At 68.0% G+C, this 55,360-nt stretch carries 51 protein-coding genes and 1 pseudogene (2 of these 52 cut by a window edge); 30 read left to right on the top strand and 22 right to left on the bottom strand.

The features are described from left to right. Positions 1–370, top strand: partial view of a glycerate kinase type-2 family protein gene (locus tag ACRSCF_RS22915; protein ID WP_244386663.1) — the 3' portion only. Its footprint begins 953 nt before the window's first position; the window shows 370 of its 1,323 coding nt (coding positions 954–1,323); the start codon falls outside the window, past its left edge; its stop codon occupies positions 368–370. An 83-nt stretch (positions 371–453) separates the two neighbouring features. On the opposite strand, the gene ACRSCF_RS22910 is transcribed toward ACRSCF_RS22915, so the two are convergent. Further along, positions 454–1,371: a LysR family transcriptional regulator gene (locus ACRSCF_RS22910; RefSeq protein ID WP_016449783.1), complete on the bottom strand. Its 918-nt coding sequence runs from the start codon at positions 1,369–1,371 to the stop codon at positions 454–456. A gap of 120 nt (positions 1,372–1,491) precedes the next feature. Here ACRSCF_RS22910 and gcl point away from each other — a divergent pair, with 120 nt between their 5' ends. From gcl to glxR, 3 genes are all read left to right on the top strand, one after another. Next, complete coding sequence (gene gcl, locus ACRSCF_RS22905) at positions 1,492–3,282, top strand: glyoxylate carboligase (RefSeq protein ID WP_016449782.1); 1,791 nt, start codon at positions 1,492–1,494, stop codon at positions 3,280–3,282. A gap of 241 nt (positions 3,283–3,523) precedes the next feature. After that, the gene (gene hyi, locus ACRSCF_RS22900; protein WP_034366635.1) at positions 3,524–4,324 is read left to right on the top strand and encodes a hydroxypyruvate isomerase; all 801 of its coding nucleotides are present in this window, start codon (positions 3,524–3,526) and stop codon (positions 4,322–4,324) included. Between the two features lie 50 nt (positions 4,325–4,374). Beyond that, the gene (glxR, locus tag ACRSCF_RS22895; protein ID WP_016449780.1) at positions 4,375–5,289 is read left to right on the top strand and encodes a 2-hydroxy-3-oxopropionate reductase; all 915 of its coding nucleotides are present in this window, start codon (positions 4,375–4,377) and stop codon (positions 5,287–5,289) included. A 96-nt stretch (positions 5,290–5,385) separates the two neighbouring features. On the opposite strand, the gene ggt is transcribed toward glxR, so the two are convergent. Then, positions 5,386–7,206, bottom strand: coding sequence for a gamma-glutamyltransferase (gene ggt, locus ACRSCF_RS22890; protein WP_244386661.1), 1,821 nt, complete (start codon positions 7,204–7,206; stop codon positions 5,386–5,388). A gap of 337 nt (positions 7,207–7,543) precedes the next feature. On the opposite strand from ggt, the gene uraH reads away from it, so the two are divergent. Continuing rightward, positions 7,544–7,894: a hydroxyisourate hydrolase gene (gene uraH / locus ACRSCF_RS22885; protein WP_012204044.1), complete on the top strand. Its 351-nt coding sequence runs from the start codon at positions 7,544–7,546 to the stop codon at positions 7,892–7,894. A 110-nt stretch (positions 7,895–8,004) separates the two neighbouring features. Here the strand turns inward: uraH and ACRSCF_RS22880 are convergent, their stop codons facing one another. Next, positions 8,005–8,394, bottom strand: a complete 390-nt coding sequence (locus ACRSCF_RS22880) for a DoxX family protein (protein ID WP_016449777.1) — start codon at positions 8,392–8,394, stop codon at positions 8,005–8,007. Positions 8,395–8,712: 318 nt separating this feature from the next. Here ACRSCF_RS22880 and ACRSCF_RS22875 point away from each other — a divergent pair, with 318 nt between their 5' ends. Further along, positions 8,713–9,297, top strand: coding sequence for a BPSL1445 family SYLF domain-containing lipoprotein (locus tag ACRSCF_RS22875; RefSeq protein ID WP_016449776.1), 585 nt, complete (start codon positions 8,713–8,715; stop codon positions 9,295–9,297). 65 nt (positions 9,298–9,362) lie between these two features. Here ACRSCF_RS22875 and ACRSCF_RS22870 read toward each other — a convergent pair whose 3' ends face one another. Continuing rightward, a complete protein-coding gene (locus ACRSCF_RS22870) occupies positions 9,363–9,692 on the bottom strand; it encodes an Arc family DNA-binding protein (protein WP_016449775.1) in 330 nt (109 codons plus the stop codon). Positions 9,693–9,785: 93 nt separating this feature from the next. On the opposite strand from ACRSCF_RS22870, the gene ACRSCF_RS22865 reads away from it, so the two are divergent. Next, positions 9,786–10,175: a hypothetical protein gene (locus ACRSCF_RS22865; RefSeq protein ID WP_017404032.1), complete on the top strand. Its 390-nt coding sequence runs from the start codon at positions 9,786–9,788 to the stop codon at positions 10,173–10,175. A gap of 3 nt (positions 10,176–10,178) precedes the next feature. Here the strand turns inward: ACRSCF_RS22865 and ACRSCF_RS22860 are convergent, their stop codons facing one another. After that, positions 10,179–10,667 (bottom strand): hypothetical protein, encoded by a 489-nt coding sequence (locus ACRSCF_RS22860; RefSeq protein ID WP_016449773.1) that lies wholly within the window; start codon positions 10,665–10,667, stop codon positions 10,179–10,181. A 130-nt stretch (positions 10,668–10,797) separates the two neighbouring features. Between ACRSCF_RS22860 and xdhC the strand changes: the two genes are divergently transcribed. Both xdhC and ACRSCF_RS22850 read left to right on the top strand, forming a co-directional pair. Then, positions 10,798–11,673, top strand: coding sequence for a xanthine dehydrogenase accessory protein XdhC (gene xdhC / locus ACRSCF_RS22855; RefSeq protein WP_034366631.1), 876 nt, complete (start codon positions 10,798–10,800; stop codon positions 11,671–11,673). 186 nt (positions 11,674–11,859) lie between these two features. Beyond that, on the top strand, positions 11,860–13,188 hold the full coding sequence (locus tag ACRSCF_RS22850) for a urate hydroxylase PuuD (RefSeq protein WP_016449771.1): 1,329 nt from the start codon (positions 11,860–11,862) through the stop codon (positions 13,186–13,188). A gap of 70 nt (positions 13,189–13,258) precedes the next feature. Here ACRSCF_RS22850 and ACRSCF_RS22845 read toward each other — a convergent pair. Beyond that, positions 13,259–14,898, bottom strand: a pseudogene (locus tag ACRSCF_RS22845) (GGDEF domain-containing protein). A 140-nt stretch (positions 14,899–15,038) separates the two neighbouring features. Here ACRSCF_RS22845 and ACRSCF_RS22840 point away from each other — a divergent pair. The 10 genes from ACRSCF_RS22840 (at position 15,039) to ACRSCF_RS22795 (ending at position 27,795) form a co-directional block, all read left to right on the top strand. Next, entirely contained in the window at positions 15,039–15,674 is a 636-nt protein-coding gene (locus ACRSCF_RS22840) for a Crp/Fnr family transcriptional regulator (RefSeq protein WP_016449769.1), read from the top strand. Positions 15,675–15,794: 120 nt separating this feature from the next. Next, entirely contained in the window at positions 15,795–18,056 is a 2,262-nt protein-coding gene (locus ACRSCF_RS22835; protein ID WP_016452621.1) for a sensor domain-containing diguanylate cyclase, read from the top strand. 223 nt (positions 18,057–18,279) lie between these two features. Then, positions 18,280–19,212, top strand: coding sequence for a LysR family transcriptional regulator (locus ACRSCF_RS22830; protein WP_016449767.1), 933 nt, complete (start codon positions 18,280–18,282; stop codon positions 19,210–19,212). Between the two features lie 120 nt (positions 19,213–19,332). After that, positions 19,333–20,910, top strand: a complete 1,578-nt coding sequence (locus tag ACRSCF_RS22825; protein ID WP_034366630.1) for an ABC transporter ATP-binding protein — start codon at positions 19,333–19,335, stop codon at positions 20,908–20,910. Then, positions 20,897–22,003, top strand: coding sequence for an ABC transporter permease (locus ACRSCF_RS22820; RefSeq protein ID WP_034366628.1), 1,107 nt, complete (start codon positions 20,897–20,899; stop codon positions 22,001–22,003). Before ACRSCF_RS22825 ends, ACRSCF_RS22820 begins: the two co-directional genes overlap by 14 nt. Further along, the gene (locus ACRSCF_RS22815; protein WP_244386659.1) at positions 22,003–22,923 is read left to right on the top strand and encodes an ABC transporter permease; all 921 of its coding nucleotides are present in this window, start codon (positions 22,003–22,005) and stop codon (positions 22,921–22,923) included. The genes ACRSCF_RS22820 and ACRSCF_RS22815 overlap by 1 nt, the downstream gene beginning before the upstream one ends. Positions 22,924–22,971: 48 nt before the next feature. Further along, entirely contained in the window at positions 22,972–24,144 is a 1,173-nt protein-coding gene (locus ACRSCF_RS22810; protein ID WP_016449763.1) for a BMP family ABC transporter substrate-binding protein, read from the top strand. Between the two features lie 250 nt (positions 24,145–24,394). Beyond that, the gene (locus ACRSCF_RS22805; protein WP_016449762.1) at positions 24,395–25,552 is read left to right on the top strand and encodes a BMP family ABC transporter substrate-binding protein; all 1,158 of its coding nucleotides are present in this window, start codon (positions 24,395–24,397) and stop codon (positions 25,550–25,552) included. Positions 25,553–25,747: 195 nt separating this feature from the next. Continuing rightward, a complete protein-coding gene (locus ACRSCF_RS22800) occupies positions 25,748–26,746 on the top strand; it encodes an aromatic ring-hydroxylating oxygenase subunit alpha (RefSeq protein WP_034366625.1) in 999 nt (332 codons plus the stop codon). Further along, positions 26,746–27,795 (top strand): adenosine deaminase, encoded by a 1,050-nt coding sequence (locus ACRSCF_RS22795; RefSeq protein WP_034366623.1) that lies wholly within the window; start codon positions 26,746–26,748, stop codon positions 27,793–27,795. Before ACRSCF_RS22800 ends, ACRSCF_RS22795 begins: the two co-directional genes overlap by 1 nt. Before the next feature lie 6 nt (positions 27,796–27,801). On the opposite strand, the gene ACRSCF_RS22790 is transcribed toward ACRSCF_RS22795, so the two are convergent. After that, positions 27,802–28,242: an HIT family protein gene (locus ACRSCF_RS22790; RefSeq protein ID WP_034366620.1), complete on the bottom strand. Its 441-nt coding sequence runs from the start codon at positions 28,240–28,242 to the stop codon at positions 27,802–27,804. 194 nt (positions 28,243–28,436) lie between these two features. Between ACRSCF_RS22790 and ACRSCF_RS22785 the strand changes: the two genes are divergently transcribed. From ACRSCF_RS22785 to dcd, 3 genes are all read left to right on the top strand, one after another. Further along, complete coding sequence (locus ACRSCF_RS22785) at positions 28,437–29,543, top strand: BMP family ABC transporter substrate-binding protein (protein ID WP_432675090.1); 1,107 nt, start codon at positions 28,437–28,439, stop codon at positions 29,541–29,543. 112 nt (positions 29,544–29,655) lie between these two features. Continuing rightward, a complete protein-coding gene (guaD, locus tag ACRSCF_RS22780; protein ID WP_013803687.1) occupies positions 29,656–30,948 on the top strand; it encodes a guanine deaminase in 1,293 nt (430 codons plus the stop codon). 68 nt (positions 30,949–31,016) lie between these two features. Beyond that, positions 31,017–31,589: a dCTP deaminase gene (gene dcd / locus ACRSCF_RS22775; RefSeq protein ID WP_013803686.1), complete on the top strand. Its 573-nt coding sequence runs from the start codon at positions 31,017–31,019 to the stop codon at positions 31,587–31,589. 221 nt (positions 31,590–31,810) lie between these two features. On the opposite strand, the gene nadB is transcribed toward dcd, so the two are convergent. The 4 genes from nadB to ACRSCF_RS22755 all read right to left on the bottom strand — a co-directional run bounded on the left by nadB (position 31,811) and on the right by ACRSCF_RS22755 (position 37,316). After that, the gene (nadB, locus tag ACRSCF_RS22770; RefSeq protein WP_244386655.1) at positions 31,811–33,313 is read right to left on the bottom strand and encodes an L-aspartate oxidase; all 1,503 of its coding nucleotides are present in this window, start codon (positions 33,311–33,313) and stop codon (positions 31,811–31,813) included. A 10-nt stretch (positions 33,314–33,323) separates the two neighbouring features. After that, positions 33,324–34,457, bottom strand: coding sequence for a quinolinate synthase NadA (gene nadA, locus ACRSCF_RS22765; protein WP_017405637.1), 1,134 nt, complete (start codon positions 34,455–34,457; stop codon positions 33,324–33,326). A gap of 144 nt (positions 34,458–34,601) precedes the next feature. Then, positions 34,602–36,353, bottom strand: coding sequence for a sensor domain-containing diguanylate cyclase (locus ACRSCF_RS22760; RefSeq protein WP_034365321.1), 1,752 nt, complete (start codon positions 36,351–36,353; stop codon positions 34,602–34,604). A 15-nt stretch (positions 36,354–36,368) separates the two neighbouring features. Beyond that, a complete protein-coding gene (locus tag ACRSCF_RS22755) occupies positions 36,369–37,316 on the bottom strand; it encodes a delta(1)-pyrroline-2-carboxylate reductase family protein (protein WP_016449010.1) in 948 nt (315 codons plus the stop codon). A 101-nt stretch (positions 37,317–37,417) separates the two neighbouring features. Here ACRSCF_RS22755 and ACRSCF_RS22750 point away from each other — a divergent pair, with 101 nt between their 5' ends. From ACRSCF_RS22750 to ACRSCF_RS22740, 3 genes are all read left to right on the top strand, one after another. Further along, a complete protein-coding gene (locus ACRSCF_RS22750; protein WP_227472599.1) occupies positions 37,418–37,774 on the top strand; it encodes a hypothetical protein in 357 nt (118 codons plus the stop codon). Between the two features lie 108 nt (positions 37,775–37,882). After that, entirely contained in the window at positions 37,883–38,764 is an 882-nt protein-coding gene (gene ypfJ / locus ACRSCF_RS22745) for a KPN_02809 family neutral zinc metallopeptidase (protein ID WP_016449008.1), read from the top strand. Positions 38,765–38,949: 185 nt separating this feature from the next. Beyond that, complete coding sequence (locus tag ACRSCF_RS22740; RefSeq protein WP_016449007.1) at positions 38,950–40,446, top strand: DEAD/DEAH box helicase; 1,497 nt, start codon at positions 38,950–38,952, stop codon at positions 40,444–40,446. A gap of 78 nt (positions 40,447–40,524) precedes the next feature. Here ACRSCF_RS22740 and ACRSCF_RS22735 read toward each other — a convergent pair whose 3' ends face one another. Further along, a complete protein-coding gene (locus ACRSCF_RS22735) occupies positions 40,525–41,370 on the bottom strand; it encodes a symmetrical bis(5'-nucleosyl)-tetraphosphatase (RefSeq protein WP_016449006.1) in 846 nt (281 codons plus the stop codon). A 24-nt stretch (positions 41,371–41,394) separates the two neighbouring features. Between ACRSCF_RS22735 and ACRSCF_RS22730 the strand changes: the two genes are divergently transcribed. From ACRSCF_RS22730 to ACRSCF_RS22720, 3 genes are all read left to right on the top strand, one after another. After that, positions 41,395–42,708 (top strand): hemolysin family protein, encoded by a 1,314-nt coding sequence (locus tag ACRSCF_RS22730; protein ID WP_074921610.1) that lies wholly within the window; start codon positions 41,395–41,397, stop codon positions 42,706–42,708. Between the two features lie 100 nt (positions 42,709–42,808). Further along, on the top strand, positions 42,809–43,102 hold the full coding sequence (locus ACRSCF_RS22725; protein WP_016449004.1) for an H-NS histone family protein: 294 nt from the start codon (positions 42,809–42,811) through the stop codon (positions 43,100–43,102). 375 nt (positions 43,103–43,477) lie between these two features. Next, positions 43,478–44,686 (top strand): FAD-dependent monooxygenase, encoded by a 1,209-nt coding sequence (locus ACRSCF_RS22720; protein ID WP_244386653.1) that lies wholly within the window; start codon positions 43,478–43,480, stop codon positions 44,684–44,686. 18 nt (positions 44,687–44,704) lie between these two features. Here the strand turns inward: ACRSCF_RS22720 and ACRSCF_RS22715 are convergent, their stop codons facing one another. Together ACRSCF_RS22715 and kynA (ACRSCF_RS22710) are read right to left on the bottom strand one after the other, a co-directional pair. Beyond that, on the bottom strand, positions 44,705–46,006 hold the full coding sequence (locus tag ACRSCF_RS22715) for an MFS transporter (protein ID WP_160853130.1): 1,302 nt from the start codon (positions 46,004–46,006) through the stop codon (positions 44,705–44,707). 91 nt (positions 46,007–46,097) lie between these two features. Continuing rightward, positions 46,098–46,973 carry a tryptophan 2,3-dioxygenase gene (gene kynA, locus ACRSCF_RS22710; protein ID WP_034365327.1) on the bottom strand — a complete coding sequence of 292 codons (876 nt, stop codon included), beginning with the start codon at positions 46,971–46,973 and terminating at the stop codon, positions 46,098–46,100. Between the two features lie 163 nt (positions 46,974–47,136). Between kynA (ACRSCF_RS22710) and ada the strand changes: the two genes are divergently transcribed. Together ada and ACRSCF_RS22700 are read left to right on the top strand one after the other, a co-directional pair. Next, positions 47,137–48,045, top strand: a complete 909-nt coding sequence (gene ada / locus ACRSCF_RS22705; RefSeq protein WP_052151670.1) for a bifunctional DNA-binding transcriptional regulator/O6-methylguanine-DNA methyltransferase Ada — start codon at positions 47,137–47,139, stop codon at positions 48,043–48,045. Beyond that, the gene (locus ACRSCF_RS22700) at positions 48,042–49,046 is read left to right on the top strand and encodes a DNA-3-methyladenine glycosylase family protein (RefSeq protein WP_244386651.1); all 1,005 of its coding nucleotides are present in this window, start codon (positions 48,042–48,044) and stop codon (positions 49,044–49,046) included. The genes ada and ACRSCF_RS22700 overlap by 4 nt, the downstream gene beginning before the upstream one ends. A 17-nt stretch (positions 49,047–49,063) precedes the next feature. Here ACRSCF_RS22700 and kynU read toward each other — a convergent pair whose 3' ends face one another. From kynU to ACRSCF_RS22660, 8 genes are all read right to left on the bottom strand, one after another. After that, the gene (gene kynU, locus ACRSCF_RS22695; RefSeq protein ID WP_034365330.1) at positions 49,064–50,368 is read right to left on the bottom strand and encodes a kynureninase; all 1,305 of its coding nucleotides are present in this window, start codon (positions 50,366–50,368) and stop codon (positions 49,064–49,066) included. Between the two features lie 52 nt (positions 50,369–50,420). After that, positions 50,421–51,050, bottom strand: a complete 630-nt coding sequence (gene kynB / locus ACRSCF_RS22690) for an arylformamidase (RefSeq protein WP_034365333.1) — start codon at positions 51,048–51,050, stop codon at positions 50,421–50,423. A 4-nt stretch (positions 51,051–51,054) separates the two neighbouring features. After that, the gene (locus ACRSCF_RS22685) at positions 51,055–52,452 is read right to left on the bottom strand and encodes an amino acid permease (protein WP_016448996.1); all 1,398 of its coding nucleotides are present in this window, start codon (positions 52,450–52,452) and stop codon (positions 51,055–51,057) included. 99 nt (positions 52,453–52,551) lie between these two features. Then, on the bottom strand, positions 52,552–53,337 hold the full coding sequence (locus ACRSCF_RS22680) for a helix-turn-helix domain-containing protein (protein ID WP_154835099.1): 786 nt from the start codon (positions 53,335–53,337) through the stop codon (positions 52,552–52,554). A gap of 12 nt (positions 53,338–53,349) precedes the next feature. Continuing rightward, complete coding sequence (locus ACRSCF_RS22675) at positions 53,350–53,970, bottom strand: LysE family translocator (RefSeq protein ID WP_034365336.1); 621 nt, start codon at positions 53,968–53,970, stop codon at positions 53,350–53,352. A gap of 105 nt (positions 53,971–54,075) precedes the next feature. Next, positions 54,076–54,453 carry a RidA family protein gene (locus tag ACRSCF_RS22670; RefSeq protein WP_013803668.1) on the bottom strand — a complete coding sequence of 126 codons (378 nt, stop codon included), beginning with the start codon at positions 54,451–54,453 and terminating at the stop codon, positions 54,076–54,078. 40 nt (positions 54,454–54,493) lie between these two features. Next, positions 54,494–55,354 (bottom strand): tryptophan 2,3-dioxygenase, encoded by an 861-nt coding sequence (gene kynA / locus ACRSCF_RS22665; RefSeq protein WP_016448994.1) that lies wholly within the window; start codon positions 55,352–55,354, stop codon positions 54,494–54,496. Continuing rightward, a protein-coding gene (locus ACRSCF_RS22660) for an aromatic amino acid transaminase (protein WP_198818677.1) crosses the window boundary here: on the bottom strand, positions 55,351–55,360 show its end. 1,196 nt of this gene lie beyond the right edge of the window; 10 of the gene's 1,206 nt are visible here — the last part of the coding sequence; its start codon lies off the right edge, out of view; it ends in the stop codon at positions 55,351–55,353. The genes kynA (ACRSCF_RS22665) and ACRSCF_RS22660 overlap by 4 nt, the downstream gene beginning before the upstream one ends.

Here is a 55,360-nt window from a genome sequence, read left to right as displayed (position 1 = left end):
TGCAAAGCCCTGCGTGATCCTGTCCGGCGGCGAAACCACGGTCACCATCCGGCAGCGCCCGGCCGGCACGCCCAAGGGGCGCGGCGGCCGCGCGGGCGAGTTCTGCATGGGCCTGGCCCAGGCCCTGCAGGGGCAGGAGAAGGTCTGGGCGCTGGCGGCCGATACCGATGGCATCGATGGCGTGGAAGACAACGCGGGAGCGCGCGTGTCGCCGGATACGCTGGCGCGGGCCCAGGCCCAGGGCATGCGGATTGCCGAGTACCTGGACCGCAATGATGCGTATGGGTTCTTTGATGCGCTGGGGGATCTGGTGGTGACCGGGCCCACGCATACCAACGTGAATGACTTCCGGGCGATTCTGGTTCTCTAGGTTTTTGCTCCTGCCGGGTGGTTGTTTTTCGAGGCCGGGACGTGCGCCCGGCCACTTGTTTCAGGCCCGCTTGCTTCAGGCGCTCACGCCCCGCGCGGCAGCGTCTCCCACCATTCGGCATCGAACCGCCCCTGCAGGAAGGCGATGAAGGACTGCACCTTCTGCGGCACCAGGCGCGGCGAGGGGTAGACGGCGTGGATTTCCTGCTCGGGCAGGCGGCAGGTCTTGAGGACTTCGACCACGCGGCCGGCCTGCAGCGAGTCGTGGGCCACGTAGCGGGGCAGGGCGGCGATGCCCATGTGCGAGCGTGAGGCCGCCAGCAGGGCCGAGAGGTTGTTGGAGCGCAGGCGGCCGGTGACGGGCACGGACACGGGCTCGCCGCTGGCGTTGCGCAGGCGCCAGAGGTCGTTGCCCTGCACGCTGCTGTAGATCAGCGTGGCGTGCTCCTTGAGGTCCGAGGGGCGGCGCGGCGTGCCGCGCTTGCGCAGGTAGGCGGGCGAGGCCACCAGCACCCAGGGGTTCACGCCCAGGGTGCGTGCGCCCAGGCTGGAGTCGGCCAGCTTGCCCAGGCGCAGGGCCACGTCGATGCCGTTGGCCACCAGGTCGGTGTAGCGGTCCTCGAAGCTCAGGTCGATCTGCACCTGGGGGTTGTGCGTCATGAACTCCAGCGCCAGCGGGATCAGCACGCGCCGGCCGAAGGCCACCGAGCTGCCGATGCGCAGCTGGCCCTGCACCTGGGTCTGTCGCACCTGCACCACCTTGTCCGCCTCGGCCACGTCGTTGACGATGGTCTTGCATTTCTCGTAGTACAGCGCGCCCGCTTCGGTGAGGCTCACGCCGCGCGTGTTGCGGTTGAGCAGGCGCACCTTCAGGCGCGTCTCCATGGCCGCGACCTGCTTGGTCACCGTGGGCTGGGTGGTGGCGAACTCGTGCGCGACCTTGGTGAAGCTGCCGGTCTCCACCACGCGCACGAACATGTGCATGGCATCGAGTCTGTCCATGGTGCTGTCTCCTTTTTCATTGATAGTTATTCCTGCACGGAATAAATTTTATGGTCTGTGCAGGCGTTCCACCAACAGGCCCGTCTGCCTAGAGTTGTCTCCAGTTTGAAGGAGACCTCCATGGCGAAAATGAAAGCAATCGAAGCCGCAGTCCGCGTGCTGGAAAAAGAAGGCGTCACCGTCGCATTCGGCGTTCCCGGTGCCGCCATCAACCCGCTGTACGCAGCGCTCAAGGACCATGGCGGCATAGGCCATATCCTGGCGCGCCACGTCGAAGGCGCAAGCCACATGGCCGAGGGCTACACCCGCGCCGTGGCCGGCAACATCGGCGTGTGCATCGGCACCAGCGGCCCGGCCGGCACGGACATGATCACGGGCCTGTACTCGGCCAGCGCGGATTCGATTCCGATCCTGTGCATCACGGGCCAGGCGCCGCGCTCGCGTCTGCACAAGGAAGATTTCCAGGCCGTGGACATTGCCTCCATCGCCAAGACCGTGACCAAGTGGGCCACCACGGTGCTGGAGCCGGCCCAGGTGCCGCGCGCCTTCCAGCAGGCCTTCCACCTGATGCGCTCGGGCCGCCCCGGCCCCGTGCTGATCGACCTGCCCATCGACGTGCAGCTGGCCGAGATCGAGTTCGACATCGATACCTACGAGCCCCTGCCTGTCTACAAGCCTGCCGCCACGCGCAAGCAGGTGGAAAAGGCCATCGCCATGCTCAACGAGTCCGAGCGTCCGCTGCTGGTGTCGGGCGGCGGCGTGATCAACGCCGATGCGTCCGAGCTGCTGGTGGAGTTCGCCGAGCTGCTGGACGTGCCCGTGATCCCCACGCTGATGGGCTGGGGCACCATCCCTGACGACCACCGCCTGATGGCCGGCATGTGTGGCCTGCAGACCAGCCATCGCTACGGCAATGCCACCATGCTGGCCTCCGACTTCGTGCTGGGCATCGGCAACCGCTGGGCCAACCGCCACACGGGCTCGGTCGAGGTCTACACCAAGGGCCGCAAGTTCGTGCACGTGGACATCGAGCCCACGCAGATCGGCCGCGTGTTCGCGCCCGACTACGGCATCGTCTCGGATGCCGGGGCGGCGCTGCAGCTTTTCGTGGAGGTGGCGCGCGAGTGGAAGGCGGCTGGCCGCCTGAAGGACCGCAGCGGCTGGGTGGCCGAATGCCAGGCCCGCAAGAACAATGTGGAGTACCTGCGCAAGACCAATTTCGACAACGTGCCCATGAAGCCGCAGCGTGTCTACCAGTGCATGAACCGCAGCCTGGACAAGGACACCTGCTACGTCTCCACCATCGGCCTGTCGCAGATTGCCGGCGCGCAGTTCCTGCATGTCTACAAGCCGCGCAACTGGATCAACTGCGGCCAGGCCGGCCCGCTGGGCTGGACCGTGCCGGCCGCCCTGGGTGTGCGCGTGGCCGACCCGGCCCGCAAGATCGTGGCGCTGTCGGGCGACTATGACTTCCAGTTCATGATCGAGGAACTGGCCGTGGGGGCGCAGTTCAAGCTGCCCTACATCCATGTGCTGGTCAACAACAGCTATCTGGGCCTGATCCGCCAGGCGCAGCGCGCCTTCTCCATCGACTACTGCGTGCAACTGGCCTTCGACAACATCAATGTCGACGACAAGGAAGAGTCCAAGGGCTACGGCGTGGACCACGTCAAGGTGGTCGAGGGCCTGGGCTGCAAGGCCATCCGCGTGCACCGTCCCGAGGACTTCGCGCCCGCCATGCAGCAGGCCGAGGCCTGGATGGCAGAGCACCGCACGCCGGTCGTCGTCGAGGTCATCCTGGAGCGCGTGACCAACATCTCCATGGGCGCCGAGATCGACAACGTGATCGAGTTCGAGGACCTGGCCGCAGCGCCTGCCGACGTGCCCAGCGCCCTGGCCCTGCTGGATTGAAGCAAGGCACCCCCTGAGCGGCTGCGCCGCTTCCCCCTCTCTTCGGAGGGGGACGATGCCATCGCTGCGGGGCGGCCCTTGCCTGGCATCCCTGGCTGGCGCTGCGCCAATGCCTGCATTGCGGGCGGTGCAGGCACTCGGGGGTTCCGATTTCCATTGCCCCTTGGGCATTTTTAACGGCGGGGCGCCTTGCGTACCCTGCCGCTCCCAACCCACCAAACGACAACCGGAGACTTCTGACATGCCCCGTTTTGCTGCCAACCTCAGCATGCTGTTCACCGAGGTGCCCTTCCTCGACCGCTTCGAGCGCGCGGCGCGCGCCGGCTTCGAGGCCGTGGAATTCCTGTTTCCCTACGCCCATACGGTCGAAGAGATCAAGGAGCGCGTGGACGCCCACGGCCTGCAGATCGTGCTGCACAACCTGCCTGCCGGCGACTGGGATGCGGGCGAGCGCGGCATTGCCTGCCACCCCGACCGCGTGGACGAGTTCCGCGCCGGCGTGGCCAAGGCCGTGACCTATGGCCATGCGCTGGGCGTGCCCCAGCTCAACTGCCTGGCCGGCAAGGCGCCTGCCGGTGCCGATGCCGCGCTGCTGCGCCGCACCTTCGTGGACAACCTGCGCTTTGCCGCATCGGCGCTGAGCGCGGCCAATCTGCGCCTGCTGATCGAGCCCATCAACCCCTTCGACATTCCCGGCTTCTACCTGAACCGCACGGACGAGGCCCTGTCCATCCTCGACGAGGTGGGCGCGCCCAACGCCTTCGTGCAGTACGACATCTACCACGCGCAGCGCACCGAGGGCGAGCTGGCGGCCACGCTGCAAAAGCACCTGGCGCGCATCGGCCATGTGCAGCTGGCCGACAACCCGGGCCGCAACGAGCCGGGCACGGGCGAGATCAACTACCCCTTCCTGTTCGCGCACCTGGACCGCATCGGCTACCAGGGCTGGGTGGGCTGCGAGTACAAGCCCGCGCGCGATACCGAATCGGGCCTGGGCTGGCTGGACGCCCGCACCAGCGTGCGCGCAGCAGTCGCCGCCTGAGCGCCGCCAAAGTTTTTTCAGCTTTTCAAAAACGACAAGGAGTACACAGCATGAATGCATCCTCTCTCAAGCTTGGTTTCGTGGGCCTGGGCATCATGGGCGCGCCCATGGCAGGCCACCTTCTGGCGGCTGGCCACCAGCTCTTCGTGAACACCCTGGGCAAGATCCCGGCGCAGATCGCCGAGAGCAGCGCCACCCAGTGCACCACCGCGCGCGGCGTGGCCGAGCGTGCCGACATCATCTTCCTGATGCTGCCCGACACGCCCGATGTCGAGAAGGTGCTGTTCGGCGAGGACGGCGTGGCCGCCGGCCTCAAGGGCAGCAGCGGCAAGGTGGTGGTGGACATGAGCTCCATCTCGCCCGTGGCCACCAAGGACTTCGCTCGCCGCATCGAGGCCATCGGCGCCCAGTACCTGGATGCGCCGGTCTCCGGCGGCGAGGTGGGCGCCAAGAACGCCACGCTGTCCATCATGGTCGGCGGCCCCGAGGACGTGTTCGCGCGCGTCAAGCCGCTGTTCGAGCGCATGGGCAAGAACATCACCCTGGTGGGCGGCAATGGCGACGGCCAGACCGCCAAGGTGGCCAACCAGATCATCGTGGCGCTGAACATCGAGGCGGTGGCAGAGGCCCTGCTGTTCGCATCGCGCGCCGGCGCCGACCCGGCCCGCGTGCGCGAGGCGCTGCTGGGCGGCTTTGCCTCGTCCAAGATCCTGGAGGTGCATGCCGAGCGCATGATCAAGCGCACGTTCGATCCGGGCTTCCGCATCTCGCTGCACCAGAAGGACCTGAACCTGGCCCTGAGCAGCGCGCGCCAGCTCGGCGTGTCCCTGCCCAATACCGCCCAGGCCCAGGAGCTGTTCAACAGCTGCGTGGCCCACGGCGGCGCGAACTGGGACCACTCGGGCATGGTGCGTGCGCTGGAGATCCAGGCCAACTTCGAGGTCGGCCAGAAGGTCCCGGCCTGATGCCGCGCAACTGACAACGCGATTGGTGGGAGGGCGGCCTTGCGCCGCCCTGTTGTGAAAAGCCGCGCTCGGCAACGGGCGCGGCTTTTTCTTGCTTCAATAGCCCAGTGTCTGCCCGTCGGGGTTGCGCGGGTCGGAGGCGCCGTAGAGCATGCCGTCGCGCAGCTGGATGGTCTGCGTGCGGCCCATGGATGCCTTCACGGCAACGTTGTGGCCGCGCGACTTGAGCAGGGCCACGGTGTCGGGGCTGATGCCCTTTTCCACGCGCAGCTCGTCGGGCGTCCACTGGTGGTGAAAGCGCGGCGTGGCGGCGGCCTCGGCCGGGTTCATGCCGAAGTCGATGGTATTGACCACGGTCTGCAGCACGGTGGTGATGATGCGCGCGCCGCCGGGGCTGCCGGTGACCAGCACGGGCTTGCCGTCCTTGAGCACCATGGTGGGCGTCATGGACGACAGCGGGCGTTTGCCTGCTGCCACCGCATTGGCATCGCCGCCGACCAGGCCGTAGGCGTTGGCCACGCCGGGCTTGGCAGAGAAGTCGTCCATCTCGTTGTTGAGCAGGATACCCGTGCCCTTGGCCACGATGCCGCTGCCGAAGTTGGTGTTCAGCGTATAGGTCACGGCCACGGCGTTGCCCATCCTGTCCACCACGGAGTAGTGCGTGGTCTGGTCGCTCTCATAGGGCTGGGGCTTGCCGGGCTTGATGTCCTTGCCGGCGCGCGCCTGGTAGGGGTCGATGCCGGCGGCCAGCGCCTCGGCGTAGCGCTTGGACGTCAGGCCCTTGAGCGGCACGGTCACGAAGTCCGGGTCGCCCAGGTATTCGGCCCGGTCGGCATAGGCCAGCTTCATGCCTTCGGCCATGTAGTGGATGCTCTGTGCGCTGTTGGCGCCCCACTGGTTCATGGGCCAGCGTTCCATCATGTTGAGGATCTGGATCAGGTGGGCGCCGCCGGAGGACGGGGGCGGCATGGTCACGATCTCGTAGCCGCGATAGGTGCCGCGCACGGGCTCGCGCTCGACCACCTTGTAGTTCTTGAGATCCTGCAGCGACAGGGCGCCCGCATGCGGCGCCATCTCGGCCGCGAGCTTGCGGGCAATGGCGCCTTCGTAGAACACCTTGGAGCCCTGCTGCCCGATCAGGCGCAGCGACTGCGCCAGGTCCTTTTGCACCAGGCGGTCGCCGCGCTTGAGGGGCTCGCCGTTGCGCCAGAAGATGGCCTGGGTGGCGGGCCACTGGCCCATGTTCTTCTTTTCCTGCTCCAGGATCTTGGCCAGGGTCTCGCTGACCGTAAAGCCCTTGTCGGCCAGCTTCACGGATGGCGCAATCACCGTGGACAGCGGCAGAGAGCCCCATTTCTTCAATGCATGCTCCATGCCGGCCACGGTGCCGGGCACGCCCACGGCGTAGTGGGTGTACAGCGACTTGCCGTCAATGACCTTGCCGTCCGCGCCCACGTACATGTCCCGCGTGGCCTTGGAGGGTGCGACCTCGCGGAAGTCCAGCGCAATGTTCTTGCCGCTCTTGGCGTCGTGCACGATCATGAAACCGCCGCCGCCGATGTTGCCGGCATTGGGCAGGGCCACCGCCAGCGCAAAGCCCATGGCCACGGCGGCATCCACCGCATTGCCGCCCGACTTCAGGATCTGCAGGCCGATGCGCGAGGCCAGCTCCTGCTCGCTGGACACCATGCCGTTCCTGGCCACGACGGGATGGAATACATCCATGTCGAAGTCATAGGCTGCACTGGCCGCCTGGGCTGCATTGCTTTGCGTGATGGGCGCTGCCGCCGGTGCAGGTGCTGCGGCCACCGGCGCTGGCGGCGCCGAGGCCGCGGGCGGCTGTGTGCTGCTGCAGGCGGCCAGGCTGGTAATGGCCAGCGCCAGGCTGGTTGCCAGCAAGGGGGAGCGAAATGGCATCGGTATCTCCTTGGCAGATGAAACAGTGGAACCGTTGAAATGAGCGAAAGTCCTTTGCCGCCCGGTATGCGATGGCCGCAGGGCCTGCAGCCGGGGCGGCGGCGGACCACAGTGTAGAAGCATGGCGTTGCAGGCCTGCCCACGGGCCGCTGCCGGCGTCGAAAGTGCGGGTATCTGCCTAGGCTCGAGCTGCATGGCCCACTTCAAGGGCGTACAAAAACTGTATACACTTTGCGAATGCACGAGGGGGCCGCGAGTGCTGTCGCGCGCCGCGCTTCGTGCATCGACCAACCAATGACAACCGGGCGGGCCAGCTCCCGCCGCACAGGAGATTTCCATGGGCCTGAGCACCCACGTCCTCGACACCATGAATGGCTGCCCCGCAGCCGGCATGGCTGTCGCGCTGTATTCCACCGATGGCGACCAGGCCACGCTGATCAAGAGCCTGGTGCTCAACCACGACGGCCGCACCGATGCGCCGCTGTTCGACAACAACAGCCTCAGGACCGGCACCTACCGGCTGACCTTCGACGTGGCGGCCTACTTCAAGGCCCGTGGCGTGCAACTGCCCGAGCCCAACTTCCTCAACAAGGTGAGCCTGGACTTCGGCGTGGCCCATGCCGACCAGCATTACCATGTGCCCCTGCTGGTCAGCCCCTGGAGCTATTCGACGTACCGGGGCTCCTGAGCCCTGGACTGCAGGCGCAGGCTGTCGGGGGATGGCCTGGAGTGAAACCTGAAATGACGAACGGCCCGCATTGCGGGCCGTTGCTTTTGCATCTCCAGCAAGCGTGCGGCCTACTTGCCCTTGGAATGCCCCATGGCCACGACCAGGGCCGAGATGAAGAAGAAGGCCTGCAGCTCCAGCGCCCAGCCTCCCGAGCTGTGCAGCTGCATCACCTGGCCCGTGTGCACCAGCGCGAAGGCCACGATCATGTTGACCGCAATCACCAGCGCCGCGGGCACCACCCACAGGCCCACCAGCAGCAGCAGCGGCGCCACCACCTCACCCAGATACACCGCATAGGCCAGCCAGCCCGGCGCGCCCGCGGACTCCACCATGCGCTCGATGCTGCCTATGCCGTAGCGGATCTTGGCCCAGCCATGAAAAAGCAGCAGGACCGCAAGCGTGACGCGCAACAGCACCATGGCTGCCTGGGGATGGTGAAAGTGGCTCCAGAACTTCATGAACTCCCTCGATGTGGATGGGCCCGGTGGGCCGGGTGTTGCTGTGGGTGCATTCTGGCATCAGCGGGCTTTCGGTGTCGGCTGTGGCGGCCCGGAACGGGATTTTCAGACATTTCCTGCGGGCCTGTAGTCCTATGGCGCAACTTGTGACATGTCTCATCACAAGTACCGCAAAGCGGCCTAGCATCGTCCCCAGCCTGTCTCCGAAGCGGTTTGCGAGCACTGGTAGGGGTGCCCGGGACCGGGAGGCAAGGTGATCAATCCAATGAACCGATGGGGTCTCCCCAAAACGTCCAATCAAGAAAGGCAGGTTTTCCCATGCGTCAGTTTTCTTTGCGTACCGTCGTGATGGCCACTGCACTGGCGGCCGGCAGCGTGGCCATGGTCGGCTGCACCACCACCAAGCCGGAAACCCAGTCCGCGCCGCGTGCTGATTCCACCACCGTCAATGCGCGCGCCAACGCTGCGCTGGAGCGGCTGTACCAGACGGCGCCGGGCTCCAAGGAAATGGTGGCCCGCTCCAAGGGCGTGCTGATCTTCCCCTCGGTGATCGGCGGCAGTTTCGTCATCGGTGTGGAGCATGGCCGCGGCGTGCTGCGCGTCGGCGGCCAGAACAAGGGCTTCTACAGCACCACGGGCGCCTCGGTGGGTTGGCAGGCAGGCGGCCAGTCCAAGGCTGTGATCTATGTGTTCAACACCCAGGAAGCGCTGGACAAGTTCCTGGCCAGCGACGGCTGGTCCGTGGGCGCCGATGCTACGGTGGCCGCAGGCAAGGTGGGCGCCAATGGCAGCGTGGACACCACGACCGCCCAGGGCCCCGTCACCAGCTATGTGCTGACCAACGCGGGCCTGGAAGCCGGCGTGTCGCTGCAGGGCTCGAAGATCACCAAGGTGGTCGAATGATCCCGGCCCTGAGGGGCCTTTGAACGAAACCGGCCTGCGGGCCGGTTTTCTTTTGTGCGGGCGGATCAGGCGCCGCCGGTTGCGCCGTCTTCACTGGCGGATTGCGGCGCAGCGGGCGCGAGCACGGCCTGCTCTATGCGTTCCAGGCGCTTTTCGATGCGCTCCACGGCTTCGGCGCTCATCTTGATGTCGTAGATGCTCACGGGCTCTTCGCATTCCAGCGAAGGGTCCGTCGAGGCCGACAGGCGGCCCAGCAGGGGGGCCTCGAACGTGGTCTGCAGCCGGGCCACGACTTCGGCGTTCATGGAACGGCCGGTGCGCTTGGCTGCCTCCTCGACGAGGTCCTTGAGTTCCTGCGGCAGGCGCAGCTTGTACTGAGGATCGGTCTGTTTCATCGCCGGCAATCATGGACCGGAAAGGTATTGACTGCAAGGGACCTGATAGGTATTGTTGCTTCGGGACCAGCACGGTCCCGCGCAAGGGATGCCATGAAGACAGTGAAGCAATCGGGCCACAGCCATCAGGAACCCTCACCGCAGCACCAGGAGGTGCTGGCGGTGGATGCGTTGTGCCATATGGGAGCGGCCCTGGGCGTGCTGGAGCTGCATGCCGAACGCGCCGGCTCGGCCATGGTATGTGCCGCGCGTGATTTGCTGCGTGGCTACCACGCCAGCGCTGACCAGGCGGTGGCCGGCCTGCAGGCCGGCGACCGCTCGGCAGGCGTGCTGCCGCAGCTGTCGCAGGACCTGGGCTATGCCATCGAGGTCATCGATCGCGTGAACGATGACGCACCGGACGACCTGGTGCTCTATGCCGTGACCTGCCTGCTCAGAAGCGCCCGAAGCTTTGCCGACGGCCAGCCGTGCGCAGCGGCCTGAGGCTCAGAGCTGGCCCTCGGTCAGCGTGTCGAGCTGGAAGCGGCCGGACTTGTCCCAGAGCCAGGTATCGGTATAGGTGATGCGGGCGGCGCCGGCAGGAGCGGGGAAGGGCGCGGCGGCGCGCACCAGGCGCTCGATCTCGCTCACCACCTCGGGGGCATGGCCGGGCGCGCGCATCCAGTGCAGGCGCTGGACCTGGCCGTTGCGGTCGATCTGGACCTGGAGCACGCCGATCGCGTAGAGCATGGGTGGCAACTGGCCCTTGTAGATGCGATCGGCATTGCGCGCGTACAGATGGTTGGCGGCCACCTTGCGGTACTGCAGCTGTGCGCTGGAGCTGACGTCGTCGGGGCGCGGGCCGGGGCCGGGCGGGGACTTGCAGGCCGTGACCAGGGAGGCAATGGCGGCCATCAGGCCGGCCCACAGCCAGGGGCGGCCGGAACGTGGCTTTTGCACGGAACTGTGCTGCGTGGAATCAGGGGAATCGGGCATGATTGCGAGCGTATCCTGAAACACTGCGGCACCGGCAGTCGGAGCGCAAAACTCAAGTGCCGCAGCGGACAATCCCGCAACAAATTCCAACGAAGCCCGCAGGCGCCACGACGGGCTGTCAGGTGCGCCCATGTGGAGTGACACGTTCAACAAAGTCGAGCAGGGCCTTGCGCAGGGGCCGCTGTGCTGGGTCGAAGTGATGGACTCGCGAGGCTCCGTGCCGCGCGAGCGCGGCGCCTGGATGGCGGTGTTCGCCGACCGCGTGGCCGGCACCATCGGCGGCGGGCACCTGGAGTTCGATGCCATCGACAGGGCCCGCAGCCTGCTGCGCGGCTGGGCAACGCCTGGCGAGCAGGGTAGCCAGGGCGGCCAGGTCGCCACCGAGCACCAGCACCGCTATCCGCTGGGCCCCAGCCTGGGCCAGTGCTGCGGCGGCGTGGTGATGCTGAGGTTCGTGCTGGTGCCCCAGGGCCGCATGGACATGCTGCGCGAGCGGCTGCAGCCGCCGCGCGACTGCGTGGCGCTGTTCGGCGCAGGCCACGTCGGCCATGCGCTGGTGCGCCTGCTGTGCAATCTTCCCTACCGCGTGATGTGGGTGGACAGCCGCGATTCGGTCTTCCCCGAGGAGGAGCACGAGCTCGTGCAGTGCGAGTATTCAGACCCCGTGCAATCGGCCGTGGCCGATCTGCCTGCAGGCTCCCAGGTGCTGATCATGAGCTTCAGCCATGCCGAGGACCTGGAGGTGGTCGCCCAGTGCCTGGGCCGCCAGCGCCAGCACGGCGACCTGCCCTATGTGGGCCTGATCGGCAGCGCCACCAAATGGGCCACCTTCCGGCGCAGGCTGCGCGAGCGCGGCTTCAGCGATGCGGAGCTGGACCATGTGACCTGCCCCATCGGCGTGCCCGGCATCAAGGGCAAGGAGCCCGAGGTGATCGCGGTGGCCGTGGCGGCGCAGCTGCTGCAGCGGCGCAGCGCCGCGCCTGCGCAGAATCAGGGAAATCTCTAGTGAATTGATGTCGCGCAAGCCGGCTGGCTGTCGAAAAATTGCATACACTTTGTGTCTACGAAATGGTCGCAGCGGTGCACCGGCGGTATATCTACCGGGTGCGCGGCCTTTTTCTTCTGCTCAGAGCGCCCGCAGTGGTGAGCAGGTTGAACACCGGCGGCCCCCACGCTGCCAAGGTTGAGAGCTATGGAAAGCTACATTCTCGACTGGGCCAACCTGCTGTTGCGGTGGCTCCACGTCATTACGGCCATCGCCTGGGTCGGTTCCTCCTTCTATTTCGTCTTCCTCGACAGCAGCCTGACGCCGCCCGTCGATGACGATCTCAAGAAGCAGGGCGTCAGCGGCGAACTCTGGGCCGTGCACGGCGGTGGGTTCTACCACCCCGTCAAGTTCAATGTCTCCCCGCCCAAGCTGCCGGACCACCTGCACTGGTTCTACTGGGAAAGCTACACCACCTGGCTCAGCGGCTTTGCGCTGCTGACGGTGTCGTACCTGTGGAACGCCAAGATCTACCTCGTCAATCCGGCCGATCCCAATGCCATGGGCTCGGCTGCGGCCATTGCCTCGGCCCTGGCCTTCCTGGTCGTGTTCTGGCTGCTGTACGACGGCATCTGCCGCGTCTTCGGCCAAAAGAAGAACGGCGACGCCACGGTGGGCGCCATGGTGCTGGTGCTGGTGTGCATCGCGGCCTTCCTGGCCTGCCACATCTTCCCGGGCCAGGCCGCCTTCCTGCTGATGGGCGCCATGCTGGCGACCTCGATGAGCGCCAACGTGTTCTTCTGGATCATCCCCGGCCAGCGCACGGTGGTGAAGGCCCTGAAGGAAGGCCAGCCCGTGGACCCCATCCACGGCAAGCGCGGCAAGCAGCGCAGCGTGCACAACACGTACTTCACGCTGCCGGTGCTGTTCGCCATGCTGTCCAACCACTACGGCTGGCTGTACAGCCATGAGCTGAACTGGCTGGTGCTGATCCTGATGATGTTCGCAGGCGCCGCCATCCGCCAGTTCTTCGTGATGCGCCACGGCTTCAAGCTGGGCCGCAATGCCCATCCCTGGCCCTACGCCCTGGTTGGCGTGCTGGTGCTGATCGGCACGGCCGTCTGGCTCAAGCCCGCGCCGGCGCCTGCCGCAGCGCCTGCGCCGGCTCCCGCCGCCGTACAGTCGCCTGCCGCAACGACCGAGCCCGCAGCAGCGGCTCCCGGTGGTGACACGGCAGCGCCGGCTGCGCCTGCAGCCCCTGCGTCACCGGCTGCCGCCGCTCCTGCCGACGGCGCCGTCGGCTATGCCCAGCTCGCGCCCTTCTTGCAGCAGCATTGCGTGGTCTGCCACGGTGCCGCCCTGCAGCAAAAGAATGTGCGCCTGGACTCGCCCGAGCAGGTCAAGGCCCATGCCCAGCAGATCTACCAGCAGGTGGTGCAGCTGCGCAAGATGCCCTTCGGCAATCCGGGCGCCCTGAGCGATGACGAGCGCGGCATGGTCAAGCGCTGGTACGAATCGGGTGCATCGGTGAACTGATCATCCTGCCGCGCCCATGCGCTGCCAGCCACCCGCCCGCAGTCTCGCAAGAGCCTGCGGGCTTCTTGTTTCAGGCAGGCCAGGCCGCTGCGGTGCCGTGCAGGGCCGGATGCCGCGCTTCATCGTGCGGCGTGTGCAGCGCGATGGCGCCGCGCCCCGGCAGGCTTTGCGCCTTGGCCTGCTGCTTGGCCAGGGCCGCGAGGTTGGCGATGTCCTCGGGTGCCAGCACGCTGCCCGGCGCGACGCGCACCACGCCGATGGACAGCGTGGTGCAGGCAAAGAATCGCCGGATGCCGTGGCGGTCCTCGGCCCAGATGCCGCCGGCCTCGCGCGCCTGGTCGTCGAACAGCTGGCGCGCCTCGCCTGCGAAGGCGCCGACGATGTCCTCGCAGCGCTGCTGCCAGTCCTCGCTTTGCAGCAGCAGCATGAAGTCGTCCCCGCCCACATGGCCCACGAAGTCGCGCCGCGCGTCGCAGTGCGCCACGGCCAGCCGCGCCACCAGGCGGATCATCTGGTCGCCGCGCCAGTAGCCGTAGTGGTCGTTGAAGGGCTTGAAGTGGTTGAGGTCGGCATAGCAGGCCACGAAGCCGGCGCCGCTGTCCAGCAGGCGCTGCATGTGCAGGCTGATGGGGATGTTGCCGGGCAGGAAGGTCAGCGGGTTGGCGTGGCGCGCGGCCTCGATGCGGGCCTCGGTCACGCGGCGCACCAGCTGCTCGCCCGTGCCCAGGCCCACATAGCGGCCGTTGTCGGTGACGATGAAGCCGTCGCTCCGTCGTTGCTGGCCGCCGGTGCCACGCAGGGCGCCTGCATCACCATCAGGTTGCGCAGCACGCCCGGGCGGGCGCTGTGGCCCTGGTGGGGCAGCACGGCCACGCGCGGGTCCTGCGCCACGCTCAGCGCCTGCGGGCTGATCTGCGGCTGGGCGGCTTCGGCGGGCCGGCCCAGCAGCCATCCCTGGCCGTACGCAATGCCCAGGTCGCGCAGGGTGCGCAGCTCGTCCTCGGTCTCTATGCCTTCGGCGATCAGCGTGGTTCCGAAGACCTCGGCAATGCCCTTGATGGCCTGCAGCAGCTGCAGCGTGGCCGGGCGCTGCTCGATCTGGTGGATGAAGTACTTGTCGATCTTGACGAAGTCCGGCTTGGCCTCGGACCACAGGCGCAGGCTGGAGCGGCCGTCGCCAAAGTCGTCGAGCGCCAGGCGCGCGCCCGTGGCGTGCACGGCCTTGACGGCGGCGCAGACGGCGGGCATGTCGGTCACATGGTCGTGCTCGGTGATCTCCACCACCAGGGACCGCGCCTGCACGCCGAAGCCGCGCACCGTGTCCCCGACCATGCCGGGGCCGCAGACACCCACGGCCTGCACCAGCGCCTGGGCGCTGAGGTTGACGAACAGCCGGCCCGGCGCGCCCTGGCGGCCCCAGTCCTGCAGCGCCACGCAGACCGCCAGCAGCTCGAATTCCCGAAGAATGCCCTCGGCCGCAGCGCCCTTGAGCAAGGCGTCGGGCGTGTGCAACGGCATGCCCCGGGGGCCGCGGATCAGCGCCTCATGCGCATAGATGCTGCCGCTGCGCAAGTCGGCCAGCGGCTGGAAGACACAGTACAGGCCGCCCGCGCGCATGAGCTGTGCCACGGGGCCTGCACCGGACCGCACTGCGGCCGACAGCACGGCCGCCGCAGCGGGCAGGCTGGCGAGCATCTGGGGATCGATCATGGGCTCAACTTTTCAGTTGGATACATTACGTTTCATTGGTGACATACTTGTGACAAGTATGCCGCCTGTCGGCGTGCGTGCTGGCAGCCGATTGACGTGGCTCAAAACGCGGCGGCTGCAAAGCCGGCAAAGTTGCGTGCATGTTCGCCCTGTCTTCCTTGCAAGCTTTCGCCTTCGCGCCGGGTTCCGCCCAGGTGTTGGCCGCGGGTACCTGGCTCAGGCTGCGTAGGCAGTCGCCGGATACGGTGATGTATCTGGAACGCGGTCGCGTGCTCCTGGGCATAGGCCAGGGTGGGCAGATGCGCCACCAGCTGGGTGTGGTGGAGGGGCCGGCCTGGCTGGATGCGGCCTTTGTGCTGCAGCGGCGCGGCAGCAGCCTGGACATGCTGGCCGACAGCGATGTCCGCGTGCAGCAGTTGCCCCAGGCCGACTTCCTGCAGGCCGTCTCGCAACTGCCTTCTCCCGCCCAGCAACTGCTGCAGGACATGGCCCAGGCCTACTGCGCCCAGACCGAGCTGGCCGTGAGCCGCCTGTCCAAGGATGCCGAGGCACGCTGCGCACAGTGGCTGCTGCGCCATGCCATGCCGCACGAGGCGGGCGGCCTGCGCGTGACGCTGCACCTGCGCAAGCGGCTGATCGCCGCCCAGCTCGGCATTGCGCCCGAGACCTTCTCGCGCGTGCTGCGCCAGTTGCGTGAACATGGACTCATCGCGGGCCGGGGCAATGTCATCGATCTGCCCAAGCCGGCGGCCCTCGAGGTGCTCGCAGTAGGCTGATTCCCACGCCGCTGACGGGTGCCGGCCTGCAAGCGCCGGGACTTGCGGGGCGGGGTATCCACTGGTTCGCGGGTTCCACCCAGTGGGACGGCTTTCGGGTCTGCATATATTGAGGGCGTCATGTCACTGGACGCCCGTCGATCCCCCTTTTTCCAGGCGCTGCTGGCATCCCAGGATGCTCCGCAGGTGCCGGACTCGCCCTCGTGGCCGCGCGCGTCCACAGGCTGGGGTGCCATGCGCTGCACGGTGCTGGCGCTGGCCGCGGCGGCCGTGCTTGTGGTGGGCCTGGGCAGTGCCTGGTGGGTATCGCACAGCATGCGCCAGCAGACGCTGGAGCGCGCCATGGCCCGGCAGGCCGACGAGGTCGATACCGTGGCGCGCATGCTGGCCTCGCGGCTGGAGCAGCAGCAGCGCCTGCTGTGGGTGCTGGCCCAGGGCATGGCCGACCAGGGCGGCGACCCCAGCCGCCTGATGGGCGAGATGCTGCGCGGAGACGCATCCGTGCGGCTGTTCGACACATTGCAGCTGGCCGATGCGCGTGGGCAACTGCAATTGAGCCTGCGCGGCGGCCGCTCCGAACCCCTGGTCGATCTGGACGAAGGCGTGCGCGACGTGATGCGGCGCAGCCTGGCCGATGGCAAGCCCGTGGTCTCCACCATGGTCCGCAAGGGGGCCGATCCCGCAATGATGGAGTTGCTGTACGCCGTGCCGCTGCGCGCCGGCAACGGCACGGTCAGCGGCGTGCTTTCGGCGGGCGTGCGCATGTCCGGCCAGGCGCTGCTGCCGCCCGGCATCGACCCTTCGCGCTCCGCAGGGCGGCTGCTGGTCATGCAGCGCGACGGGCAGATCCTGGCCCACTCCGATCCGTCGCGCTGGACGGCGCGCGCCGAGGCCGAGCCCGGCCTGGGCGCGGACTGGTTGCAGGACCCTTCCGCCGGCGGCCTGCAGGTGGGCCCCGATACCCAGCGCCGCGCCGGCTACCTGGTGACGACGGCCGGCATGCCGCTGCCGCAGTGGCTGGTGGTCAGGATCACCCCCGAGGAAGCCATTGCGCCCAGCCTGGCGCCGCGCGTGCTCTGGTGGCTGCTGGCAGCCGTCGCGGGGGTCACGGCGCTGCTGGTGCTGCTGCTGATCCTGGTCACCGAACCCATGGCCGCCTTGCATCGCAGTGCACGCCAATGGCTGGCGAGCCAGGGGCGGCTGATGGCCGAAGAGCCCGATCCCGCGCCGGAGCCTGCGCCAGGCCATGCAGAGGAAGGCGGCTGGCGCATGCCCTGGACCCATGCCTGGGGAGAGGCTTCCACGCTGTGGCAGGCCCTGCACCGCCTGGGCCAGATGGGCCAGGACCAGGCCCACGAGGTCGGCCGGCTGCAACTGCAGCTGCAAACGCTGATGGACTACGCGCCCGTGGGCCTGGTGGTCACGCACGCGGCGCATCTGGAGCTGGTGGGCCTGCAGGCCGCGCGCATGCTGGGATATCCGCCGCGCGAACTGCAGGGGCAGGCGATACGCCAGCTGTGCGCCTCCGACGCTGCGCACGCCCAGTTGCTGGAGCGTGTGCGCAAGGACCTGGACATGTACGGCCAGTTCGACAGCGAGCAGTGCTTTGTCCGCAAGGACGGCCGCCCCATCTGGGTGCGCCTGCACGGCCAGAGCCTGCAGCGCCTGCAGCGCGGCCTGGAGCCACGCGCCGTGGTGCCGGCCGATCCCACCCTGGTCTGGGTGGTCGAGGACGTGACCATGCAGCGCCTGGTGCGCGAGCAGCCGGGCTGGAAGGCCATGCACGATCCGCTGACCCTGCTGCCCAACCGCGAGGCCTTTGCCATGCGCCTGCATGAATGGCTGCAGGAATGCAGCGCCGCCCAGCGCCTGCCCGCCGAGGCGCTGCAGGAAGAGGCCTCCTCCTCGCAAGCCGACGCCGAGGTTGCTGCCGTGGCCACGGCCGCGGTCGAAGTCGCCATTTCTCCCATGCCGCACCATGGCGTGATCCTGTTCCTGGACCTGGACCACTTCGCCCACGTCAACCAGCAGGGAGGCCATGCGGCCGGCGACGAGGTGCTGTGCCACATGGCCCGGCTGATCGACAGCGTGGTGCGGCCCTTGGGCTGGGTGGCGCGCCTGGGCGGCGACGAGTTCGCCGTGCTGCTGGCCGGCGTCCCGGCCGAGCAGGGCATGCTGCTGGCGCAGAGCCTGTGCATGGCCGTGCAGGACTGGGAAGGCGCGCACGAGGGCCAGCGCTACCTGATGGGCGCCAGCGTCGGCATGGTGGTGCTCGATGCCCGCCAGCACACGGTCAGCAGCGCGCTGCGCTCGGCCGACATGGCCTGCTATGCGGCCAAGCGCAAGGGCCGCAACCGCGTCGAGGTGCTGGAGGCCGCCTGAGTGAGGGAATGGGTGGTGGCCTGGGTGGCCGCGCCGCCGCGCCAGGCCTGGCCGGCCTTGGCCCGCATATTGCATGCCTTGCACACACAAGTGTTTAACCGTCCCATCCTTGGTGGTTGTATCTAGCCGGAGCGCTCCGTGGCTGGGTTACGCTGCGGGCTCCCCATGACTTGCGGCGCGTCCCCGGCGCGACCGCTCTTTTTTTCGCTGATTGCTTCGCTACATGCGCGACCAGGCCCTGTTCGACAAGATTGATCTGCACCTGATACGGGTGCTGCACACGGTGCTGACCGAGCGCAGCGTCTCGCGTGCCGCATTGCGCCTGGGCATGCACCAGCCGGCGGTGTCCGCTGCGCTCAAGCGCCTGCGCGACCTGGCCGGCGATTCGCTGCTGGTGCGCTCGGGCGCGCACATGCAGCCCACCGAGGCCGGGCTGCGCATGGTGCAGCCGGCGGCCGACATCCTGCGCGCGGCCGAGGGTCTGTTCAGCGATGCGCGCCATTTCGATCCCCGCACCTCCACGCGCACCTTCCGCATCGCCGCCAGCGACTACCTGGACCCGCTGTTCCTGCCGCGCCTGGTGGCCCACCTCAAGACCGAGGCGCCCGGCTGCCCCGTGGACATCCTGGCCCTCAACGGCGACGCGCACTACGAGGTGCAACTGGCCCAGGGCGATGTGGACGTGGTGATCGGCAACTGGCCCGAGCCGCCGCAGGGCCTGCACATGGCCAGCCTGTTCGAGGACGAGGTGGTCTGCCTGGTCAGCCCCCAGCATCCGGCCGTGCGCCGCGGCTGGGACGTGGCCCAGTGGCTGGAGGCCGAGCACATCGCGCCCACGCCCACCTACCCGGGCGCGCGCGGCGTGATCGACGACCAGCTCTCCCGCATGGGCCTGCAGCGCCAGGTGGCGGCGCGCTGCGCGCATTTCAGCCTGATTCCCGACATCGTGGCCACCAGCTTGCTGGTGCTGACCACGGGGCGGCTGTTCTGCGAGCGCTTCAGCCAGCGCCTGCCCCTGGTGATCCTGCCCTGCCCGGTGGAGTTTGCGCCGCTGGTGTACTACCAGCTGTGGCATGCCCGCACGCACATGGGCGCGTCCACGCGCTGGCTGCGCGACGCCGTGCGGCAGGTGGCGCTGATGTCCCGTGCCCGCTAGGCGACGGCGACAGGAACCGCCTTTTGGGTGAACAAAGTGATGGCCGATATGAGGGCCGCCGAGGCGGTTTCAAGGACTTGTGTTCCAGTTTGTTGCAGAAATTGAAAGACAATCCCAGCCATGAATCCCCCCGATACAGTCCCCCTGCCAGCAGCAGCGCCGCCGCGGCTTCAGCTGACAGGCATCACCAAGCGCTATCCGGCGGTGGTGGCCAACAACGGCATCTCGCTGACCGTGGGCGCCGGCGAAGTGCATGCCATCCTGGGCGAGAACGGCGCCGGCAAGTCCACGCTGATGAAGATCATCTACGGCGCCGTCAAGCCCGACGAGGGCCGCATCGAGGTCGATGGCAAGCCGGTCCACATCCGCAACCCGCAGGAGGCGCGCCAGCTGGGCATCGCCATGGTGTTCCAGCATTTCAGCCTGTTCGACACGCTGTCCGTGGCCGAGAACGTCTGGCTGGGCCTGGACAAAAGCCTGCCGCTGGCCGAGGTGGTGCAGCGCATCGAGTCCACGGCGCATGACTACGGGCTGGAGGTCGATCCCCACCGCCCCGTGCACACGCTGAGCGTGGGCGAGATGCAGCGCGTGGAAATCATCCGCGCCCTGCTCACGCACCCGCGCGTGCTCATTCTTGACGAGCCCACCTCGGTGCTCACGCCGCAGGCGGTGGAGAAGCTCTTCGTCGTGCTGCGCCGCCTGGCGTCCGAGGGCTGCTCCATCCTCTACATCAGCCACAAGCTGCACGAGATCCGTTCGCTGTGCACGGCCTGTACCGTGCTGCGTGGCGGGCAGGTGACCGGCGTGTGCAACCCGGCCGTGGAGAGCAATGCCTCGCTGTCGCGGCTGATGATCGGCTCGGAGCCGCCCGAGCTCACGCACCGCGAATCCCAGGTCGGCGCCAGCGTGCTGCGCGTGCAGGGCCTGGCGCTGCCGCGCTCGGAGCCCTTCGGCGTGGACCTGCAGGGCATCCAGCTCGATGTGCGCGCGGGCGAAGTCGTGGGCATCGCCGGTGTCTCGGGCAATGGCCAGAAGGAATTGCTGTATGCGCTGTCCGGCGAGGACACGCGCGCAGCGCCCGAAATGGTGCAGATTGCCGGCCGGGAGGCGGGGCGCCTGGGCCCGGGCCGGCGCCGTGCGCTGGGCCTGCACTTCGTGCCGGAGGAGCGTCTTGGCCGCGGCGCCGTGCCCAGCATGGGCCTGGCGCACAACCTGCTGCTCACGCGCAAGACCGCGCTGGGCAAAGGCGGCTGGATTCGCATGGGCCAGCTGCAGGAGCAGGCGCGCGCCATCATTGCGCGCTTCAACGTCAAGGCCGGCGGCCCCAACGCGGCGGCGCAGTCGCTGTCGGGCGGCAACCTGCAGAAATTCATCGTGGGCCGCGAGATCGATGCCAGGCCCGCGCTGCTCATCATCTCCCAGCCCACCTGGGGGGTGGACGTGGGGGCGGCCGCGCAGATACGCGGCGCCATCCTGCAATTGCGCGACGAGGGCTGCGCCGTGCTGGTGCTCAGCGAGGAGTTGGACGAATTGTTCGAGATATGTGACCGCCTGCATGTGGTGGCCAAGGGCCGGCTGTCGCCCTCGGTGGCGCGGGCCGATGCCACCGTGCAGCAGATCGGCGAGTGGATGAGCGGCCTGTGGGACGGCGCTGCCGCCCAGAATGCCACCAAGGGAGGCGCCCATGTTCAAGCTTGAGCAACGCCCCCAGGCCTCGAAGCTGTGGACCTACGGTTCGCCCGTGCTGGCGCTGGCCATCACGGTGCTGATCGGCGTGTGCCTGTTCGTGATGCTGGGCAAGGACCCGGTGCGCGGCCTGCAGGCCTTCTTCTGGGACCCTGTCAAGTCCACCTATGCGCTGGGCGAGCTGGCCGTCAAGGCCACGCCGCTGCTGCTGATCGCGCTGGGCCTGGCCGTGTGCTTTCGCTCCAATGTGTGGAACATCGGTGCCGAAGGCCAGTTCGTGATCGGCGCCGTGGCCGCAGGCGGCGTGGCGCTGCTGGCGGACAAGACCACGGGGCCCTGGATCGTGCCCGCCATCCTGGTGGCCGGCATGCTGGGCGGCATGGTCTGGGCCGGCATCGTGGCCCTGCTGCGCGACCGCTTCAATGCCAATGAAATCCTGGTCAGCCTGATGCTGGTCTACGTGGCCACCCTGGTGCTGGGCTTTCTGGTCTACGGGCCGTGGAAGGACCCCATGGGCTACAACTTCCCGCAGACCAAGACCTTCGAGCGCGTCACGCAGATCCCCAAGCTGATGCAGGGCATGCGCACCAATATCGGCCTGCTGCTGGCGCTGGCCGCGGCGGCCATGCTGTGGATCTTCCTGTTCCGCACCCGCGCCGGCTTTGCGCTGCAGGTCGGTGGGCTGGCTCCGGCCGCCGCACGCTACGCGGGCTTTTCCTCGCGCCGTGCGCTGTGGACGGCGCTGCTGATCTCGGGCGCCGCCGCCGGCCTGGCCGGTGCGCTGGAAGTGGCCGGCCCGCTGGGCCAGCTCACGCCCTATGTCCCGGCCGGCTACGGCTTCGCCGCCATCATCGTGGCCTTCGTCGGCCGCCTGCATCCCGTGGGCATGATCTTTTCCGCGATTCTCATGAGCATGTTCTATATCGGGGGCGAACTCGCCCAGTCGCGCCTGGGCCTGCCCAAGGCGCTGACCGGCGTGTTCCAGGGCCTGCTGCTGTTCACGCTGCTGGCCTGCGACACGCTGGTGGCCTACCGCGTGCGCTGGATGTCCCGCACGCCCGTGGTCCCGCCCGCAGCGGCGCCTGCCGTCAAGGAGGCCCGCTGATGGAATCCTATGCACTGCTGCTGGGCTCCACGCTCAGCGCCGGCACCGTGCTGGCGCTGGCCGCGCTGGGCCTGCTGATCAATGAAAAGGCCGGCATCGTCAACCTGGGTGCCGAGGGCATGATGCTGTGCGCCGCCATCGCGGGCTTTGCCGCCGTGGTCCACACGGGCAGCACCACCGTGGGCTTTCTGGCCGGCATGGGTGCGGGCGCGCTGCTGGCCACCATCTTCGGCGTGCTGGTGATCTGGCTGAACACCAACCAGTACGCGACGGGGCTGGCCCTGTCGCTGTTCGGCACGGGCTTCTCGGCCTTCCTGGGCCTGGGCTATGTGCAGGCACGCCTGCCCGAGCTGCCCAAGTTCGCCGTGCCCTGGCTGTCCGACCTGCCCGTGGTGGGCACGGCGCTGTTTCGCCTGCATCCGCTGGTCTATGGCGCGGTGGCCATTGCGGCGGCCCTGGTCTGGTTCCTCTACCGCACCCGGGCCGGCCTGGTGCTGCGCGCCGTGGGCGAGTCGCCCCAGTCGGCCCACGCGCTGGGCTATCCGGTGCGCCGCATCCGCCTGGCGGCCGTGGTCTTCGGCGGTGCCATGTGCGGTCTGGCCGGTGCCTACATCTCCACCGTCTACACGCCGCTGTGGGTGGAAGGCATGGTGTCGGGCCGGGGCTGGATCGCGCTGGCGCTGACCACCTTCGCCACCTGGCGCCCTGCGCGCGTGCTGCTGGGCGCCTACCTGTTCGGCGGCGTGACCATGCTGCAGTTCCATTTGCAGGCCACGGGCGTGCAGGTGGCCAGCCAGCTGCTGTCCATGCTGCCCTACCTGGCGACCATCGTCGTGCTGGTGCTGATCTCGCGCAATCCGGCCTGGATCCGTGCCAACATGCCGGCCTCGCTGGGCAAGCCCTTCTACCCGGGCTCATGACGCTTTCATTGTTTCTCTCTCCCTCCAGAACCACAAAAGGACAAACGCATGCCCGCTTTGCGCGAACGCACCCTGAAACCTGGCCTCAAAAGCACGCTTGTGAAGATGATCGGCCTGTCGGCCATCTCGGTGGCGGCCCTGACCGCCTGCGGCAAGAAGGAAGAGGCCGCAGCGCCGGCTCCCGCTGCCGCGCCCGCAGCGCAGGCGCCGGCCGAGAAGCTCAAGATCGGCTTCATGTACGTCAGCCCCATCGGCGACGGCGGCTGGACCTTCCAGCATGAGCTGGGTCGCAAGGCCATCCAGGAGAAGTTCGGCGACAAGGTGGAAACCTCCTTCGTCGAAAGCGTGCCCGAGAGCGCCGATGCCGAGCGCGTGATGCGCGACATGGCCGGCCAGGGCAACAAGCTGATCTTCGCGACCAGCTTCGGCTACCAGGAGTTCGTGCAGAAGGTGGCGGCCGACCTCAAGGACGTGAAGTTCGAGCACGCCACCGGCTACAAGAATGCCGACAACGTGGCCACCTACGACACCAAGACCTTCGAGGGCGCCTACCTGGCCGGCATCGTGGCCGGCGGCATGACCAAGACCAAGACCATCGGCGTCGTGGCCTCGGTGCCTATCCCTGAAGTGGTGCGCAACATCAACAGCTTCGTGCTGGGTGCGCAAAGCGTCGATCCCTCGATCAAGGCCAAGGTGGTCTGGGTGAACGAGTGGTTCGCCCCGCCCAAGGAGTCCGAGGCCGCCACCTCGCTGATCAACGGCGGCGTGGACGTGCTCTACCAGAACACCAACTCCCCGGCCGTGCTCAAGACGGCCGAGGAACGCGGTGCGCGCGCCTTCGGCAAGGACGGCGACATGAGCGCCTTCGCGCCCAAGGCCCACCTGGGCTCGGCCGTGATCGACTGGACGCCTTACTACAGCAAGGTCACCCAGGACACGCTGGACGGCAAGTGGCAGGGCGGCTCCTTCTGGTGGGGCGTGAAGGAAGGCGCCATCGACCTCGTGAAGATCGCCGACGACGTGCCCCAGGACATCAAGGACAAGGTCGCCAAGGCACGCGACGGCTTGAAGGACGGCAGCTTCGCCGTCTGGACCGGCCCCATCAAGGACAACGCGGGCAAGGAAGTGCTGACGGCAGGCCAGGTCGGCGACCTGGGCTTCATGACCAGCATCAACTTCTTCGTCAACGGCGTCGAAGGCAAGGTGCCGGGCGCCAAGTGATCCGGCGGCAGTCCATGCACCAAGGGCCCTTCGGGGCCCTTTTTTCTGCCGCGATCCGCCAGACGGGTCCGCCCTATGCACCACGATTGTGCAAAGCCCCCAAAATGTGGTTTTCCCGCATGCCTGGTGGCTCTGGCGCAGCCGGCTGGCGCCATTCTTGCTTTATTCTCGGGACCCATCGCGGCGGGTCTGCGCCCCTGCGGACACCGCCTTCTTCCTGCCTGCCGCAGGACCACTTGAGGAAACTTCGATGACTGATCTTCACAAACGCTCCCTGATCAAGGTGGCAGCGCTGTCGGCCGTGGCCGCCGCCGCGCTGGCCGGCTGTGGCAAGAAGGAGGAGGCCGCGCCTGCGCCCGCTCCCGTTGCCGAGGCCCCTGCTGCCGCTGCAACCGAGCCTTTGAAGATCGCCTTCGCCTACGTGGGCCCCGTCGGTGACGGCGGCTACACCTTTGCCCACGACCAGGGCCGCCTGGCGCTGGAGAAGGAATTCGGCGACAAGATCAAGACCTCCTACGTCGAGAGCGTGCCCGAGGGCGCCGACGCCGAGCGCGTGCTGCGCGACATGGCCGCCAACGGCAACAAGCTGGTCTTCGGCACCACCTTCGGCTACATGGAGCCCATCCAGAAGATCGCTCCCGACTTCCCCGATGTGAAGTTCGAGCACGCCACCGGCTACAAGACCGCCGCCAACGTCAGCACCTACGACAGCCGCACCTACGAAGGCGCTTATCTGGCCGGCATCATCGCGGGCTCCATGACCAAGTCCAACGTGCTGGGCGTGGTCGGCTCCGTGCCGATTCCCGAAGTGCTGCGCAACATCAACAGCTTCACGCTGGGCGCGCAGTCCATGAACCCCAAGATCAAGACCAAGGTGGTCTGGGTCAACGAGTGGTTCGCCCCCCCGAAGGAAACCGAGGCTGCGACTTCGCTGATCAACGGCGGCGCCGACATCCTGTTCCAGAACACCGACTCCGCCGCCGTGCTCAAGACGGCCGAGGAAAAGGGCAAGCGCGCCTTCGGCTGGGACTCCGACATGACGGCCTACGGCCCCAAGGCCCACCTGGGCTCGGCCATCATCAACTGGACTCCCTACTACACCAAGACCGTGCGCGAGATGCTGGACGGCAAGTGGAGCAGCCAGCAGACCTGGTGGGGCGTGAAGGAAGGCGCGATCGACATCGTCTCGCTGGCCGACGACGTGCCCGCCGAGGCCAAGGCCCGGATCGAAGAGGTCAAGAAGGGCCTGAAGGACGGCACCTTCCACATCTGGAAGGGCCCGATCACAGGCCAGGACGGCAAGGAACTGCTGGCCGCCGACGCCGTGGCCGAGGACAAGTTCCTCACGGGCATCAACTTCTACGTCAAGGGCGTGGAAGGCAAGGTGCCGGGCCAGGACAGCAAGTAAGCAAGACGCCAGGCCGCCCGGCGCAGGCCGGGCTGCCCGTTGCCGCCAGGGCCGCCTTCGGGCGGCCTTGGCGTTCATGCGCCGCACAGGTGTACCTGTACCGTACCTGTGCTGCGCATCGAGTGGGTTTATGCTCGCTCCCAGCCGCGGCCTGCCCGCCGCCGCGGCACAGACAGACAGCAAGAGATTCCCCCCATGATCGAAAACTCCCTCTGGCATCCCGTGGCCCAGGCCCACGAAGTTGTCGATGCGCCGCTGGGCGTGCAACTGCTGGACCAGCCCCTGGTGCTGTGGCGCGATCCGCAAGGCCTGGTCCGCGTCTTCGTGGACCGCTGCCCGCACCGTGGCGCACGCCTGTCCATGGGCCGTGTCGAGAACGGCCACCTTGAATGCCCCTACCACGGCTGGCAGTTCGCCGACAGCGGCCAGTGCGTCAAGGTGCCGGCCCTGCCCAGCTTCACGCCCCCGCCCTCGCAATGCGTGAAGGCCTTCGAGGCACAGGAAGCCTACGGCCTGGTCTGGGTGCGGCTGGCCACGGGCGAGGAGCTCTCGGCTGTTCCGGCCCTGGCGGCCCTTCCTGCCTTTGAAGCCGAGGCGGACGCGCACCTGCGCAAGCTCAACTGCGGCCCCTACGACGTGGCCGCCAGCGCGCCGCGCATCATCGAGAACTTCCTGGACATGTCGCACTTCGGCTTTGTCCACGAAGGCTGGCTGGGCAGCCGCGATGCCACGGCCATCGAAGCCTATGCCGTGGAGACCACGGCCACGGGCGTGCTGGCCACGGGCTGCAAGGCCGTGCAGCCACAGTCCAACCTGCACTCCACCAGCGCGGCCGAGGTCGAGTACACCTACGAAGTCACGGCGCCCTATGCCGCCGTGCTGACCAAGCTGCCCGAGTCCGGCACCACCCGGGCCGGCTGGCGCGAGTCCATCGCCCTGTTCATCTGCCCCGTCACGCCCGAGACCAGCCGCGTCTGGTTCCGGCTGGCCGTGGCAGACTTCGATTCGCCCGACGCCCAGCTGCAGGAATTCCAGCACACCATCTTCTGCCAGGACCAGCCCGTGCTGGAGTCGCAGCAGCCCAAGTGCCTGCCGCTGGACCCGCGCGCCGAAATGCACTCTGCGGCCGACCGCATGTCGTCCGCCTACCGCCGCTACCTCCGGGCCAGCGGCATCACCTTCGGAGTCTGCTGATGCACACCGTACCCGCCGTGGATGCCGCGCATCTGCCCCAGTTGCTCAAGGCCATGCCCAAGGCCGAGCTGCACATGCACATCGAAGGCTCGCTGGAGCCCGAACTGATCTTCGCCCTGGCCCAGCGCAACGGCGTGAAGCTGCCCTACGCCAGCGTGGAAGACCTGCGCCGCGCCTATGCCTTCACCGACCTGCAGAGCTTTCTGGACATCTACTACGCCGGCGCCAGCGTGCTGCTGTACGAGCAGGATTTCTACGACATGGGCCGCGCCTACCTGACGCGCGCCGCGCAGGACAATGTGGTCCATGCCGAGATCTTCTTCGACCCCCAGACCCACACCCAGCGCGGCGTGGGCATGGAGACCGTGATCAACGGCCTGTACCGCGCCTGCCGCGATGCGGAGATAGAGCAGGGCATCTCGTCGGCGCTGATCCTGAGCTTTCTGCGCCACCTCAGCGAAGAGGACGCCTTCGCCACGCTTGAGGCCGCGCTGCCGCTGCGCGACCGCTTCATCGGCGTGGGGCTGGACAGCAGCGAGGTCGGCAACCCGCCCGAGAAGTTCGCCCGCGTGTTCGCCCGCTGCCGCGAGCTGGGCCTGCACCTGGTCGCGCATGCGGGCGAGGAGGGGCCTCCCGCCTATATCTGGGGCGCGCTGGACGTGCTGCATTCCGAGCGCATAGACCATGGCGTGCAGGCCGCGCGCGACGAGGCCCTGATGCAGCGCCTGGTGCGCGACGGCGTGCCGCTGACCGTGTGCCCGCTGTCCAATCTCAAGCTGTGCGTGGTGTCCGACCTGGCCCAGCACAACCTGCCCCAGCTCTTGGAGGCGGGGCTCAAGGTCACGGTCAATTCCGATGATCCGGCCTACTTCGGCGGCTATGTGAACGAGAACTACCTGCAGCTGTTCGCCGCCACCGGCATGAACTCGCAGCAGGCCTGGCAGCTGGCGGTCAACAGCTTTGACGCCAGCTTCGTCACGCCCCAGCAGCGCGCCCACTGGATGCGCCAGCTGGAGGCCGTGTTCGCCCGCTACGCAGCCCTGGCCTGAGCTCGTTCAGGCCAGCGCCTGCCTGAGGCGCTCGGCATGCTCCTGCAGCGCCTGCATGCCGGGCTCCTTGCGCGGCCAGCCCAGGCCCACGCCGTCGCCCTCGTGGCGCGGCAGCACATGCAGGTGGAAGTGGAAGACGGTCTGCCCGCCCGCCGCGCCGTTGGCCTGGAACAGGCTGATGCCTTCGGGGTCGAACGCCGCCTGCACGGCCTGCGCCACGCGCTGGGCCGTGCGCATCACGGCGCCGGCCTCGTCGGGCGTGAGGTCCAGCAGGGTCACGGCATGGCGCTTGCTGGCCACCAGCACATGGCCGGGGTTGACCTGGCCGATGTCCATGAAGGCGATGGTCTGCTCGTCCTCGAACACCTTGGCGGACGGAATCTCGCCCGCCACGAGGCGGCAAAAAAGGCACTGCCCCGGGGGCGAGGTATCGACGAACATCGGCATGGTCCTGTACTCCTTGGTGGTTGCTTGGGGTTGGAATTTGCCGACGATCTTAGTAGACGGTATCTGCCGCCCCTTATGGAGGCCATAAGCGCAGGCCCAGGCAGCCCCCGGGGCCGCTGCCTATAATCGCGCCCCGCACCGGCCGCTGCCCACGGCAGGTGCGTTTTCATTTCCGGGCCATGTAGAGGAACACCATGTACAAAAACCTCGCAGCCGCAGTCGCGGCCGCAAGTCTTGTATCCACGGCCTTGTCCCAAGGCCATCCCGCCCCTTCATCCCTCGCAGGTTCCACGCCCCTCAAGGCGGCCTTCGTCTATCTGACGCCCGTGCTCGACGCCGGCTGGACGCGCCAGCACGACGAGGGCCGGCGCGCATTGCAGGCGGCCCTGGGCCCGCGCGTGCAGACCCGCGCCGTGGACAGCGTGCCCGAGGGCCCCGACGCCGAGCGCGTGCTGCGCGACCTGGCCGCCAGCGGCAACCAACTGATCTTCACCACCAGCTTCGGCTACACCGAGTCCGTGATGCGCGTGGCGCGCGACTTCCCGCAGGTGAAGTTCGAGTCGGTCACGGGCTTCAAGCGCGCCGACAACGTGGCCACCTCGAATGCGCGCTACTACGAGGGCCGCTATCTGTCGGGCATTGCCGCAGGCCGTGCCAGCAAGACGGGCGTTGCCGGCTTCGTGGTCGGCTTTCCGATTCCCGAGGTGCTGCAGGGCATCAACGCCTTCACGCTGGGCATGCGCTCGGTCAATCCCAAGGCCACGGTCAAGGTGGTCTGGCTGGATACCTGGTTCGACCCGCCGCGCGAGCGCGATGCGGCCATGGCGCTGTTCAACGGCGGCGTGGACGTGGTGTCCTTCCAGGTCGCATCCACCGCCGTGATGCAGGCCGCCCAGGAGCGCGGCCGCATGGCGATTGCCTACCACTCCGACATGCGCAAGGACGGGCCCGACGCCCAGTTGCTGGCCGTCACCCACCAGTGGGGCGACTACTACACGGCGCGCGCCCGCGCCGTGCTGGGCGGCAGCTGGAAGAGCCAGGACACCTGGGGCGGCGTGCGCGAGGGCATGATCCGCGTGGAGGGCTTCGGCCCCAGGCTGCCGCCCGCCGTGCGCGAGGAAGTGCTGCAGCGCCAAAAGGACATGGCCCAGGGCCGCCTGCAGCCCTTCAAGGCCGGCGACCAGCCGGTGCGCGACAACCAGGGCCAGGTGCGCATTCCTGCCGGCAAGCAGCTGGACGATGCACAGATCCTGCAGATGAACTGGCTGGTGGAAGGCGTGCAGGCCACGCTGCCCAAGTGATGCGGCCTGCGGGGCGTCCGGTCCTGGCGTAAACCCTAGGATGGCGCCTGCCGATGGCGCCTATAGCGCTGCGGATATGGCATCTGCCTGTCCGCCCGCTAAGCTTGGCGGCATGCAAATCTACCGTTCCTCATTGCTGCGTTTTGCCGACGATGGCCAGGCGCTCTACGACGAAGACGGCCTGCTGGCCGTCGCCCCGGATGACAGGGGGCAGCAGCGCGTCGTCGCCGCCGGCAGCTGGCAGGCGCTGCAGGCGCAGTTCACCGGACAGCCGGGCGCCGAAGTCACCCATCTGCCGGGCCGCATCCTGGCGCCAGGCTTCATCGACCTGCACATCCACTATCCGCAGACCGATGTGATCGGCGCGCCCGCCGCCGGCCTGCTGCCCTGGCTGGAGAAATACACCTTTCCGCACGAGTCTGCCTTTTGCGAACGCGCCCATGCCGACAGCGTGGCCGAGTTCTTCCTGGACGAGCTGCAGCGCAACGGCGTGACCACGGCGCTGGCCTTTGCCACCTCGCACCCGGGTTCGGTCGATGCGCTCATGGGCGCGTCGCAGGCGCGCGGCATGCGCATGATCACGGGCAAGGTCCTGCAGGACCGCCACAGCCCCGACGGCGTGCGCGACCAGACCGAGCAAAGCCTGATCGACACCGAAACCCTGATCCAGCGCTGGCATGGCGTGGACCGCCTGGGCTACGCGATCACGCCGCGCTTTGCGCCCACCAGCACGCATGAGCAGCTGCGCGGCGCGGGCGAGCTGGCCGCACGCTACGCCGATGTCTGGATCCAGTCGCACGTGGCCGAGAACCTGGACGAAGTGCGCTGGGTGGCCGAGCTCTTTCCGAAGGCCCGCAGCTACCTGTCGGTCTACGACGACTTCGGCCTGATGCGCGAGCGCGCCGTCTACGCGCACTGCATCCACCTGGACGATGAAGACCGCGCACTGATGCGTGAACGCAGCACCGCCGCCGCCGTCAGCCCCACCAGCAACCTGTTCCTGGGCAGCGGCTTCTTCGACTTTGCGCGGGCCGATGCCGCGCAGTTCCTCTACGGCCTGGCCAGCGACGTGGGCGGCGGCATGAGCTTCAGCCCCTTCCGCACCATGCAGGCCGCCTATGTGGCGGGCCGCGAGGGCCAGACCAAGCAGGGCCTGAGCCTGTCGCCCGGCAACCTGTGGTGGCAGCACACGGCGGGCGCGGCGCGCGCCCTGGGCCTGGCGGGGCAGGTGGGCAACCTGCAGCCGGGCTGCGAGGCCGACTTCGTGGTCATCAACCCGGCCTGCACGCCGCTGCTCGAGCGCAAGACCCGCCAGGCCGAGAGCCTGGACGAGCTGCTGTTCGCCATGATCATCCTGGGTGATGACCGCCTGATAGAGCGCACCGTCGTTTCTCAAGCAAAATAGCGCCTTTGCGCCAGTGCCCGGCCGGGTGCTGGCGCCTGACAAGTGCAGCTAGGGAACGAGGAATTGCCATGAGCATCAAGAGCGACAAGTGGATCCGTCGCATGGCCGAGGATCACGGCATGATCGAGCCTTTCGAGCCGGCCCAGGTTCGCAACGTCGATGGCCGCAAGATCATCAGCTACGGCACCAGCAGCTATGGCTACGACATCCGCTGTGCACCCGAATTCAAGGTGTTCACCAACATCCACAGCACCGTGGTGGACCCCAAGAACTTCGATGAGAAAAGCTTCGTCGATTTCGAGGGTGACAGCTGCATCATCCCGCCCAACAGCTTCGCGCTGGCGCGCACGGTCGAGTACTTCCGCATCCCGCGCAACGTGCTGACCATCTGCCTGGGCAAGAGCACCTACGCGCGCTGCGGCATCATCGTCAACGTCACCCCCTTCGAGCCCGAATGGGAAGGCTATGTGACGCTGGAGTTCTCCAACACCACGCCGCTGCCCGCCCGCATCTATGCTGGCGAGGGCTGTGCCCAGGTGCTGTTCTTCGAGAGCGATCCCGACGATGTCTGCGAGGTCAGCTACCGGGACCGTGGCGGCAAGTACCAGGGGCAGGTGGGCGTGACGCTTCCCAAGGCCTGACGGCTTTGGCCCGGCAGACAAGGCCCGCAGCGAAAGCTGCGGGCCTTTTTCATCGCCGGGCCGCCCCAAGATGAAAAGCGGCCCCCTTGGGGGGCAGCGGACCTTGCGCAGCAAGGGGAGCGTGGGGGTCATTCTTCATCGCCGGGCCGCCCCAAGATGAAAAGCGGCCCCCTTGGGGGGCAGCGGCCCTTGCGCAGCAAGGGTAGCGTGGGGGTCATTCTTCATTCCACCAGCGCCGGGGCGGTGTCGATGCGCGAATGCGCACCGCAGCTCTCGCGCCGTGCGGCGGCAGCCGTGGCCATGAGCCAGCAGACATCGAGCTGGTTGCGCAGCGCATGGCCTGCGGCAGGTGCCAGTCTTTCACGCCATGCCGCAATGCGCTGCACGGCCTGCGCCAGGCCCTGGTCGCTGCGCTGTATGCCCACGCAGTCCTGCATGAGCTGGCGCAACTCCTGCGCGACGGCTGCCGTGTCCTGCTCCTGGGCGCCGGCCTGCAGGGTTTCGGTCGGCCGGGCCGGCGCAGGGGCGGCAGCCGGTTGCTGCGCGATGGCCCGGGCGGCCGCGCGCCCCATCACCACGCATTCGAGCAGCGAATTGCTGGCCAGCCGGTTGGCGCCGTGCAGGCCGGTGCGCGCCACCTCGCCAATGGTGTGCAGGCCATCGACATCCGTGCGCCCGTCGATGCCGGCCAGCACGCCGCCGCAGGCGTAGTGGGCGCAGGGTGCCACGGGAATCGGCTGCGTGGCAATGTCGATGCCATGGCTGGCGCACAGGGCCATCACACCGGGGAAATGCGACTGCAGCCAGGCACGTGGCCGGTGGGTGATGTCCAGGTGCACGAAGGCCAGGCCATGGCGGTCCATCTCGTGCCGGATGGCCCGGGCCACGATGTCGCGCGGCGCCAGTTCAGCCCGCTCGTCATGGGCAGGCATGAAGCGCGTGCCGTCCGGCAGGCGCAGCAGGGCGCCTTCTCCGCGCAATGCCTCGGAGACCAGGCCGGCCGCACGGCCGCCCACCTGCAGGGCCGTGGGATGGAACTGCATGAACTCCAGGTCGCCCACGCGGCAGCCCGCGCGCCAGGCCATGGCCACGCCGTCGCCCGTGGCGGTGGCCGGGTTGGTGGTGGCGGGATAGACCTGCCCCAGCCCGCCCGTGGCCAGCACGGTATGCGCGGCATGCCAGCGCTGCAGGCGGCCATCGGGCAGGCGCACCAGCGCGCCTGTGCAGTGCGCAGGCTGTCCTTCGGTCAGCAGGTCCAGCGCGCTGGTGTGCTCATGCAAATCGATGTTCGCGCGCTCCCGGCAGGCTCGCAGCAGGGCGGCGTGCACGGCCTGGCCGGTGCAGTCTGCGGCATGCACGATGCGGCGGCGGCCGTGGCCGCCCTCGCGCGTGAGGTGCAAGCCACCGCTGTCGTCACGCGTGAAAGGCACGCCGTGGGCCACCAGCCAATCGATGGCGTCGGGCGCCTGCTCAAGGATGGCGCGCACGGCCTGTGCATCGCACTGGCCTGCGCCCGCGACCAGGGTGTCTGCCACGTGGTCGTCGATGCTGTCCTGTGCATCCAGCACGGCGGCAATGCCGCCCTGGGCCCAGGCGCTGGCACATTCCTCGGCCGCGCCCTTGCTGAGCAGGGCCACGCGCAGATGCGGCGGCAGCGACAGGGCGGCGGCCATGCCGGCCAGGCCGGCGCCGATGATGAGTACGTCTGTGCAAGGCTGTGTCATGGCGCTGTCCTCAGGCGGGACCGAAGTGCTGGAAGAGCGCCGCATCGCGCGCAAGGTCGCCGCTGGCGCGCACGGGCTGGCGGTGGCCGGCCGCGAAAGCCAGCATGCGTTCGATGGGCCGGCGCGCGGCCTGGGCGATGGCGGGATCCACCTCGATGGCGCACAGGCCCTGCTCCAGGGCCAGCTCCACGCCCTGCAGGCTGTTCATCGCCATCCACGGGCACATGGCGCAGCTCTTGCAGGTGGCGCCCTGGCCGGCCGTGGGCGCGGGCAGGAAGGTCTTGCCCGGGTAGCGCATGCGCATGTCGTGCAGGATGCCCTGGTCGGTGGCGACGATGAAGGTGTCGGTGGGCAGCCGGCCAGCCGCGTTGATGAGCTGGGTGGTGGAGCCCACCACGTCCGCCTGGGCGGCCACGGCGGCCGGCGACTCGGGATGCACGAGGATGGCGGCCTGCGGATACTCCAGTGCCATGGCGGCCAGTTCGTCGGCCTTGAACTCGTCATGGACCAGGCAGGAGCCATGCCACAGCAGCATGTCGGCGCCGGTCTGGCGCTGGATGTGGGCGCCCAGGTGGCGGTCGGGAGCCCAGAGGATTTTCTCGCCGCAGGCGTGCAGGTGGGCCACGATGTCCTGTCCCACCGACGATGTGACCACCCAGTCGGCGCGCGCCTTCACCGCCGCGCTGGTATTGGCGTAGACCACGACCGTGCGGTCCGGGTGGGCGTCGCAAAAGGCGCTGAACTCGTCTGCCGGGCAGCCCAGGTCCAGCGAGCAGCTGGCGTCGTCGTCTGGCATGAGCACGCGCTTTTCCGGGCTGAGGATCTTGGCGGTCTCTCCCATGAAGCGCACGCCGGCCACGACCAGGGTGCTGGCCTGGTGCTGGGCGCCGAAGCGCGCCATCTCCAGCGAATCGCCCACGCAGCCGCCGGTCTCGCGCGCCAGGTCCTGCAGTTCGCCATCCACGTAGTAGTGGGCCACGAGCACGGCATCGCGCTCGTGCAGCAGGGCGCGTATGCGCTCGGTGGTCCGAAGGCGCTGGGCGCGGTCCAGTTCAGGGGGAATGCGGGCCCATGCCTCGCCGATGCCGCACTGGCCGGCGTGGGAGAAATGGGGCTTGTCGTACTGCACGGATTTGAGCTGCATGGTGGCCGTCCGGGACTGTGGAAAAGGTCTGGTGATGGCTGCGAATAATATGCTCAATTTGAGTATTAGTGTGATGTTTTTTCCCGCACTGGTGTTTTGCGGCAGGCGGCAAGCCGAGGGGGCAGAAAGCGGCGCGGGGCCGTCTCAGCGCTGAAGCTGCACGTTGTTGCGGCCTGCGCCCTTGGCCTCGTACAGCGCTTCGTCGCCACGGCGCAGCATGGCGGCGGCCGTGTCCGTGGTGCCGCGCAGCGTGGCCACGCCCACGCTGGCGGTGACGGGCTCGCCGTGGGCCATGGGCGTGGAGGCCAGCAGTTCGCGCAGTTGCTCTGCAATGGCCACGGCCGCGTCGGCCGTGGTGTCGGGCAGCAGGGCCAGGAATTCCTCGCCCCCCATGCGGGCCAGCACGTCGGACTCGCGCAGCCGCATGCGGAAGGCGCGCGCCAGGGTGCGCAGCACGGCGTCGCCCATGTCATGGCCATGCTGGTCGTTGATGCGCTTGAAGTGGTCCACGTCGATGACGAGCACGCTCAAGGGGCGGCCGCTGCGGCGCGCCAGCGCCATGGCGAAGTCCAGCTGGAAATCGAAGCCCCGGCGGTTGAGCAGGCCCGTGAGCGGATCGCTGCGCGCCTGGTGCTCCAGCTCGGCATTGGCCTGCTGCAGCTGCAGGGTGCGCTCGCGCACCTGGCGCTCCATGGCCTCGTTGGCCGAGCGCAGCTGGGCAATGCTGCCGCGCAGCGCCTGCGAGAGGCGGTGCACTTCGCGGCTGCTGTGCAGCTGCGGAATGTCCGGCGCCGCGCCGCTGCCATCGATGCCGTTGGCCGCGCGGGCCAGGCGCTTGAGGTCCTGGCTGAGCCTTCGTGCCACCAGCCAGGCGATGACGGCGGCCACCAGCGCCGCCGCCAGGCCGCCGGCCAGCACCTGGTGCATGGCCTGGCGCGCGGGCGCATAGGCGCTGTCGTGCGGCTGGCGGGCCACGATGTGCCAGCCCATGGCCGTCACCCGGTTGTGGGCCTGCAGCGGCACGGTGGCCGTCAGAAAGCTCTGCGGGCTGTCCTGCCAGCGCGCCACCTGCACGGGCAGCAGCGTGGCATCGGACGTATCGGCAGACACGGTATGGGCCACCGGCAGGCGCTGGTCCAGCGCCTGCAGCGGCTCCAGGCTGTCGCCCGGGGCGTGGATGATCTTGCCGTGGCGGTCAAAGATGAAGAGGCCGATCTGGCGATCCCCGCTGTCGGCCTGCTGCAAGGTCTGCATGGTCTCTCGCACCCATTCCCAGCTGCTGTGTATGCACAGCACGCCCTGCGTGAGTCCGCCCACGCGGATGGGCGCTGCAAAGTCCATGAACCGGCGCGGCGCGCCGTCGGCCGGGGGCGCAAGCAGCGCGGCCATGCGCGGCGAGGAGGCACGCACGTCGCCCACATGCACGCGCTGCAGCCCCGGCTCGAACCAGGGCCGGTCGCTGACATCGTGGCCCACCAGCAACTGGTCGGTGGCGCTGCGTACCGTGCCCTCGGCGTCAGCCACGCCTATCCAGAGGTTGGACGGCGTCAGCGAACGGGCGCGGTTGAGCAGCGCTCCCACGCCCGGGGAATCCAGCCCTTGCACCCACAGCTCCGGCGAAGCGGCCAGCACCTCCACGGTATGGGCACGGCTGAACAGCCCTTCAGACAACTGCCGCGCCGCGTTGGAGGCCATGGCATGCAGCGAGGCGCTGACCTCGCGCTCCATGCGCCAGCGCAGCAGTTCGCCGAAGGCCAGTGACATCAGCACCGTCACGCCCACCAGCAGCGAGCCGAAGACCAGGGCCAGTTGCGTGCGCAGGCCCAGGCGCTGCCAGCGGCCGGGCTCGGTGCTTGGGGGCGGGGCGGGGGAATCCGGGGGAGAAAGCTCGTTCAACGCAGAAATCCGTCGTCAACTGTTCTGAAGCGCAGCCCGGCGCATTGCCAGGCGGGTGGCCGCAAGGTCCCAGCCCCCCCATCCGCAGGATTTGAACAGCACCGGCACCTGCGGGCGCAGCCATTGCTCGCGCACCACCTGCTCCAGCGTGGGCAGGGCGGCCACGTCCATGCCCGCCTGCAGCAGATCACCGGCTTCGTGCAGCGCATCTGCGGTATCGACGACGACGCGGCCCGCCTGCGCAAGGTCCAGGCACAGGCTGGGCGCCAGCTCCACCATCTGCGGCGTGAAGGCGCCCACGGCCGATACAAAGGCATCGGCGCGCGGGGCTGCATGCAGCACCACGGCGCGGGCCGGCGTGCAGGTCACGATCAGCGGGCAATGGCGCGCGGCGGCCTCCAGATCCTGCACGGCACTGGCCTGCAGGCCCATGGCATGCGCCTGGCTGACCAGTGACTGGGCGCTTTCGGCGCTGCGCGATGCCACCTGGACCTCGCGCACGCCCAGGCCTGCTGCAAAGGCCTGCATATGGGCCAGGCCCTGCACGCCGGCGCCCACGATCAGCAGCGGGCCCTGCGGATTGGGAGCCAGCCTTTGCGCGGCCAGCAGCGATACGGCGGCCGTGCGCCGCGCCGTGACCGTGGGGCCGTCCAGGATCAGGCGGCGCTCGCCCGTGGCCACATCGAAGACCACCACATCGCCCTGGATGGTGGCGCGCGGCGTGCCGGCATTGCCGGGCGTGAGGCTGATCAGCTTGGTCATGGCCACCTGCCCATCGGTGGCGGGCATGCAAAACAGGCTGCCTCCTGCGGGCAGCGGCATCACGATGCGCGGCGGCACCTGCACTGCCCGGGGCTGCAGTAGTACAGCCGCGATCTCTTCGGCCAGCTCCTTCCAGGGCAGCAGGGCGGCCGTGGCCTGCGCGTCTAGGGCGGCGGAGGAGTGCGTGCTGGAATGGCTCATGGCCGCGACTGTACACAGTAGGCGCGCGCAGGCCAATGCGCGATGTGTCCGGTGGTGCACCCAGGCCCGCGCGGGCATGCGCAGGCACTACGATGTCGCCTATGTCACAAAAGCCTTCTTATCCGCGCGAGGAGCCCAGCTGGGACGGTTCGGCGCGGCCCGAAGCTCCCCGCAAGGAATCGGCCCCGCGCTACGAGCAGCAGCGGCGCGGGCCCGCGCCCGAACCGTGGCAGCGCGAGGAGCCTCCCAGCGAACAGGCACCTGCGCCCCGCAGGCCCGGCGAGCCTGCACGCGAGCGGCGCAGGCGCGGCGGATGGGGGCTGGGCCTGGCGGTCGTCGTCGGCCTGTGCATCGTCGCCGCGCTGCTGGCCGGCATGGTGCTGGTGGCGCGCGAGCAGGTACTGCGCAGCCAGGCGCCGCCCGTCACTGCCCCCATGGCGGTGCAGCCCGTGCGCTGATACACGCCGTATCATTGCCGGGACTGCGGACGCTGCGGCCCCGCAGGTTCCGACGTAATATCGCCGCCCGATGCTGCAGGCCGCAGCACAGATCCAGGAGCGAACACCATGAGATGGGAAGGCAACCGCGAGTCGGACAATGTGGAGGACCGCCGTGATGACGGTGGTGGTGGCGGTGGTGGTCCCGTCTTTGGCGGGCGCAGCATCGGCATCGGCACCATCGTCATCGCCCTGGTCGGTGGCTGGGTGCTGGGCATCAATCCGCTGACCATCCTGGGGGCGCTCAGCGGCGGCGCGCCGGTGCAGGTGCAGCAGCCCCAGGGGCCGGCCCACAAGCCGCCGGCCGACGACCAGCTCGCCCGCTTCGTCTCCACCGTGCTGGCCGATACCGAGGATGTGTGGCGCGAGGTGTTCCGCCAGGGCGGAGCCCAATATGCCGATCCCAAGCTCGTGCTGTTCCGCGGCGCCACGCCCACGGCCTGCGGCACGGGCCAGTCCGCCATGGGGCCGTTCTACTGCCCTGCCGACCAGAAGGTCTATATCGACCTGGGCTTCTACGAGACGCTCAAGAACCAGCTGGGCGCGCCCGGCGATTTCGCCCAGGCCTATGTGATTGCCCATGAGGTGGGCCACCACGTGCAGAACCTGCTGGGCATCAGCGCTCAGGTGGACCGTGCGCGGGGCCGCGTCAGCAAGGTCGAATACAACCATCTGTCGGTCAAGCTGGAGCTGCAGGCCGATTGCCTGGCCGGCGTCTGGGCGAACCGCGCGCAAAGCGCACGCCAGATCCTGGAGCAGGGCGATGTGGAGTCGGCCATGAATGCCGCTTCCAAGATCGGCGACGACGCCCTGCAGCGCGCCGGTGGCGGCGCCGTCGTGCCCGACAGCTTCACGCATGGCACCAGTGCCCAGCGCCAGCGCTGGTTCAGCACCGGTCTGCGCACCGGCAGCGTCAAGTCCTGCGACACTTTCTCGGCCGCTTCGCTTTGAAAAATGACCCCCGAGGGGCGCTGTCCCGTCTCGAGGCGGTGTCCCGGCGATGAAAAAATGCCCGCATAGCGGGCCCTCGTACCGGGTTTTTGCGGGTTGCGCTCACGCAACGCCATGCTTGTCCAGGTGCCAATTGGCGTTATTGCAACGCACAAATCGCGCTAGGTGCGACAATAGCGTCCTCAATGACAAGCTCTTTCTCCAATCTCCAACTGGCCGAGTCCCTGGCGCGCGCCGTGGCCGACATGGGCTACGAGTCCATGACGCCCATCCAGGCGCAGGCCATTCCGGTTGTTCTGACCGGCAAGGATGTCATGGGCGCAGCCCAGACCGGCACGGGCAAGACGGCAGCGTTCTCGCTGCCGTTGCTGCAGCGGCTGATGCGCCACGAAAATGCCTCCGCTTCGCCTGCACGGCACCCCGTGCGGGCGTTGGTGCTTTTGCCCACGCGCGAACTGGCGGACCAGGTGGCTCAGCAGATCGCCCAGTACGCCAAGTACACCAAGCTGCGCAGCACCGTGGTGTTCGGCGGCATGGACATGAAACCGCAGACGCTGGAACTGAAAAAGGGCGTCGAGGTGCTGGTGGCCACGCCGGGCCGGCTGCTTGACCATATCGAAGCCAAGAACGTGGTGCTCAACCAGGTCGAGTACGTGGTGCTCGACGAGGCGGACCGCATGCTGGACATCGGCTTCCTGCCCGACCTGCAGCGCATCCTGTCCCATCTGCCCAAGACACGCACCACCTTGCTGTTCAGCGCCACCTTCTCGCCCGAGATCAAGCGCCTGGCCGGCAGCTACCTGCAAGACCCCGTCACCATCGAAGTGGCCCGTCCCAACGAGACGGCGTCCACGGTGGAGCAGCGCTTCTACAGCGTCAGCGACGACGACAAGCGCTATGCGCTGCGTTCGCTGCTCAAGCAGCGCGAGATCCGCCAGGCCTTCGTCTTTTCCAACAGCAAGCTGGGCTGCGCCCGCCTGACGCGTGCCCTGGAGCGTGATGGCCTGCGCGCAACGGCGCTGCACGGCGACAAGAGCCAGGACGAGCGCCTGAAGGCGCTTGAAGCCTTCAAGCGCGGCGAGGTCGATCTGCTGGTGTGTACCGATGTCGCGGCCCGCGGCCTGGACATCAAGGACGTGCCGGCCGTCTTCAACTACGACGTGCCCTTCAACGCCGAAGACTATGTGCACCGCATCGGCCGCACGGGCCGCGCAGGCGCCTCCGGCATTGCCGTGACCCTGGTGACCAGCCACGATGCGCGCCTGGTGGGCGAGATCGAGAAGCTCATCAAGAAGAAGATCAACGTCGAAACCTGCCCCATGGAAGATTTCCGCGGCAGCGCACCGCGTGGTCACCGTTTCGACGAGCTGCCGCGCCAAGGCGCTGGCGGCGGGTACGGTCGTGAACGGGATCGCGGCGGCGAGCGTGGCGATCGCGGTGCCGATGCCGCACGCGGCAGCACGGGCTTCGGCCATCGCGGCTCGCGCATGGCCCAGCGCCCGGCGCATTCCGACCCCTTCTTCGACAAGCCCTATGAGCCTTCGGCCAGCGCCGACGCCAACTGGGAAAGCCAGCGCGCTGCGCCCAAGGCCGGCGGCAACATCAAGCCCAAGCGCAAGCTGGCGGCGCTGTTCAAGGCACCGGTCGCGCCCGCCGCGCCCGTCGCCACCTCCGAGGTCTGAGCGCCGCACACGCGGCCTGCTTCCCGAATAACGCCTGCCTTGCAGGCGTTTTTTCATGGGTGCACGGGCTGCTCCCGATCAGCCTGGGGCCTGGGCCTGCGGGCAATCCACCTGGATCAGCTCCCTGTCCGCCAGATGGTCGCCGAAGCGCATCATGCTCAGGCAGCCACCCCAGACGCAGCCCGTGTCCAGCGCCACCAGATCGGGCCGGTTGATATGGCCCAGCGTGGACCAGTGGCCAAAGGCAATGGGCACGCCCGCCGTGGCGCGGCCCGGCACATCGAACCAGGGCATGAGTCCTGGCGCTGCCTGCTCTGCCGACTCCGTGCTGTCGAAATCCATGACCCCCTGAGCGCTGCAAAAACGCAGCCGGGTCAGCGCGTTGACGATGACACGCAGCCGTTCCCAGCCCTGCAGATCCGGCGACCAGCGATCGGGCTGGTTGCCGTACATGGCTTGCAGGAAATCCGGCAATTGCGCGCTGCGAAGTACCGTGTGCACCTCGCCTGCAAGGTCCATCACTTCCTGGGCGGTCCACTGCGGCAGCACGCCTGCGTGGACCATCAGCAGCTCATCGCCATGCACCGTGCGGTGGCTGCGCGCCAGCGGCTGCTGTCGCAGCCAGTCCAGCAGCTGGTCACGATCGGGCGCTTGCAGCACCTGGGCCAAGGTGTCGCGGCGGCTGTTGCGGCGCACGCCGTGGGCGGCGGCCAGCAGGTGCAGGTCATGGTTGCCCAGCAGGGCGCGCATGGAGTCGCCGGCGGCCATGCAGGTGCGCAGTACCTTGTCCGATGCCGGGCCGCGATTCACCAGGTCGCCGAGGATGTACAAGGTATCGCGGCTGGCGGAGAAATCCACGCGTTGCAGCAGGCGCTCAAAGGCGTCGTGGCATCCCTGGATATCACCGATACAGTAAAGTGCCATGGTCTTCTTTCTGATATACGAACCATGGATTTTCTGCTGATCGCGTTGCTTACGCTGCTCAATGGGGTGTTTGCAATGTCCGAATTGGCACTGGCCTCCAGCCGTAAGGCTCGGTTGGTGGCACTGGCTGAAACAGGCGACAAGGGGGCGGTGGCGGCACTGGCCTTGCTCGACAACCCCACGCAATTTCTTTCTTCGGTGCAGGTGGGCATCACCTCCATCGGCCTGCTCAACGGTATCCTGGGTGAGGCGGCCTTCAGCGACGGACTGGCCGCATGGCTGCTGGGCCTGGGCGTTCCAGAGCGCGCAGCCAGCATTTCGGCAACGGCAGTCGTCGTGACCGTGATCACCTTCGTCACCATCGTTTTCGGCGAGCTGGTGCCCAAGCGCATCGGCCAGCTCTATCCCGAAACCGTGGCCATCGTGGTCTCGCGGCCCATGACGTGGGTGGCGTCGGCAGCCAAGCCTTTTGTGCGGCTGCTGGCCTTCTCCACCCGCGCCATGCTGACCTTGCTGCGCATCAATGAATCGGCGGCACGCTCCGTGACCGAGGAGGAGATCGCGGCCAGCCTTGCCGAGGGCCGCGATGCCGGCGTCATCGAGGCCAGCGAACACCAGATGGTGCAGAACGTCTTCCATCTCGATGACCGCTCGCTGACGTCGATCATGGTGCCGCGCGGCGATGTGCAATGGCTGGATGCCGACATGACCGTCACCGAGGCATTGCAGGCCTCGGCCGATGACCACGCAAAGGGCGGCCATTCCTGGTATCCGGTGTGCCGCAATTCCCTTGATGACGTGGTCGGCATCATCAGCGTGGCGCGCCTGCTGGCATTGGGTCCCGATGCGGCGGGCTCCACGCTCTACGAGCATGTACTGCCGGCCTCGTTCCTGCCCGAGACGCTCAGCGCCATGGAACTGCTGGAGCAATTGCGTGCCCGATCCGGGCGCATGGTGTTCGTGGTGGATGAATATGGCGTGGTGCAGGGCATCATGACGCCGCGCGATTTGCTGGAGGCGATTACCGGCGAGTTACAGCCTGTGACCGAAACGGAAGCATGGGCCATGCAGCGTGGGGATGGCTCCTGGTTATTGGACGGACTGATGCCCATATCGGAGCTGAAGGCGCGCCTCGATATTCGTGACCTGCCCGATGAGCACCGTGGCCGATACAACACCGTTGCCGGCCTTCTCATGGCGGAAAGCGGTCATTTGCCGGTTCTGGGAGAGCGGATCAGCTGCGCGGGCTGGATCTTCGAGGTGATTGATCTCGATGGCAAACGCATTGACAAGGTGCTTGCCATTTCGGAATTATCCGAAGGCCCCTCGCTGCAATAGGCAACTGCGATATTGTGGATTTTGCTTACATGCGTCTTGCCCTGTAGGGCGATTATGTTTTTATAATGAAAGCTCTTAAACAACTTTCAAGGCGCACACCATGAGCTCTTACAAGGAATTGCTGAAGCAGCGACAGGAACTGGAGCAACAGATCCAGGAAGCGCGCAAGCGTGAACTGTCTGACGCCGTGGGCAAGGTTCGCAATTTGATTGCCGAATATGGCCTGACTGCGGATGACGTCTTTCCTTCGGCTCGTGGTCGCGGCAATGCGGGTGCAACGGGCACCAAGGTGGCGCCCAAGTACCGTGATCCCGCCACTGGCCAGACCTGGACCGGACGCGGCAAGCCGCCGAAGTGGATTCAGAATCAGGACCGCGAAAAGTTCGTCATCTGATTTTTCCATCGCGCATGTTGAAAGAGCCCGCCTTGTGCGGGCTTTTTTCATTGGCACGGCCATTTGTCAAAAATTGACTCGGTTGAGAATGACTATCATGCGCTGTGCAAAGCGTGGGCCTGTGCACGGACATTGCGCGGCGGCGATGCCAGGGCCGATTTCTGGCGGTAACGCAAAATGCACAGTGCCAGTGATGCACCTTGCGGCAGTTTGGAGCATGCGAGGTGGGTGTTTCCGGGTCTTGGCGTCTCAACGCATGGCGGATGCATGCGTGTTTCAGACAAATCCGATGATTTTTTGATTTTCTTCAGTGGTGGCCGACTTGAATATCCAGGCACCAGCCACCATGGGCGAAGGCAGGGGCACAATACGCGCATGAACAAGCAGGTGTTGATTGCCGGCGGCGGCATTGGTGGCCTGGCTGCCGCGATTGGTGCATCGCGGGCGGGCTGGGAAGTGCGTCTTTTCGAACAGGCTCGCGTGCTCAGCGAAGTGGGGGCTGGAATCCAGCTGGGGCCGAATGTGGTGCGCCGCCTGCAGGCCTGGGGCCTGCAAAAGCCGCTGCAGCAGGTGGTGGCGCTGCCGGACAGCCTGCGGGTGCGCAGCGCCGCCACAGGGCAGGAACTGGGGCACATGCCTCTGGGCAGCGAGGCCGTGCATCGCTACGGCGCTGCCTACGCCACCATCCACCGGGCCGATCTGCAGCAGCTGCTGAAGGAAGCCGCTCAGACTTATCCGGGCATGCACCTGAACCTGGGCCAGCCCATTGAAGGCTTTTCCGAAACGGACGGCGTGGTCACCGTGCGAACCCAGGCCGGCAAGCTGATCGAAGGCGATGCCCTGGTCGCTGCCGACGGCGTGCGCAGCGTCCTGCGCCAGCAGCTGCTGGGCGACGGCCCGCCGCGTGTCACCGGGCACCTGGCCTACCGCGCCCTGGTGCACCAGGCCCAGTTGCCCAAGCGGCTGCGGGCCACTGATGTCACGGCCTGGCTGGGCTCGCGCATGCATGCCATCCAGTACCCCGTGCGCCGGGGCGAGCTGCAGAACCTGGTGGTCATCGTCCAGGGCCCGGCGCCCGAGGACCTGGCGAACTGGGACCACGCGGGCAATCTCGATGATCTGGTGCGGGTGCTGCAGGGCAACTGCCCGCACCTGCTGGACCTGGTCCAGCATGTGCCTGCCGCTGGCGGTGACTGGCGGCTGTGGCCGGTGGGCGATCGCCCGCCCGTGCAATCGGCCGCGCAGATGGCGCGCGGCGTGGTGGCGCTGCTGGGCGATGCCGCCCACCCCATGCGACCCTATCTGGCCCAGGGCGCCGGCATGGCGATTGAAGATGCAGCGGAGCTGCAGCGCGCCCTGTCCATGCACGATCTCGACGTCAACATGCGCCTGCGCCGCTACGCGCTCAATCGCTGGCAGCGCAATGCGCGCGTGCAGGCGCGCTCGCAGCGCAATGGCCGCATCTTCCATGCCACGGGTCCGGTGCGCTGGGGGCGTGACCTGTCGCTGCGCCTGCTGGGCTCCAGGCTGATGGATCTGCCCTGGCTGTACCGTGGCGATGGCTCGGCCGCCAACGCCTTGTAGAGGCACAGACTCCGGCCGCTAGGCGGCGGATGCCTGGCGCAGCAGCGGCGAGGAGGGCAGGAAACGGAACGCGGTTGACGCACCGACGAGGGTGGCCGCAATCGAGATCATCACGGCCTTGTAGGGCTCCACGCCCCAGGCCTCGGCCCAGGCCGCCACCCAGCCCGTGAACCATTGCACCAGGGCCACGCCCAGGAACATGGCCATGGTGAACAGCGACAGCGCGCGGCCGGTCATCTCGGGCGGGTAGGAAGCGCGCACATCGGCGTACTGCAGCACCGAATAGCCGGACAGCAGGCCCATGGCGAAGATCAGCGCCACATTGGTCCAGCCATGGTGCAAAAAGGCCATGAGCATGAACAGGCTGCCCATGAGCAGCGAGTAATTGGTGAGCCAGCGCCGGCGCCGTCCTGGGCCGGGATCCATGCGTCCGAAAATCGCGGGGCTGAACAGCGAGATCATCGATACGACCAGCGCCACATTGCCGCTTTCCACCAGCGAAAAGCCATAGCGATGAATGAGCAGCGGCCCCAGCCACAGGCCGCGCAGCGCCAGAAACGATGCATAGCAGGCCATGGCCAGCAGGACGATACCCAGGGTGTGCGGCAGCGTGAACAGCTCGGCCATGCGGCGTGCCGCCACGCCCCAGCTTTCCCGTGCGGCGGTCTGTGCTCCGCGGCGGGCGGGCTCGTGCACGCGCCACCAGATCAGCAGCCACGACAGGGCCGACATCACGGCCAGCAGCGCAAAGCCCGAGCGCCAGCCGAAATGCTGGACCAGCCAGGCCAGCGGCGTGCCTGTGAACAGCAGCCCCAAGCCGCCCACGCCCATGCCCACGCCCGACAGAAAGGCGAAGCGGTCCATGGGAAAGTGGCGCGAGATGAACATGGTGCAGGCCAGGAAGGCCGGCGAGCAGCCCACGCCGATCAGCAACTGGCCCACCATCAGCCAGCCGTAATTGGGTGCGGCGGCGGACAGTGCCGATCCCGCGATCGCCAGCGGAAACGACAGCAGCACCGTGCGGCGCAGGCCGTAGAGATCCATGCCGATGCCCATGAGCAGCTGGGCCACGCCGAAGGACAGTCCGAACAGGCCCGCAAAGGCCCCCAGCGACTGGGCCGTAAGCCCGAAATCCTGCTGCAGGCCGGTCGCCATGACCGAGGTCGTGGTGCGAAAGGCCTGGCTCAGCGCAAAGGCCGAGAGCAGGGCCAGCAGCATGGCCCACAGCAGCTGGCTGCGTGGCGGCGGTGCTGCGGTGGAGGTCTGCGAAGCCTCTGTGTGTGTGTTGTTGTGTGGGGGCTGTTGCGGCGCTGCGGACACGGTATTTCTCCTGGCGCCGCAGCTTACCCGTTTGCGCGCATGCGCGCTGTCGCCACCGCAGCGGTCTGCCGTCGGTGGCGCCCGCCAGTTCTTACAGCTCGGTGCGCAGCGCCCAGATTTCGGGGAACAGCACCACGTCCAGCATCTTGCGCAGGTAGCTGACGCCGCCGGTGCCGCCCGTGCCGCGCTTGAAGCCGATGACGCGCTCCACCGTGGTCAGATGGCGGAAGCGCCAAAGTCGGAAGGCGTCCTCGATGTCGGCCAGCTTTTCGCCGAGCTGGTACAGGTCCCAGTGCTGGTGGGGATCGCGGTAGACCGTGATCCAGGCCTGCTTGACGCCTTCGCTGGCCTCGTAGGGCTGGGTCCAGTCGCGCTCCAGCCGGTCGGCGGGCACCTCGATGCCCTCGCGCGCCAGCAGTTGCAGAGACACGTCGTAGAGCGAGGGCGAGCGCCATGCCGCCTCCACCTGGGCCAGCAGATCGGGCCGGTGGGCATGGGGCTGGAGCATGGCGGCATTCTTGTTGCCCAGGGAGAACTCGATGCAGCGGTACTGGTAGCTCTGGAAGCCGCTGGAGTTGGCCAGGTAGGGACGCATGGCCGTGTACTCGGGCGGCGTCATGGTGGACAGCACGGTCCATGCGCTGACCAGCTGCTCCATGATGCGGCTGACGCGGGCCAGCATCTTGAAGGCGTCGGCGCGCGTGCCGCCTGCGATGGCGGCCGTGGCGGCGCGGACCTCGTGCAGCATCAGCTTCATCCACAGCTCGCTGGTCTGGTGCTGGATGATGAACAGCATCTCGTCATGCGCGGGCGACAGCGGGTGCTGGGCCGTGAGGATCTGGTCCAGGTGCAGGTAGTCGCCATAGCTCATGGACTGGCTGAAGTCCAGCTGGGCGCGCTCCTCTTTGACGATGGATTCGGTGCGGCCGGGGCTGTTCATGGGACAGCCGGAGTGTTCGGTGGTCATGTGGGAGTCTCGCAAGTCTCGATGCGGAAAATGCAGGGCGCAGCGTAACCGAATCCCGCGCAGCAATCCTGCGGCTTGCAAGAAGCGGGATGCGCGCCCGCGCCGGGCTGCGTAGAGTAGGGCATCCGATGACCCTGAAAGACATGCCGTGTCCCACCAAGCCATGAATCAAGCCAGCGATGCCCCTGCCAACCCCGCTGCCCTGGTGGCGCGATGCTGCCGCTGGCTGGAGACCGAGGAGCCGCCCCCCGCCCTGGGCGCGCTGGCAGAACGCTCGGGGCTGAGCCCCTGGCAGCTGCACCGATTGTTCAAGCAGGCCACGGGCCTCACGCCCAAGGCCTATGCCAAGGCGCACCGCGCGCGTGCGCTGCGCCAGGCGCTGCAGCCAGGCCAGAGCGACTCGGTCACCGATGCCGCCTACCTCAGCGGCTATGCGGCCAGCAGCAGTTTCTACCGCGACGCAGGCGCCATGCTGGGCATGGCGCCCGGTGACTACCGGCGCGGCGGCATGCGCCAGACCATCCGCTTTGCGGTGGCCGAATGCACGCTGGGCAGCATCCTGGTGGCCAGCACCGATCGCGGCGTGTGCTGCGTGCTGCTGGGCGACGATGCCGAGGCCCTGGTGCAGGACCTGCAGCAGCGCTTTCCGCTGGCCGAACTGGTGGGCGGCGATGCCGGATTCGAGCACACCGTGGCCCAGGTCGTGGCCCTGGTCGAGCAGCCGCGCCGGGGCCTGGCACTGCCGCTGGATGTGCAGGGCACGGCCTTCCAGCAGCGCGTATGGCAGGCGCTGTGCGCCATTCCCGCCGGCCAGACCCTGAGCTATTCGGAACTGGCCCTGCGCCTGGGCATGCCCACGGGTGCCCGGGCCGTGGCCAGCGCCGTCGCGGCCAACCCCATTGCCGTGGCCGTGCCCTGCCACCGCGTGGTGCGCAATGACGGCAGCATCTCCGGCTACCGCTGGGGCGTGGAGCGCAAGCGCGCCCTGCTGCTGCGCGAGGCGCGCCAGGCGCAGGAGGTGTCTGGCAAGGACGCTGGGCACGCACCGCTGCGCCAGGCAGGAAGCGCATGAGCGGGCAGGGGCAGGGGCGAGGGCGTGGCACCGGCCAGACCTATCAGGCGCAGCAGCAACTGACGCTGCCGGCCGGCTACCGCATGACCGAGTTCTGGGGCTTTCACCGGCGCGATGCCCAGCGCCTGTCCGAATGCGATCTGCAGGATGGCGGCACCATCCGCATGCACAAGGGCCTGATGTGGAAAGGCCTTCCCACGCTGCTCACCCTGGAGCTGACGCAGCAGTGCGAAGAGGCGGCCGTGGTCCAGGCCCGATGGCACCTGCCCGCCGATGCGGGCGCAATCACCGGCATGGACGATGTGCTGGCCGCCATGCTGCGGCGCATGTTCGGACTGTCCCAGGATGTGGGCGAATTCGAGCGCCGCTTTGGCCGCCATGAGCGGCTGGGACCGCTGCTGGCGCGCCAGCCTGGCCTGCATGTGCCCGCGGCCTGCACGCCCTGGGAGGCGCTGAGCTGGGCCGTCACCGGGCAGCAGATCAGCGTGGCGGCAGCCGTGTCGCTGCGCCGCCGCCTGATCGCCGCAGCCGGCCAGCCGGTGGCGCTGCACGATGGCCATGCCGACGCGCCGCAGCAGCTGTGGTGCATGCCGGAGGCCGCGCAGGTGGCGCAGCTGAGCGAGGACGACCTGCGCGCGGCCGGCTTTTCCCGGAGCAAGACCCATACGCTGCGCCTGCTGGCGCATGCCGTGCAGGCGGGCGAACTGCCGCTGGACGATTGGGCCGCCATGCCCGAGCTGCCCGCCAGCGAGATCAGCCGGCGGCTGCTGGCCCTCAAGGGCGTCGGCCCGTGGACCGTGAACTACATGCTGCTGCGCGGCTATGGCCACCTGGACGGCCCGTTGCACGGCGATGTGGCCGTGCGCCGCGCCCTGGCCCTGCTGCTGAAGACGGACGCCATGGATGCGGCGCAGACCGAGTTGTGGCTGCGGGACTTCGCGCCCTGGCGCGCCCTGGTCGCGGCCCATCTCTGGGCCTCGCTGTCGTCCACGGCGTTCTGAAGGGCTGGCTCCAGGCTTCAGGTCACCGCATTGACGCGGTTGAACTCCGGCTTGCGCCATTCGCCCGATTCCAGCACCTGGCGCAGGTGCTCCACGGCATGCCAGACATCTTCGAATCCCACGTACAGCGGCGTGAAGCCGAAGCGCAGGATGTCCTTGTGCAGGCCCGTGCCGTCGCCCTTGCGGAAGTCGCCGATCACGCCGCGCGCGATCAGCGCCTGCACGATGGCATAGGCGCCGCTGTCCTTGCCGTCCACGCCCAGCCCCTCCTCGCGCGTGAGGCAGACCTGGGAGCCGCGCCGGCCGTGCTCGCGCGGCGTGGCCAGGCCCAGGCCGTGGCCCTGGCAGCGTTCCTCGACCAGGGCGATGAACAGGTCGGTCAGCGCCAGCGACTTGTTGCGCAGCGCGTCCATGCCGCCCAGCGGCTCCACGGCAGTGAACACGTCCAGGCCGCACTGCAGCACGCTCAGGCTGACCATGGGCTGGGTGCCGCACAGGTAGCGCTGTATGCCCTGGGCCGGGTGGTAGTCCGGCACGAACTTGAAAGGCTCGGCATGGCCGAACCAGCCCGACAGCGGCTGCCAGAAGCGGTTGATCAGGCGCGGGTTGGCCCAGACAAAGGCCGGCGCGCCCGGGCCGCCGTTGAGGTACTTGTAGCTGCAGCCGATGGCGAAGTCTGCATTCGCTCCCTTGAGATCGACAGGCACGGCGCCCGCGCTGTGGCACAGGTCCCAGACGCAGAGAATGCCCTTGCCCTGCGCGGCAGCCGTCACGGCAGCCATGTCGTGCATGGCACCCGTGCGGTAGTTCACATGGGTGAGCATGCAGATGGCGACCTCGTCGGTCAGCGCATCGGCAATCTCCTCGGGTTCGAGCAGCACCAGCTCCAGGCCGTATTCCTGGCAGACCGACTGGGCGATGTAGAGGTCGGTGGGGAAGTTGCTGCGCTCGCTGATCAGGCGCTTGCGCTGCGGAGCGTCCTCGCGCGCGATGCGGGCCGCAGCCGTCAGCACCTTGTAGAGGTTGATGGAGGCCGTGTCGGTGAACACCAGCTCGCCCGCGCCCACGCCCAGCCAGGGGGCGAACTGGTCGCCCAGGCGCTGGGGCAGGCTGATCCATCCGGCATCGTTCCACGAGCGGATCAGGCCCTGGGCCCATTCCTGCTGCACCACCTCGGCCACGCGCGCGGCGGCGGCGCGGGGGCTGGCGCCCAGCGAATTGCCGTCAAGGTAGATCACGCCTTCGGGCAGCGTGAATTGGTCGCGCAGGGCGCGCAGCGGGTCTTGCGCATCGAGGGTGAGGCAGTCTTGCAGGCTCGTCACGGGGTCTCCTTGGGTATGGAAAAGGCGAAAGGCGAAAGGTGCGGCCCGGGAATCAGGCCAGGGCACGCAGCACGGCGCGCACGGGCGAGGCATCGGCCTCGACCAGCTTGAGCGGCAGGGCGATGAGCTCGTAGTCGCCCTCGGCCACCTCGTCCAGCACCAGGTTCTCCAGCACGCGCAGGCCGCGCCGGCGGATCACCTGGTGGCTGTCCAGGCTCTTGCTGCTGGCCGGGTCGATGCTGGCCGTGTCTATGCCGATGAGCTTCACCCCCAGGTCGGCCAGCCGCTCCACCGTGGCCGGTGCATAGGCTGCCAGTTCCTGGTCCCAGGTGGCGGGGGCGCGCTCGTAGGTGCGCACCAGCACGCGTGCCGGAAGATGCTCCACGGCGTGGGCGATGTGCTTCCATTCGACCAGCGGTCCCTTGCCGATGGCGTGGATCACGCGGCAGGGGCCGAGGAAGGCGTCCAGGTCCACATGGCCGATGCTGGCGCCGTCCGCGTCATAGTGCAGCGGTGCATCGGCATGCGCTCCCACATGGGGCGACAGCGTGATGGCGCTGACATTGACCGGGCAGCCCGGCCCGATGGTGGCGCACCATTGCTGGCTGTAGGCCGTGTCGCCGGGAAAGACGGGGCTGGCGGCCTGCACGGCCGGGGAGATGTCCCAGAGTCTGCGGGTCATGGTTTCACTCCTTCGGGGCGGTTCGGGCGGCCTGTGCGCGCGGCCGGTACCACAGCGCATACACCAGGGCCAGCAGGCCCAGGAAGGGCAGGCCCGTGAGCAGCGTCATGTGGAAGACCTCGGTGAAATAGGTGGTGACGATCACGCCCAGCATCAGCGCGGCGCCGGCCAGCGTGAACAGCGGATAGCCCCACATGCGGAACTGCAGGCGCTGGCCCGGATGCTCGCGCGACCAGCGCGCGCGGAAAAACAGATGGGTCACGAAGATCATGAACCAGGTGAACATGGCGCCGAACATGGACACGGACATCATCCACAGCAGCGAGCCTTCGGGCTTCCACAGGTTCACGGCCACGGCCACGGCAATGCCCAGGCAGGAGATGGCAATCGCCGCCACGGGCACGCCGCGGCTGTTCAGCCGCCCGAACACCGAGGGCGCATAGCCGCCGCGCGACAGGCTGAACATCATGCGCGAGGTCACATACAGCTGGCTGTTCATGGCCGACAGCGCGGCCACCAGCACCACGAAGTTGATGATGCTGGCAGCGCCCGGGATGCCGATGATCTCCATCACCTTCACGAAGGGGCTCTTGTCCGTGCCGGCCTGCTGCCAGGGCACGATGGCCAGCATCAGCGCCAGCGTCAGCAGGTAGAAGATCACCAGGCGCGCCATGGTGGTGCGAAAGGCCCGGGTGATGGCGCGCTTGGGGTCCTCGGCCTCGCCGGCCGCCACGGCCACGGCCTCCAGGCTCAGGTAGCTGAAGATGGCGATGATCACGGCCACCCAGGTGCCCCACAGGCCCTTGGGGAAGAAGCCGCCATCGGCCGTGTAGTTGAAAAAGCCGATGCCCTGGGGCTGCGAGCCGAACACCACCCAGGCGCCGATCAGGATGAAGGCCACGATGGCGATGATCTTGACCATGGAAAAGCCGTACTCCACCTGGCCGAAGGCCTTGACGCTGCTGGCGTTGACGGCCACCAGCGCGCCCGAGAACACCACCACCCAGATCCAGCGCGGCACGTCGGGGAACCAGTAGCCCATGTAGATGCCTATGGCCGTCACCTCCATGCCCACGGCCAGCACCACGGCGGCCCAGTAGGCATAGCGGACCATGAAGCCGGCCATCGGGCTGATGTAGTGCTCGGCATAGGCGCCGAACGAGCCCGAGGTCGGATGGGCCACCGTCATCTCTGCCAGGCAGCCCATGAGCAGCAGCGAGATCAGCGCGCCGATGGCGTAGCTGACCAGCACGCTGGGGCCGGCGAATCCGATGGCGAAGGCGCTGCCCATGAAAAGGCCGGTGCCGATGGCGCCTCCGATGGCGATCATCACCATCTGGGCGGCGGACAGCTGCTGGCGCAGGCCGGTTTCTCGTTGCTGAATGTCTTGGAAGGCGGCCATGGTGCGCGGCGGTTGGGGGCTGAAAGCGGAAGGCGTAAGTATCTGCGCTTTCACCGCCGGCCCCGGGCTGGCCGCTGCAAAACCATGGGAGGGTCCGGCTCAGGCTCCGCGTGCGTAGCAGCCCGGCGTCAGCGCATGGTGGGCCTTGAAGGCGCGCTGCAGGTGGGCCTGGTCGGCAAAGCCCATGGCATAGGCCGCATCGGACAGCGCCGCCCCCGTGGCCAGCAGGCGGCGCGCGCCGTTGATGCGCAGGTTCAGGCGGTAGCTGCCGGGCGTCATGCCCGTGGCCGCCTTGAAGCGGCGGATGAAGCGCGTGGCGCTCATGCCGCATTCCTGGGCCAGGGACTGCACGGTCAGGCCTGCATCGGGTCCTGCATGCAGGCGCTGCAGCGCGGGGGCCAGGGCCGCCGCATCGCCGGGCAGGGGCAAGGCTGCGGGCTGGGCACAGCGGTCCAGCAGGTGCTCCAGGCCCAGGGCCAGGCGGTCGGCGGCGGCCGCGCCATCGACGGGGCGGCACAGGCCATCCACCAGGCGGGCGATGTCCGCATCCGTGAGCGTGCGCCGGGGAAAGCGCAGCGCGGCCACGCCCAGCTGCGCGTGCAGCCAGTCGGCATCGACAAACAGCATGCGGTAGGACCATGGCGCGCCGGGGTCGGGATTGCAGGCATGCCAGGCGCCGGGCTCGATCAGCACCACGCCGCCCGCCTCCACGGGCTGCGGGCCGTGGGCATGGTGGAACACGGTGCGGCCCGCGTCCACGATGCCGATCGAGTACTCGGCATGCATGTGCAGCCGAAAGCAATGCGGCGAGCGCGCGCTGTCGCGCAGCTCGGCCCAGGGAGCGGCCGGATGGCGGTGGAATCGGTGGGGAGAGGCTGAAGTCATGGCGGCCAGCCATCATGCCAGCATGGCCGCCACGCTGGCGACCAGCAGCAGGGCCAGCAGGCGGTGGAACAGGCGCTGGCGGCGTTCGGTGCGCAGCCAGCCCGAAAGCAGCTGCCCCAGCAGCGCCCAGCTGCCGACCCCCACCAGGCAGGCCAGCAGCGAGATGGCGCAAAACTGCAGCAGCGCCCACGGCGCATTCGCATGGGGCAGCACGAACAGGCCCACGCCGGCCAGCGCCACCAGCCAGGCCTTGGGGTTGAGCGTCTGCACGGCCGTGCCCTGCAACAGCGCTTGCAGCAGGGCCTGCAGCGTGCGCTGCGATCCGGCCTGCTGCTGCGCACCGGCCTGGCCCACAGGTGCGTTGGCCAGCCGCCAGGCCAGCCACAGCAGATAGGCGGCGCACAGCCACTGTGCGGCCGCAGACAGTTGCGGCAGCGTCTGCAGCAGCCACTGTGCGCCCTGGCCCATGACCCAGACCACGGCCGCATAGCTGGCACTGGCGCCCAGCACATAGGCGGCAGAGACCAGGCGCGAGCGCGCTGCGCCGTGGCGCAGGGCCAGCACATTGACGGGGCCGGGCGTGATGGCACCCACGAGGGTGAAGACGCCCATGGCGAGCAGCGAGGAGGACATGAGATTTCGCGCGGACGCAGGACTGCACAAGGCACGCAGTCTCGTCCCGCACGCCGGCCCTGTATTGAACGCAATTGCGGGGCGCCGGCATGTCCGTCACAGCCTCTAGGGGAGCATGGCGTAGGCCACGATCTCCAGCTTCATGCCCGGCACCACCAGCGCCGAAATCCCCATGCTGGAGCGGTTGGGATAGGGTGCCTCGAAGAACTCGCGGTACACGGCGTCGATGGCCGGCATGTCGGCCACGTCGGTCATGTAGATCAGCACCTGGGTCACATGCGCCAGCGTGCCGCCTGCAGCCTGCAGCGCGTTGCGCAGGTTGGTGAAGGTCAGGCGCGCCTGCTGTTCGATGGGCCCGGTGTCGATGCTGCCGTCGGGCCGCACGGGGCCGTGGGCCGTGAACAGCATCTGGCCGCTGGCCTTGACGGCCCAGGAGAAGGGCTGCTTGAGCGGCGGCAGTCCCACGTCGATGATTTGCTTCATGGTGTCTTGGTTCTTGGTGGTTGTTGTCAGGCGGAAGGCCTTACAGCGCGGTTCTCACGGACCAGATTTCGGGGAACAGCACCACGTCCAGCATCTTGCGCAGATAGCTGACGCCGCCGGTGCCGCCCGTGCCGCGCTTGAAGCCGATGACGCGCTCCACCGTGGTCACATGGCGAAAGCGCCACAGGCGGAAGGCGTCCTCGATGTCGGCGAGCTTTTCGCCGAGCTGGTACAGGTCCCAGTGCGACTGCGGGTCGCGGTAGACCTGGGCCCAGGCAGCCTCGACCTCGGGGCTGGCCGTGTAGGGCAGGGTCCAGTCGCGTTCCAGGTGCCCGGCAGGAATGGCCAACCCCTGGCGTGCCAGCAGGCGCAGGGCCTCGTCATAGAGCGAGGGCGAGCGCCATGCCGCCTCCACCTGGGCCAGCAGATCGGGCCGGTGGGCATGGGGCTGGAGCATGGCGGCATTCTTGTTGCCCAGCGCGAACTCGATGCAGCGGTACTGGTAGCTCTGGAAGCCGCTGGAGCTGGCGAGATACGGGCGCATGGCCGTGTACTCGGTAGGCGTCATGGTGGCCAGCACGGACCAGGCGCCGACCAGCTGCTCCATGATGCGGCTCACGCGGGCCAGCATCTTGAAGGCGTCGGCATGGCGGTCGGCCGCCACGGCGGCCGTGGCCGCGCCCAGCTCGTGCAGCATCAGCTTCATCCACAGCTCGCTGGTCTGGTGCTGGATGATGAACAGCAACTCGTCATGCGTGGGCGACAGCAGTTGCTGTGCGCCCAGGATGGCGTCCAGCTGCAGGTAGTCGCCATAGCTCATGGACTGGCTGAAATCCAGCTGCGCCCTTTCCTCGGCGACGATGCGCTCGGTCAGGCCGCCATGGACGGGGCAGCCGCTCATTGCGGC

Origin of the sequence: Delftia sp. 11MD (assembly GCF_050907895.1) — a bacterium.
Lineage (GTDB): Bacteria > Pseudomonadota > Gammaproteobacteria > Burkholderiales > Burkholderiaceae_C > Comamonas > Comamonas tsuruhatensis.
The sequence above is the reverse complement of the archived record's forward strand: the minus strand, read 5'-3'. Positions and strand labels throughout refer to the sequence as shown.

Bases quoted from the DNA above. Each gene is read 5' to 3' on its own strand.
- ACRSCF_RS22910 (WP_016449783.1), bottom strand. From the start codon at position 1,371: ATGGACAGACTCGATGCCATGCACATGTTCGTGCGCGTGGTGGAGACC.
- gcl (WP_016449782.1), top strand. From the start codon at position 1,492: ATGGCGAAAATGAAAGCAATCGAAGCCGCAGTCCGCGTGCTGGAAAAA.
- hyi (WP_034366635.1), top strand. From the start codon at position 3,524: ATGCCCCGTTTTGCTGCCAACCTCAGCATGCTGTTCACCGAGGTGCCC.
- glxR (WP_016449780.1), top strand. From the start codon at position 4,375: ATGAATGCATCCTCTCTCAAGCTTGGTTTCGTGGGCCTGGGCATCATG.
- ggt (WP_244386661.1), bottom strand. From the start codon at position 7,206: ATGCCATTTCGCTCCCCCTTGCTGGCAACCAGCCTGGCGCTGGCCATT.
- uraH (WP_012204044.1), top strand. From the start codon at position 7,544: ATGGGCCTGAGCACCCACGTCCTCGACACCATGAATGGCTGCCCCGCA.
- ACRSCF_RS22880 (WP_016449777.1), bottom strand. From the start codon at position 8,394: ATGAAGTTCTGGAGCCACTTTCACCATCCCCAGGCAGCCATGGTGCTG.
- ACRSCF_RS22875 (WP_016449776.1), top strand. From the start codon at position 8,713: ATGCGTCAGTTTTCTTTGCGTACCGTCGTGATGGCCACTGCACTGGCG.
- ACRSCF_RS22870 (WP_016449775.1), bottom strand. From the start codon at position 9,692: ATGAAACAGACCGATCCTCAGTACAAGCTGCGCCTGCCGCAGGAACTC.
- ACRSCF_RS22865 (WP_017404032.1), top strand. From the start codon at position 9,786: ATGAAGACAGTGAAGCAATCGGGCCACAGCCATCAGGAACCCTCACCG.
- ACRSCF_RS22860 (WP_016449773.1), bottom strand. From the start codon at position 10,667: ATGCCCGATTCCCCTGATTCCACGCAGCACAGTTCCGTGCAAAAGCCA.
- xdhC (WP_034366631.1), top strand. From the start codon at position 10,798: ATGTGGAGTGACACGTTCAACAAAGTCGAGCAGGGCCTTGCGCAGGGG.
- ACRSCF_RS22850 (WP_016449771.1), top strand. From the start codon at position 11,860: ATGGAAAGCTACATTCTCGACTGGGCCAACCTGCTGTTGCGGTGGCTC.
- ACRSCF_RS22840 (WP_016449769.1), top strand. From the start codon at position 15,039: ATGTTCGCCCTGTCTTCCTTGCAAGCTTTCGCCTTCGCGCCGGGTTCC.
- ACRSCF_RS22835 (WP_016452621.1), top strand. From the start codon at position 15,795: ATGTCACTGGACGCCCGTCGATCCCCCTTTTTCCAGGCGCTGCTGGCA.
- ACRSCF_RS22830 (WP_016449767.1), top strand. From the start codon at position 18,280: ATGCGCGACCAGGCCCTGTTCGACAAGATTGATCTGCACCTGATACGG.
- ACRSCF_RS22825 (WP_034366630.1), top strand. From the start codon at position 19,333: ATGAATCCCCCCGATACAGTCCCCCTGCCAGCAGCAGCGCCGCCGCGG.
- ACRSCF_RS22820 (WP_034366628.1), top strand. From the start codon at position 20,897: ATGTTCAAGCTTGAGCAACGCCCCCAGGCCTCGAAGCTGTGGACCTAC.
- ACRSCF_RS22815 (WP_244386659.1), top strand. From the start codon at position 22,003: ATGGAATCCTATGCACTGCTGCTGGGCTCCACGCTCAGCGCCGGCACC.
- ACRSCF_RS22810 (WP_016449763.1), top strand. From the start codon at position 22,972: ATGCCCGCTTTGCGCGAACGCACCCTGAAACCTGGCCTCAAAAGCACG.
- ACRSCF_RS22805 (WP_016449762.1), top strand. From the start codon at position 24,395: ATGACTGATCTTCACAAACGCTCCCTGATCAAGGTGGCAGCGCTGTCG.
- ACRSCF_RS22800 (WP_034366625.1), top strand. From the start codon at position 25,748: ATGATCGAAAACTCCCTCTGGCATCCCGTGGCCCAGGCCCACGAAGTT.
- ACRSCF_RS22795 (WP_034366623.1), top strand. From the start codon at position 26,746: ATGCACACCGTACCCGCCGTGGATGCCGCGCATCTGCCCCAGTTGCTC.
- ACRSCF_RS22790 (WP_034366620.1), bottom strand. From the start codon at position 28,242: ATGCCGATGTTCGTCGATACCTCGCCCCCGGGGCAGTGCCTTTTTTGC.
- ACRSCF_RS22785 (WP_432675090.1), top strand. From the start codon at position 28,437: ATGTACAAAAACCTCGCAGCCGCAGTCGCGGCCGCAAGTCTTGTATCC.
- guaD (WP_013803687.1), top strand. From the start codon at position 29,656: ATGCAAATCTACCGTTCCTCATTGCTGCGTTTTGCCGACGATGGCCAG.
- dcd (WP_013803686.1), top strand. From the start codon at position 31,017: ATGAGCATCAAGAGCGACAAGTGGATCCGTCGCATGGCCGAGGATCAC.
- nadB (WP_244386655.1), bottom strand. From the start codon at position 33,313: ATGACACAGCCTTGCACAGACGTACTCATCATCGGCGCCGGCCTGGCC.
- nadA (WP_017405637.1), bottom strand. From the start codon at position 34,457: ATGCAGCTCAAATCCGTGCAGTACGACAAGCCCCATTTCTCCCACGCC.
- ACRSCF_RS22755 (WP_016449010.1), bottom strand. From the start codon at position 37,316: ATGAGCCATTCCAGCACGCACTCCTCCGCCGCCCTAGACGCGCAGGCC.
- ACRSCF_RS22750 (WP_227472599.1), top strand. From the start codon at position 37,418: ATGTCACAAAAGCCTTCTTATCCGCGCGAGGAGCCCAGCTGGGACGGT.
- ypfJ (WP_016449008.1), top strand. From the start codon at position 37,883: ATGAGATGGGAAGGCAACCGCGAGTCGGACAATGTGGAGGACCGCCGT.
- ACRSCF_RS22740 (WP_016449007.1), top strand. From the start codon at position 38,950: ATGACAAGCTCTTTCTCCAATCTCCAACTGGCCGAGTCCCTGGCGCGC.
- ACRSCF_RS22735 (WP_016449006.1), bottom strand. From the start codon at position 41,370: ATGGCACTTTACTGTATCGGTGATATCCAGGGATGCCACGACGCCTTT.
- ACRSCF_RS22730 (WP_074921610.1), top strand. From the start codon at position 41,395: ATGGATTTTCTGCTGATCGCGTTGCTTACGCTGCTCAATGGGGTGTTT.
- ACRSCF_RS22725 (WP_016449004.1), top strand. From the start codon at position 42,809: ATGAGCTCTTACAAGGAATTGCTGAAGCAGCGACAGGAACTGGAGCAA.
- ACRSCF_RS22720 (WP_244386653.1), top strand. From the start codon at position 43,478: ATGAACAAGCAGGTGTTGATTGCCGGCGGCGGCATTGGTGGCCTGGCT.
- kynA (WP_034365327.1), bottom strand. From the start codon at position 46,973: ATGACCACCGAACACTCCGGCTGTCCCATGAACAGCCCCGGCCGCACC.
- ada (WP_052151670.1), top strand. From the start codon at position 47,137: ATGAATCAAGCCAGCGATGCCCCTGCCAACCCCGCTGCCCTGGTGGCG.
- ACRSCF_RS22700 (WP_244386651.1), top strand. From the start codon at position 48,042: ATGAGCGGGCAGGGGCAGGGGCGAGGGCGTGGCACCGGCCAGACCTAT.
- kynB (WP_034365333.1), bottom strand. From the start codon at position 51,050: ATGACCCGCAGACTCTGGGACATCTCCCCGGCCGTGCAGGCCGCCAGC.
- ACRSCF_RS22685 (WP_016448996.1), bottom strand. From the start codon at position 52,452: ATGGCCGCCTTCCAAGACATTCAGCAACGAGAAACCGGCCTGCGCCAG.
- ACRSCF_RS22680 (WP_154835099.1), bottom strand. From the start codon at position 53,337: ATGACTTCAGCCTCTCCCCACCGATTCCACCGCCATCCGGCCGCTCCC.
- ACRSCF_RS22675 (WP_034365336.1), bottom strand. From the start codon at position 53,970: ATGTCCTCCTCGCTGCTCGCCATGGGCGTCTTCACCCTCGTGGGTGCC.
- ACRSCF_RS22670 (WP_013803668.1), bottom strand. From the start codon at position 54,453: ATGAAGCAAATCATCGACGTGGGACTGCCGCCGCTCAAGCAGCCCTTC.
- kynA (WP_016448994.1), bottom strand. From the start codon at position 55,354: ATGAGCGGCTGCCCCGTCCATGGCGGCCTGACCGAGCGCATCGTCGCC.